We start from the raw sequence: 53,228 nt of genomic DNA, 5'->3' as shown, positions 1-53,228 counted from the left end.
AGTCCGGCGTTCGCTGCGCTTCCCTCGTGAGGTCGATCGGGACGGAATCATAGGCGACACGTTTGAGATTCAGTACGATCCTGACACGATACGCCGCCGACGAGCGCCAGTAATCGTATAGGACCGGGATCATGCCGCGTCGGTTTCCTCTTCCGCTTCGGAGCTACGCTCGAGCGCAACCTTGATCATCGCGGTCAGCGGGTCGGCGAGCGTCAGCCCGAGCAGCCCGAACAACGTACCAGCGAGGATCTGCGAAGACAGCGTGAGCGCGGGCGGCAAGTCGACCGTCTTCTTGGCAACCATCGGGATGATGACATATCCGTCGAGCGTCTGGATGAAGACGTAGATACAGATCGCCCACAGGCCGGTGTCCGATCCCGCGCTGAACCCGACCGCGACCATCAGGATGCCGCTGACGATCGCGCCGAGGTTGGGGATGAAGGCAAGCAGGCCGGTTAGGATCCCGAGCACCAGCGCCATCGGGACCCCGGCGAACGCCAATGCGATGCCGGTCATCGCGCCTTCCAGCGCCATGCCGAACAGGCGGCCAGCGAGCAGCCGGCGCATCGTCGTCGCCATCTGCTCGATCGTACCGGCGAAGCGCGGTCGCATGTCGCGCGGGACCATCCATTCGAGCCCGCGACCATAGAGACGCGGCTCGATCGCCACGAACAACCCGATCACCAGCACCATCACCAGGCTGGCGAGCGCGCCGAAGACGATCCCGAGATAACCGGTGAGCTTTCCGAACGAGCCGAGCGCCTGTTGCACCATGCCGTTGATATCGGCCTGTTGCGGCATGATCCCCTTCTCGGTCGCCCAATTGGACAGCCGCGTCGCCTGGGTGATGAGCGTCTGCTGGAGCTGCGCGAACTGCGCGGTGACCTGGACGCCGGTCAGCCAGACGAGGCCGATGAGGAACAGGACCGTCAGCAACACGACGATCAGCAGCCGCCATGACCGACCGATTGGCAACACGCGCCCGAGCAGCCGGACGCCGCCGTCCAGCATCGAGGCGAAGACCAGCCCGCCGAAGATGATCAGTAACGGATGAACCAAAAGGACCAGCAGTGCGATCGCGCAGGCAAGGCCGAGCCACACCGTGGCGCGCGTCAATTCCTTGCGAACAAATGGGTCGCGCAGTTCGTTTGGCGCAGGCTCCGAGACCTGCGCCATATCGGATTTACTCATGTACTACGGCTCGCATGCAAGGAGGTGCCAGCGCGTCCGCCACGGAACGACTGACCCCAAGTCAGGGGATTCCAGGAACCAAGCCCAGTTTTGGAGAAAGTGATGAATTCCGCGCGGCCACCCAAATATTCCCACGGCACCGGTCCGCCGAGGCCCTGTTCAGACAGGGGGAACCGGCTGTCCGCGCTGCGATCGCGATTGTCACCCATCAGGAAGACGTGCTTCGCTGGGATCGTGATGGCGGGATAATTGTCACCCGGGTAGGTGCCGAGATCGACCGTGTCGTAATGCCGACCGTTGGGGAGCGTTTCGGTGACGATCGGCAGACGGCAGACGCTCTTGCCGTCGGGCGCGGTGCCGAGCGCATCGTCATACTGGCTTGGATCGCAGGTCACGCCGGTTTCGGGCGCGGGCAGAGGGGCGTTGCCGTAGTTGCGAATGTCGACGTAATGGAGCGGGCCACGCTTTACCGGCACGCCGTTCAGGATGACGGTGCCGTCACGGACTTCGAGCCGGTCGCCGGGAAGCCCGATCAGCCGCTTGATATAGTCGGTCTTTGTCCCCGGCGGCGTGACGATCACGACGTCGCCACGCTCGGGCAGATGGCCGAACAACCGGCCGGGAATGAATGGCAAGAGGTGAAACGTCGGCGAGACGAACGAGAAACCGTACGGGAATTTGCTCACTACCAGCTGGTCGCCGACCAGGAGCCCTGGGAGCATCGATTCCGACGGAATGTAGAAGGGCTTGGCGATGAAGCTGTGGAAGCCCAGAACCGCGAGGATCAACCAGAAGATACCGCGGATCTCCGACGCCCAGTCGGTGCCGGGTTTCTTGGTTTGCTTGCCGCCGGGGGTGGCGGAAGCATTCCCGGCGTCGACGCGCGCCTTGGTCTCGTCTGCGCTCAGGGCCAGCTCCTCGCTCATGTCTCGTCCCTCGGAACCGCTTCGATGATCACGAACGCTTGCGCCCAGGGATGATCGTCGGTCATCGTCAAATGTAGTCGCGCGACGTGGCCGTCGGGCGTCAACGCGTCAAGCCTCGCCTTTGCGCCGCCATGCAGGTGCAGGGTCGGCGCGCCGGAAGGTGCGTTGACGACGCCAATATCCTTCATGAACACCCCGCGCTTGAACCCGGTTCCGACTGCCTTGGAAAAGGCTTCCTTGGCGGCGAAGCGCTTGGCGAGCGTGCCTGCCTTGGTGAACGGGCGCGCGGCGCCCTTGGCCCGTTCGACGTCAGTAAAGACGCGGTGTTCGAAGCGGTCGCCGAAGCGGTCGAGCGATGCCTGGATCCGCTCGATGTTGCACAGGTCCGAGCCCAACCCGATGATCATCGCAAACCCACGCGCATCACCGGGCCGCGTCCATCGCGCTGCGCATCGCACGGACCGCATCGTCCAACCCGACGAAGATCGCATCGGCGATCAGGCTGTGGCCGATGTTGAGCTCGCGGATTTGCGGAATCGCAGCGATCGGGGCGACATTGGCGAGCGTCAGGCCGTGGCCGGCGTGGACTTCTATCCCGTTCTTGACCGACAGCGCAGCGGCATCGGCGATGCGGAGGAGTTCTTCGGCCTGCGCCTCGCCCTCCAGCTCGCAATAGCGCCCGGTATGGAGTTCGACGACTGGCGCGCCGAGCCGGAGTGCTGCGTCAATCTGGGCGGCGCTGGGTTCGACGAACAGCGAGACGCGGATCCCGGCCGCAGTCAGTTGCGCGACCAACGGCGCCAGCGTGGCGAACTGCCCTGCCGCGTCGAGCCCGCCCTCGGTGGTGCGTTCATCGCGTTTCTCGGGGACGATGCACGCGGCATGTGGACGGTGGCGCAGCGCAATCGCGAGCATCTCGTCGGTCGCCGCCATCTCGAGATTGAGCGGGATCGTCAATTCGGATGAGAGGCGCGCGATGTCGTCGTCGGTGATGTGCCGACGGTCTTCGCGCAAGTGCGCAGTGATGCCGTCAGCCCCCGATTCGGCAGCGAGCAGCGCCGCGCGCACCGGATCGGGATAGCCCGACCCGCGCGCGTTGCGGACGGTTGCGACGTGATCGATATTGACTCCCAGGCGGAGCGGGGGGGTCATGCCGCGCGACTGCCGGGCTTGATCGCGGGGATTGCCGCGAGTTCGGGCGGGAGCGCGTCGGCGCTGTAGGTCGGCACGTCGAGCCGGATCAGTGGATAGAAGGGGACGCCGAGATCGGCGGTGCCGTTCGAGCGGTCGACCAGCGCGCCCGCTGCCACCGTCTCGCCGCCCGCACGCGTGATCGCGGCGATCGCTTCGCGCGAGGACAGGCCGGTGGTGACGACGTCTTCCATCATGAAGACCTTGGTGCCCGGCTCCAGCCGGAAGCCGCGGCGCAGTTCGAACGTGCCGTCCGGGCGTTCGAGGAACATCGCGGGGACGCCGAGCGCGCGACCCATCTCGTGCCCGGCGATCACTCCGCCCATCGCAGGCGAAACTACGGCGGCGATGTCGGCACGGATGTCCGCCGGCAGTCGCGCGACGAGCGCTTCCGCGAGCCGCGCGCCGCGTGCCGGGTCCATCAGAACGCGCGCGCATTGCAGGTAGCGCGACGACCGCAGCCCGGACGACAGGATGAAATGTCCCTCCAGCAACGCCTCGGCAGCACGGAATTCGGCGAGAACATCGTCTTCGGTCATGAGATGCGGTCCAGTGATTGCGCCCGTGATATACTCGGGATTTGGGGCCTGATTACGGGCGCGGACAGACGGACGCAACGATCGCGCCATAAAAAGGACACACGCGGGTTGAGGCCTTCGTCCCTTCCGCTTATAGCCCTAAAAGAAAAGGGCGTATCCCCGCCTGGTCGTCGTCCGGAAAAGCCGACAGAGTCGCAAAGGGTAGATGCAGAGGATGCGTATGATCGGGATGAAATCGATCGTGATGGCGGCGGGCCTCGCGATGATTGGTACAGGCGCAGTACAGGCGGCACCGCAAGCCGCTCCGGTCGTGACCGTGACCAAACCCGAGGTTGCCGCCGCACCCGTCGCGGCGCCTGCTGCGCCCGCCGTGACTGCCGCGACCGACCCGATGCTCGCGGTCGACGGTGCGCCCGCCATGGCGATCGATCCGACGATCGGTCAGCCGGTGCCTGGACACATTTCGCTTCAGCCGCAGGTCACCAAGACCGGACGTCAGGCGGCATGGTTCCACAACGCGTTGCTGATGCCGGTCATCACGGTGATCTCGCTATTCGTGCTGGCATTGCTGGGTCTCGTGATCGTTCGGTTTCGCCGGGCGAAGAACCCTGTCGCCTCCAGGACGTCGCACAATACCATTCTCGAAGTGGCATGGACCGGCATTCCGGTGTTGATCCTGCTCGGGCTGGCACTCCCTTCGATCGGTCTGCTCCAGGCGCAGTACAAGCCTGCACCCAAGAATGCGGTCGTGCTCAAAGCGATCGGCAATCAATGGTATTGGAGTTACGAATATCCCGGCAACGGCGGCTTCTCGATCACGTCGAACATGCTCAAGGAAGCCAATGAAGTCGGCAAGGGCGAACGCGCTCGCACCGCGATCGACGGACCCCGTCTACTCGCGACCGATGCACGCGTCGTGCTGCCGGTCGGCGTGCCGGTCCGGCTGATCACGACCTCTAACGACGTGATCCATAGCTGGGAAATCCCGGCGTTCTGGATCAAGCTCGACGCGATCCCGGGTCGCCTGAACGAGACCAGCTTCACGATCGAAAAGGAAGGCGTCTATTTCGGCGTCTGCTCCGAACTGTGCGGCGCGCGGCATGGCTATATGCCGATCACGGTGCAGGCGGTGTCGCCAGCGGTGTTCGCGCAGTGGGTCAAGGCCAAGGGTGGTACGATGCCGGGTAACGGCGCCGCCGCAGCCCCCGTCGCCGCGACACCCGCAGCCGTTGCTACTGGCGAGCCAACCGCGGTCGGGAACGCCGCGGCGGAGGCCTTGCCCGCCGAGGCCCCCGTCGCCGGTGCCAGCCCCGCCAACGCTTCCGCAGGGAACTGAGTCATGACCGATACTGCCCTGACCCCAAGCGCCTTCGAGGCGCATCACGACGACGCCCACGCGCATGATACGCACGAGATGTCGTTCTTCGCGCGCTGGTTCATGTCGACCAACCACAAGGACATCGGGACGCTGTACCTGATTTTCGCGATCGTCGCGGGGATCATCGGTGGTGGTATCTCTGGCCTGATGCGCGCCGAGTTGGCGCATCCCGGGATCCAGTATCTCGGTTACTGGGCAAGCTTCCTGCCAGGTGGCGAGCAGGGGCTCGATCACTCGCTCCATCTGTGGAACGTCCTGATTACCGCACACGGGCTGATCATGGTGTTCTTCATGGTGATGCCCGCGATGATCGGTGGGTTCGGCAACTGGTTCGTGCCGATCATGATCGGCGCGCCCGACATGGCGTTCCCGCGGATGAACAACGTGTCGTTCTGGCTGCTCATCCCCGCCTTCACGCTGCTGCTGGCGTCGCCGTTCTTCGGTGGCGCGGGCAATGGCTGGACGCTCTACGCGCCGCTCTCGACCTATGGCGAGCCGGGGCCGTCGACCGACATGGCGATCCTTGCGCTCCATCTGGCGGGTGCCTCGTCAATCCTCGGTGCGATCAACTTCATCACGACGATCTTCAACATGCGCGCTCCGGGCATGACGCTCCACAAGATGCCGCTGTTCGTTTGGTCGGTGCTGGTCACCGCCTTCCTGCTGCTGCTGGCGCTTCCGGTGCTCGCCGCCGCGATCACGATGCTGCTGACCGATCGCAACTTTGGCACGACCTTCTTCGATCCGGCCGGTGGCGGCGATCCGGTGCTGTACCAGCATCTGTTCTGGTTCTTCGGTCACCCCGAGGTCTACATCATGATTCTGCCGGGCTTCGGCATCGTCAGCCAGGTGATCTCGACCTTCTCGAAGAAGCCCGTCTTCGGCTACCTCGGCATGGCGTACGCCATGGTCGCGATCGGCGTGGTCGGCTTCGTCGTGTGGGCGCACCACATGTTCACGACGGGCCTCAGCGTGAACACCAAGATGTACTTCACCGCGGCGACGATGGTGATCGCGGTGCCGACCGGCATCAAGATCTTCTCGTGGATCGCGACGATGTGGGGTGGCTCGCTCACCTTCAAGACGCCGATGCTGTGGGCGATCGGGTTCATCTTCATGTTCACCGTCGGCGGCGTGACCGGCGTGGTGCTCGCCAACGGCGGCATCGACGATTACATGCAGGACAGCTACTATGTGGTGGCGCATTTCCACTACGTGCTGTCGCTGGGTGCGGTGTTCTCGCTGTTCTGCGGCTTCTATTACTGGTTCCCGAAGATGTCGGGGAAGATGTACAATGAGTTCCTCGGTCAGGTTCACTATTGGGTGTTCTTCCTGGGCGTGAACGTGATGTTCTTCCCGATGCATTTCCTGGGCCTCCAGAACATGCAGCGCCGCGTGCCGGACTATGCCGATGCGCTCGCGCAGTGGAACTGGGTCGCGAGCATCGGCTATATGATCATGGCGGCATCGATGGTGGTGTTCTTCGTCAACGTCATCATGTCGCTGATGTCGGGCAAGAAGGCCGGCGACAGCCCGTGGGGCGAAGGCGCAACGACGCTTGAATGGACGCTGTCGAGCCCGCCGCCATATCACCAGTTCGAGACGCTCCCGCGGATCGACTGAGGTTTTAACTCCCCTCCCGCGTGCGGGAGGGGTAGGGGTGGGCTCGCGCGCTGCTCCGAACGACTCCGCCAGGGGATAGCGCGAGCCCACCCCCAGCCCCTCCCGCGAGCGGGAGGGGAGGATCTTTGTAAATGACTGTTGTGACCGTTTCGAACCCAAGCCTTCCTGCCGACTGGCGCGACTTCTTCGCGCTGACCAAGCCGCGTGTGATGCGTTCGGTCGTGTTCACTGCGCTTTGCGGGATGCTCGCTGCGCCCGTATCGCTGCCCCCCGTTCTTGCGTTCACCGCGATCCTTGCAATCGCGCTCGCGGCAGGCGCGGCTGGCGCGCTCAACCAGTGGTATGAATCCGACATCGATGCGCTGATGAAGCGCACTGCCAAGCGCCCGCTGCCCGCTGGCAAGATGGAGCGCGAAACCGCACTTCAGTTCGGCGTGGCGCTTGGAGTGTTCTCGGTGTTGCTGATGGGGCTCGCTATCAACATCCTCGCTGCCGTGCTGCTGGCGGTGTCGATCCTGTTCTACGTGCTCGTCTATACCGTCGGTCTCAAACGGCTGACCCCGCAGAACATCGTGATCGGTGGTGCAGCTGGTGCGTTTCCGCCGCTGATCGGCTGGGTCGCGGCGACGGGCTCGGTCTCGGCGCTGCCGCTGCTGATGTTCGCGATCATCTTCCTGTGGACCCCGCCGCATAGCTGGGCGCTCGCGCTGCTGATTCGCGACGATTATGCGAAGGGTGGCGTACCGATGCTTCCGGTCGTCGCGAGCGCAAAGACGACGCGCGCGCAGATGCTGTTCTATACGGTGCTGATGACCGCCGCCGCGATCTCGCCGTGGCCGCTCGGGCTGGCGGGATCGCTTTACGGCATCGTCGCCTCGGTCTTATCGGCGATTTTCCTTGGCTTGACCGTCTGGGTCGTCGTTCAGCGCGCCGAGACGCCTGCGACGATGAAGGCCGAACGCTGGCTGTTCGTCTATTCGATCGGCTATATCCTCGCGATCTTCGCGACCCTCGCAACCGATCGGTGCCTGGCATGAACGAGCTTCCGGATCCTACCAGCCAGGCGGCCCTTGTTCGCAAGCGCCAGCGTGCGCGCGCGACGGTGCTGGCGATTATCCTGTTTGCATTCGTGATCCTGGTGTTCGCTATAAGCATCGCCAAGATCAAGGCGGGGATGCCGGGAATGCCGCACCAATGATCGCCCGGATCGCCCGGATGGATCGCAAGCTGCGCACCGCGCTGCTCGCGGTGCTGGGGATCTGTTTCATGAGCGGGCTGGGGTGGGCGAGCATTCCGCTCTACCGCATGTTTTGCCAGGCGACCGGCCTCAACGGCACCACGCAGCGTGGGACGGTCGCGCCGGGGGCGGTCAAGAACCACCAGATCCGGATCGACTTCGACACCAACGTCGCGCCGCACATGCCGTGGAAGTTCCTGCCCGAGAACCCGTATGATACGGTCGACGTCGGTGCGCGCGACATGGCGTTCTTCACCGCAAGGAACACGTCGAACAAGCCGATCACGGGCACCGCAACGTTCAACGTGACGCCTGCACAGGCCGGAAAGTACTTCACCAAGATCCAGTGCTTCTGCTTCACGCAGCAGACGCTGCAACCGGGCGAGACCGCCCGGATGCCGGTGATCTTCTTCGTCGATCCCAAGATCCTGCAGGACCCGGACGCAAGCGACGTCGAGACGATTACGCTAAGCTACACGTTTTACCCGGTGGATTCGGCGAAAGCCAAAAGCTAGGGTACGAAAAATCCGATCGATCCAACGATCACACGACGGGGATGCAACATGGCCGGTGCCAAGAACCACGATTATCATATCCTGCCTCCCAGCATCTGGCCGCTGGCTGGGTCGATGGCGGCGCTGGCGATGGCGGCGGGCGGAATCATGTGGATGCATTCCGCGGTCGGCGGCGGGCTGCTGTTCTATGCCGGGCTCGCAGGCGTACTTGCGGTGATGTACGGCTGGTGGCGACAGGTTGTGATCGAGGCGAATGCGGGTGATCACACTCCGGTCGTTCAGCTCCATCTCCGCTACGGGATGATCCTGTTCATCGCGTCCGAGGTCATGTTCTTCGTCGGCTGGTTCTGGGCGTTCTTCGATTTCTCCTTGTTTCCGGCAGGAATCCAGGTGCTCGACGGCAAGGTCAGCCTGATCGCGGATGTCGCCAACGGCGTCGGCCAATGGCCGCCCAAGGGGCTCGAGGTGATCGATGCCTTCAAGTTCCCGCTGCTCAACACGCTGATCCTGCTGACCAGCGGTACCACCGTCACCTGGGCGCATCACGCGCTGATCCACGGCGATCGCGACGGGCTCAAGAAGGGTTTGTGGGCAACGATCATCCTGGGGCTGATATTCAGCTCGATCCAAGCGTTCGAATATTCGGAAGCGCCGTTCCCGTTCAAGGGGCTGAACTATGGCGCGGCGTTCTTCATGTCGACCGGGTTCCACGGCTTCCACGTGATGATCGGGACGATCTTCCTGATCGTCTGTTTGGTCCGCGTGTATCGTGGCGACTTCACCCCCAAGCAGCATTTCGGGTTCGAAGCGGCCGCCTGGTACTGGCACTTCGTCGACGTCGTATGGTTGTTCCTGTTCGTCACCGTTTATGTCTGGGGCGGCTGGGGCGCGCCGGTCCATAGCGGGTGATGCCGCTGGAGCGGGCAGAGACTTTCGTCGCGCCGGACCCCGCGCGCGCTGCGATGAGGGGTCTTTGCCCGCGCTGCGGCGCCCCGGGACTGTTTTCCGGGCCGCTCGATTTCGCTGCGAAATGTCCGCGGTGCAGCCTCGACTATCGCGCCTTCAATGTCGGGGACGGTCCCGCCGCGATCCTGACGCTCGTTCTTGGCGGAATGATCGTCGGGGCCGCGATTGCGATCCAGCTCGCCTGGGGGCCGCCGATCTGGCTGCAGTTGATTATCTGGTTGCCGATCACGGTGTTCGGCGTGGTCGGGTCGCTGCGGGTCGCCAAGGCGGCGTTGCTCGGCGCGGAATACCGCAACGCGGCGCATGAAGGGCGGATCACCCCGCCATGAAGCGTGTGCCGGTGGTCGCGACCCTTCTCGTGGCGCTCGCTATCGTGGCGATGATCGCGCTCGGCGTCTGGCAGCTACAGCGCCGGTCGGAGAAGGCCGCGATGTTGGTGCACTATGCCCGTAACGTGACCCTGCCGCCGGTCGCATTCCCGGCGATCCCGGTCGATGACAGTCTTTTATTTAGACGTTCCAAGGCGGTATGCCTGACGCCTGGCAGCTTCTCGGTCGAGGGCGGGCGGAACGCGCGCGGCGGCACCGGGTGGCGGCAGATCGCGAAGTGCCGCAGCGGCGCAGAGGGGCCGGGGTTCACGGTGCAGCTCGGCTTCGGCAAGGATCCGCACGCAAAGCCCGATTGGAAGGGCGGGCCGGTCACGGGTTATATCAGCCATGCGCCGGACCATCAGCCGCTGATCGCGGGGATGTTCGGGCGTGCGGCGCCCAAGACGTTGATGCTCGTGGCGGCCCCCCCGGTCGGCGGGCTCGATCCCAATCCCCAGCCCGATCTGTCGGCGGTTCCCAACAATCACCTTGCTTATGCGGTACAATGGTTCGTCTTCGCCGCACTCGCCGCAATAATCTATGCGTTGGCGTTGAGGCGACGCGTGGTTGCCGATTCGGATCCATCCCGCTAACCGCAGTCCCCATGCGCTATATCAGCACGCGCGGCTCCGCGCCGACTCTCGATTTCCGTGACGTGACGCTTGCCGGACTGGCAAGCGACGGCGGATTGTATGTCCCTGAGACATGGCCCGCTTTCACGCCCGAGCAGATTGCCGGCATGCGCGGGCTGTCCTACGTCGAGACGGCGGTGCAGGTGATGCTGCCGTTCGTCGGCGACGCGATCAGCGAGGATGATCTGCGGGCGCTCTGTACGCAGGCCTATGGGCGGTTCGCGCACGCTGCGGTCGTGCCGCTGGTGCAGCTGGATGCGCAGCACTGGCTGCTCGAGCTGTTCCACGGGCCGACGCTTGCGTTCAAAGACGTCGCTTTGCAGCTGCTCGGGTTGCTTTTCGAACGTTTCCTGACCGGAACGAGCCAGCAATTGACCGTGATTGGCGCAACTTCGGGCGATACCGGATCGGCGGCGATCGATGCGCTTGCCGGGCGCGCCGGGGTCGACGTGTTCATGCTCCACCCCAAAGGACGCGTATCGGACGTCCAAAGACGCCAGATGACCACCGTTATCGCGCCGAATATCTACAATATCGCGCTGGAAGACGCCAGTTTCGACGATGCGCAGGCGCTGGTGAAGGCGATGTTCAACGACGACGCTTTTTCGGGCAAGTTCGCGCTGTCGGCGGTCAATTCGATCAACTGGGCGCGGCTGATGGCGCAGGTGGTCTATTATTTCTACTCGGCGGTCCGGCTGGGTGCGCCCGAGCGGCCGGTCGCTTTCTCGGTGCCGACGGGCAATTTCGGCGATGTGTTCGCTGGCTATGTCGCCGCCAAGATGGGACTGCCGGTCGCCAAGCTGATCGTCGCCACCAACGTCAACGACATCCTCGCGCGGGCGCTGTCGACCGGGGATTATTCGAGCCGGAGCGTCATCCCGACGCCGAGCCCGTCGATGGACATTCAGGTGTCGAGCAATTTCGAGCGATTGCTGTTCGATCTCGGCGGGCGCGACGGGCATGCGCTGGCTGCGCAGATGCAGGGGTTCGAGGCATCGCGCGCGATGCAGCTGACCAATGCGCAGCGCGACGGCGCGGCGTCATTGTTCGCCAGCGACAGTATCGATCTCGACGACATGGCGCTGGCGATGCGGCGGACGTGCGAGCGGAGCGGGCAGGTGATCGATCCGCACACCGCGATCGGGCTGGCCGCGGCGCACCGGTCGGGGCTTCCCGCGGACGTGCCGGTGGTGACGCTCGCGACCGCGCATCCCGCGAAGTTTCGCGATGCGGTGGAACGCGCGACCGGGCAGCGCCCGAGCTTGCCCGCGCGGATCGGCGATCTGTTCGATCGCGAGGAGCGCTATGAGACGTTGCCGGGAACGTTCGAGGCGGTGACCGCCTATATCGCCGAGCGCGCGACGGCAAAATGACAGCGCGTTGTTGTGTCGTTGTCTCCCCTGCCTGGAAGGGAGGCGCCGAGTGTGGGTCGGCTCGTGGCGGAGTCTGCCCTCTCTTCACACCTACCCACCCCCAACCCCTCCCTTCCAGGGAGGGGAGGAGCTTCGAATGACGCTTGTCTCCATTATTGCCGAAGGTTTTGATCGGGCGGTAGCGGCGGGGCGACGCGCTCTCTTCTCCCCTTCCTGGAAGGGAGGGGCCCGTGGCGGAGCCTGCCCTCTCTTCATACCGACCCACCCCCAACCCTCCCCTTCCAGGGCGCTGAGGAACTTCGCATGACGCTCCTTACGCTCATCACCGAACCCTGGGCGGATTACGGGCTGGTCGACTCGGGCCATGGCCGCAAGCTCGAACGCTATGGCCGCTTCCGCTTCATCCGGCCCGAGCCGCAGGCGATGTGGGCCCCTGCGTCCGATCGCTGGGAAGCCGATGGCGACTTCATCGGCGCGTCCGACGAGGATGGCGGCGGCAAGTGGCATCTGTCGAAGGACGTGCCGCGCGGGGGCTGGCATGTGCGCTGGGAGGAACTGCTGTTCCTCGCGCAGAACACCCCGTTCCGGCATCTCGCCTTCTTCCCCGACATGGCCGCGCAATGGGCGTGGATGCGTGGGCGCGTGGCCGAGGGCGACGAGGTGCTCAACCTGTTCGGCTATACCGGGGTCGGTACGCTCGCGCTCGCCGCGAAGGGCGCGCGGATGACGCATGTCGATGCGTCGAAGAAATCGGTCGAGGCGGGCAAGTCGAACGCCTTCCTGTCCGACATGGCGGATCGCCCGATCCGCTGGATGGTCGACGATGCCGCCAAATTCGCCGCGCGCGAAGTGCGGCGCGGGCGGCGCTATGACGGGATCTTCCTCGATCCGCCCAAGTTCGGGCGCGGGCCGGAGGGCGAGGTGTGGCGGCTGGAGGAAAATCTCCCGGCGCTGATCGCGGATTGCCGCGCGTTGCTCGATGCGGAGAGCAAGTTCCTGGTGCTGACGGTCTATGCGGTGCGGATGTCCGCGCTCGCGATCGGCGAGCTGGTGCGGCAGGCGCTGGCGGATCTTGGCGGGACGGTCGAGGTCGGCGAGATGGCGGTGCGCGAGGAAGCGCGCGGGTTGCTGTTGCCGACCGCGATCTTCGTGCGCTGGTCGAAATAGCGGCGTCTTCGTCGCATCGACCCGGTCGTTTCGCGCGTCGTCGAGAAACGGGCGATGTGTCTGGCTTCTCGACTTCGCTCGAAGCGAACGGGGTGAGGAGGGGGCTCGCTTTCGGCCATAGACTTATGGCGCAGCCTGGCTGCTAACGCCCAATCTTGGACTCCCAACCTGATGATCTGAAAGCAGCCCTTCATAAAGTGCGATCGTTCCCGGTTTCCCATCTCCGACTGGCAAATTCGGGAATGAGCAAGCGGGAACAGATTTCGGGAAAGGGGATGCCGGGACGACTACCGGCACCCCTGCCAAAGGGACGGTCCCACAATGGGCTCCTAAAGGGGAAAATCAGCGCGGACGATCCGGGCGGCGTAGCAGCCGCGTTTCGCGTAATGCGCCTGTAAGTAGGCGATAACAGGTTTCTCGAAGAACCGCTCAATGAGCGGCGCAAGGGCATTCCCGTCCACAAGGTCGGCATCCACCATCTCACCGTTCTCGCTGAATCCGCGGAGCGAGATAGGACGGATGCGAAGCACATCTGGAATGACGTCGATCGCATCGAGCGCGCGATGGGCACCTTCGCGTACAAAGATAGCGTGCCGCGAACGGTACGGCGTGTCGGCCGGCTGATGCTCGTAATTCAACAAGATCGCGTGCTCCCCGATGTTCATATCGCGGACTTCAACGCGATCGGGAAAGCCTGGTTCGGTATCCACGACGTACCGTTTTGCTCCTACAGCGGCTAGATCGGCATCGGAAAGACCGTAAAGATGACTGAACTGGCCGGGGTCGATCCCCAGAACGCGAAAGGACATTAACGAACTCCTGCAGGTCTTATGATCCTATGGCCTGCCTCATGCTCGCGGGCGTCCTGCTTCTTGCCATCAAACCTCGCCTCTCCCGTTTCAGTATCGATTTTGAGAAAGGGCGGCACCCCACCGGCAACGTCGGTTGCCTCCACCGCCTTCCCGAAAGCGAACGTCCGCTCTCCACCACGTCGCGACCTTCAGGCACGCTGAATGCGACCCCGGTTCCTGAAAGCGGACTGGCAGATTTTCGGGCGGCGGAGCGGACGGACTGGAAACGCCCGATTACAGCCCGTTGCCTTTGGTCCCTGGTGCTACCGGGTCGCAAGCCACCCCAGGATGGCGAACATCATCAGCGCCCACAAACCACCCTCCGCGCGCAGCAGATAGGCGACGCCCAGAAGGCTGACGGCCGCCAGCGCGATTGCCAGAACGCTTCCGTCGGCGATGAAGGTCAGCACCACGAGGCCGCCCAGCAGCGTTCCTGCGGCATTGGCGATGATCCAGAGATACGACGCGCCAGCGCCGATCGCGCCCCACAGCGGCAGCTTGATCGTCGCGAAGCCGCGCATTTGACCGGGAAACAGATCTGCCACGAGATGGAATCCGATCCCGAAGCCCAGGCCTGCGGCGATCGCCCATGTTCGATGATCGAGGAGCGCTACGAAGGGTGGCAAAACCCCATGCAGCAAAGCGCTGCGATGCCCCAGCCGAAGACGCGAATCGAGGTCCGGGAGTTTGATGCCCGCCGCCGTAGCGCTGACCACTGTCGCAATCAGGAACCACGGCCCGCCCCCTTCACCGCCCCCGGTTTCAAACGCCAGAAGGACCGCAATCAGGAGAAACATCAGCGCCGACATCGGTGCGCGCTAACCGGTTCGTACCCGATTTGTCCATGTTTTGTATCGCGAATCTTGTCCGGGTAAGGGTTCGGGGATGCCGGACGATTGACGCAGTCCCCTTTCGGCTTTGCCATGACGAGGGCGTTACGCGCCGATCCCGCGCCGACGGCGATGACAGGGGGTGATCGAAGCGTCGGGTCTGCGTTGACGGCCGACCTGCGCGAGCCGCGGTACGTGCCGTGCGAGACATTCGGCAACCAGGGATTTCACGTTCGCCACCGTCAACTCACCCAAATCGGTGAGTCTGCAATCGCCCCCAAGAGGACCCTGGAAGCATGACTTAATGCCGTGCTACGATGTCGACGACGGAGCGGGATTACGGACGATGAAATCACCAGATGACGTAATCGAATGGGCGAACGAGCAGCGTGAAGAAGCACTGCGACAGGTCGATCTCTTCAGTAATGGTGGAGTGAAGGCGCAGCTTGTCATGCCGGATGGAACTACGCAGGATATTACTGCCGGGGTGCTTTCGCATCAGAAAGCGAACGTCGATGCTTTCACTAGTCTTGTGTCGATCTTAAAGAGTTAAGGTCCGCTTTCCATCAATCTCGGCCGTTCGGCGGTTCTTTCGAAACGGTCGGGTATCGGGTCGCGCCCTGGTTCTTGCTGCGAGGCGCCTTTGCGGCGCGCACCGTCACCGGTGCTGCGGTTGCGAATGGGAAGCAAAGCGCAACGGCGGTTGAACAACCGGCGCGGGCGGCTAAGGTCGCCGCGCAAGCACTGCGGGTGATGATGACGGCGTGACGGACGATATCCCCGAGGAATCGGTCTCGCCCGTGGTGACGGAGCGGCGTCGCCCTGTGGGGCGCTGGATCCTGCTTGGCGTGCTGCTGCTGGTCATCGTGCTGCTGGCGGTCTTGTGGGTCGAGCGCAAGCGCGTGGCCGAGCATTTCATCGATGACGCGCTGCGCGCTGCCAACGTGCCCGCGCGGTATGAGGTCGCGCAGATCGGCCTGCATACACAGCGGCTGACCAACGTACGGATCGGCGACCCCGCACGACCCGATCTGGTCGCGGACTGGGTCGAGGTCGATACCACGCTCGGGCTTACGGGCGTCGGGGTCGGGGCGGTTCGCGCCGGGCATGTTGCACTGCGCGCGACGTTGAAGGACGCTAAAGTGTCGTTCGGGGCAATCGATCGGCTGTTGCCAGCGCCATCGGGCAAGCCGTTCGCGCTGCCCGCTGTCCGTGCGGCAATCGCCGACGGTCGGATTGCGCTGACGACGCCTTACGGTCCGGTGGCGCTGCAGGTTGCCGGGCAGGGGCAGTTGAACGACGGCTTCCGCGGTACGCTCGGGGCGCGCGCCGTGGCGCTCGATTTTGGACGGTGCACGATCGCCGGGCTCGATGCGGCGCTCGCGCTGCGGATCGATGCGGCGCGGCCGAGTGTGGCGGGGCCCGTCGCGATCGCGCGTGGGACGTGCGGCGACGTGCAAATTGCCAAGGCGCGCGCCGACCTGACGCTCGCGCTCGGGCTGACGCTCGATCACTTCAAGGGCAAGGCGCGGCTGGCGGTGGACGCGGCGAGCGGTAGCGGCGTGCAGGTACGCCACGTGACCGGGCCCGTCGCATTCGTCGGATCGATGGACGATGTGTCCGGATCGGTCGACCTGGCGTCGGCCGCGATTTCCACGCCGGACGTCCGCGCTGGCGGGGCGGGGGTCACGGGGCGATATCGCTATGCCGATGACGGGTTCGCGTTCGATGGGCGGGTGCGCGCCGACCGGGTCGCGGTCCCCGCCGCGCTGCTCGCGCGCGTAGCACCGTTGCGCGCTGTGGGAGCGGGAACGCCGATCGCGCCGCTGGCCGCGCGGTTGGGGGACGCGCTGCAAGCCGCCGGACGCTCGATCGACGCGACGGCGGCAATTTCTGCGATCATCGACGGCAAGCACGGGCAGATCGTCGTGTCGCGGCTTGACGTGGCGAGTGCGTCCGGCGTGCAGGCGACGGTGTCGGGCGACAGCGGGGTCGTCTATCGCTGGCCGGGCGGTTTGCGGATTCAGGGCGATGCGGTCGTTTCCGGGGGCGGGCTTCCGTCGGTGCGCGCGACGATCGCGCAAGCCGGACCGGGCGCGCCGATCGTCGGGCGCGCGGTGGTCGCGCCGTATGCGGCGGGGAATGCGCTCTTAGAGCTGGCGCCGGTGACTTTTTCCGCCGGGGGCAATGGTGCGAGCCATATCGCGACCCGCGTGGCGCTGAGTGGACCGATCGGCGACGGGCGAGTCGATGCGCTCGCGCTGCCGATCGATGCGCGCTGGGACGGTCAGGGCACGGTGACGGTCAATCCCGGTTGTTCGGCCATCGGGTTCGCGCGTCTGCAGACCAACGGGCTCGATCTGCCGCGCTCGGCGGTGACGGTGTGCCCGCAGGACGGGGCGCTGGTGCGCCTCGCCGGTGGGAAGCTGGGCGGCGGAGGGCGGATCGGGAACGCGCGGCTGGCGGGGAGCCTTGGCGCGTCGCCGGTGTCGCTTGCGCTCGATCATGCCGGGTGGATGCTTGCGGACGGGCGGTTCGGCGTGACCGGCGTCGCGCTGCGGTTGGGCGCGCCCGAGCGCGTGACACGGCTCGATATCGCCGACCTTTCCGGAGGCTTGGCGGCTGGCGGACTTGGCGGGCGCTTTACGGGGGCTGGTGGGCAGATCGGGGCGGTGCCGCTGGTGCTGTCGGGCGCTGCGGGCGGCTGGCGGTTCGGGGGCGGCGTGCTGTCGCTCGATGGTACGATGGCGGTGGCGGATGCGGCGGCGGTCGCGCGGTTCCGGCCGATGGCGGCGCGCGACGTGACGCTGGCGTTGAAGGCGGGCCGGATCACCGCGGGTGGCGCGCTGTACGAGCCGACGCAGAATGTCCGGGTCGCCGATGTCGCGATCGTCCATGATCTCACCCCCGGCACCGGCCATGCCGATCTGACCGTGCCAGGACTCACATTCGGGCCGAAGTTCCAGCCCGAGTTGCTCACGCCGCTCACGCTGGGCGTGGTGGCCGATGTCGTGGGGACGATTACGGGCGAAGGGCATATCCGCTGGAGCCCGAAGGACTTGACCAGCGACGGCGTGTTCCGCACCGCCAACACCGATCTCGCCGCCGCCTTCGGCCCGGTGACGGGGGTTGCGGGCGAGCTGCGCTTCACCGACCTGCTCGCGCTGGCGACCGCGCCGGGGCAAGTGGTGACGATCAAGAGCATCAACCCGGGGGTCGCGGTGACCGACGGGACGATCCGCTATCAGTTGTTGCCGGGGACGCGAATCGCGATCGAGGACGGGCGCTGGCCGTTCGCGGGGGGATCGTTGCGACTCGACCCGACCGTGCTCGATTTCGGATCGGCGCAGGAGCGGCGGATGACCTTCCACGTGAGCGGGATGGAAGCGGCGCAATTCCTTCAGCAGTTCGATTTCAAGAATCTCGATGCGACCGGCGTGTTCGACGGAGTGTTGCCGATGGTGTTCGATGCGACCGGCGGGCGAATCACCGACGGGCGGCTGGTGGTGCGCCCCGGCGGCGGGTCGATCGCCTATGTCGGCGAGCTATCGCAGAAGGATCTTGGATTCTGGGGCAATTATGCGTTCCAGTCGCTCAAGGCGCTGCGCTATCGCAATTTGTCGCTGGTGATGAACGGGCCGCTGGCGGGCGAGATGCTGACTCAGGTCAAATTCTCGGGGATCAGCCAGGGCAAGGGCGCGAAGCGCAACTTCCTGTTCGACCGGCTCCAGAAGCTGCCGCTGGTGTTCAATATCCGGATCAGCGCGCCGTTCCGCCAGCTGATTGATTCGGCACAGAGTTTTTACGACCCCAAACGCCTGATCGAGCGCAATCTTCCGAGCTTGCTGCTGGAACAGGACAAGCAGGCGAAAGCCCCCACGGTGGAGCCGCCTGTTATTCAGCCTCCGGAAAGCAGGATCGTGCCATGAGCGAAACAGGATTGACGACGGACATGGGACGACCGACCACGACACGCATGAAATGGACGATAGCGATCACGGGCCTGACGATGGCGTTGACGGGTTGTGTCAGCATCAATGCGCCGGACAAGCCGATCGAGATCAACCTCAACATCAACGTGAAGCAGGAGGTCGTCTACCGGCTCGACAATCAGGCCAAGACGGTGATCCAGTCAAACCCAGGGATTTTCTGATGCGTACGTGGAAGATGGCGGCGATGCTCGCCGCGGCAGTGTTGTTGGGAACCGCCGGCGTCGCGCTCGCGCAGGACGACTGGAAGGCGGCGCGCGCCGCCGGGCAGATCGGCGAGCAGCCCGACGGGTATCTGGGCGTGGTCGGCGCGTCGACGCCCGCGCTGTCGGCGCTGGTCGCGCACGTCAACATCCAGCGCAAGTCGGTCTACACGCGCGAGGCGGCGGCGAACAATGCGACGGTCGAGGACTTCGCATTCACGTCCGGATGCAATTTGATCGCCAAGACGTCGCCGGGGGACAAGTATCGCGCGCCGGGTGGCGCGTGGAAGACGCGTGGGGCGGGTGCGCCGGAGCGGGATTCGCGCTGCCTGTAAGTCAACCGCACCACGCACTCCCTCCCGTTCGGGCTGAGCGAAGTCGAAGCCCCATGCGTCGCGCAAGGCCCTTCGACTTCGCTCAGGGCGAACGGGGGGGGGAGGAGGCGGAGCGCCGTTACTTCGCCTCCGCCAGCAGCGCCTTGGCTTCGGCACTCGTCCAGTCCATCCCGCCGGTCGAGCGCCAGACTTCGTGGCCGGTCGAATCGAACAGGATGCTCATCGGCAGGCTCGCCTCATAGGTGACACTCAGCGCGACGTTCTTGTCGAGATAGGGTTTCAGCCGCTTGAACCCGTTCTTGGCGAAATAGGCGTCGATCGTCGGGCGGTCCTTGTCCTGGCTGATCGCGGCGACGGTGATGTCGGCGGCGGCGGCGTCCAGCGTCGGCATTTCCTTGACGCACGGACCGCACCACGTCGCCCACAGATTGACCAGCACCGGCTTGCCCTTGAAGCGCGCGAGCGTCATCGGCTTGCCGTCGGGGCCTTCGAAGCTGACCGACGGCGCGGGATCGCCCTTGTGGGTGCGGTCGATCTTGTCGGCTTTTGGGGCTGCCGCGACCGGCGCGGATGCCGTCGGCGTCGCCTCCGCTTGCCGGTTGCCCGAGACTTGCTTATCGCAACCCGCAACGAGCCCTAGCAGCAGGACCGGGACGATCGCCAAGCGGAACGAAGAGATGGTCGATGCAGACATGAACGAAACATCCAATGCGATGTGGGGCGGGCGCTTTGCCGAGGGTCAGGCTGCGGTCATGCGATCGATAAATGCCTCGATCCCGTTCGACAAGCGGCTGTGGCAGCAGGATGTCGCAGGATCCAAGGCACATGTCGCGATGCTCGGGCAGCAGGGCATCGTCTCGAGCGAGGATGCCGCGACGATTTCGGTGGGGCTCGACACGGTCGCCGCGCATTATGCCCAACACGGCGTGACCGAGGACATGGTCCTCGAGGACATCCACATGCAGACCGAGGCGCGGCTCGCGGAGGCGATCGGGCCGGTCGCGGGGCGGCTCCACACCGCACGCTCGCGCAACGATCAGGTTGCGACCGACTTCAAACTGTGGGTGCGCGACGCAATCGATCAGGTCGATGCGGCGCTCGGCCAGTTCCAGGATGCGCTGCTGACCCGCGCCGCGGAACATGCCGCGAGCGTGATGCCCGGCTTCACGCATCTGCAAAGCGCGCAGCCGGTGACGCTCGGGCATCATCTGATGGCGTATCATGAGATGATCGCGCGCGACCGCAGCCGCTTTGCCGATGCGCGCGCGCGCGGGAACCTGTGCCCGCTTGGGTCGGCGGCGCTGGCGGGGACGGGCTTCCCGATCGACCGCCAAATGACCGCGCAGGCGCTCGGGTTCGACGGGCCGACGCGCAATTCGCTCGACGGCGTATCCGACCGCGACTTCGCGCTCGATTACCTCACCGCCGCGACGCAATGTTCGCTGCATCTCAGCCGGCTCGCCGAGGAATTCGTGCTGTGGGCGTCGCAGCCGTTCGGCTTCGTCTCGCTGTCGGACCAATGGTCGACCGGCAGCTCGATCATGCCGCAGAAGCGCAACCCGGACGCCGCCGAGCTGGTGCGCGGGCACGCGGGCCGCATTCTCGGGTGCATGACCGCGCTGATGGTGACGATGAAGGGCCTGCCGCTCGCTTATTCCAAGGACATGCAGGACGACAAGCCGCCGGTGTTCGAGGCGCACGACCTGCTCGAACTGTCGATCGCCGCGATGACGGGGATGGTCGCGAGCGCGACGTTCAAGACCGAGCGGATGCGGCAGGTCGCCGAATCGGGTTTCGCGACCGCGACCGATCTGGCCGACTGGCTGGTGCGCGAAGCGGGCGTGCCGTTCCGCGAGGCGCATCACATCACGGGCCAAGCGGTGCGCCGCGCGGAAACGCTGGGCGTGATGCTCGATGCACTGTCGCTTGAGGATCTGCAGGCGATCGATTCGCGCATCGACGCGCGCGTGTTCGACGTGCTGAGCGTCGATGCCTCGGTCGCGAGCCGGACGAGCTTCGGTGGCACCGCCCCCAGCAACGTGCGCGCCGCGGTGGCGGCGGCGCGGGAAGGATCGCATCGATGAAACGCTTGGTAACTGGGTTGGGGGCTGCGCTCCTGCTGTCGGGCTGTGGCGCGTCCTCCGCGCTCAAACCGGCGGAGGGGCAGCCGCTCCCGGTCGCGCCTTATGGGGCCAAGGCGACACCGACACCCACGCAGTTGCTGACCCCCAGCAACCAGGCCCGACCCGAACGCAGCGATGAGCTGCTGAAGAATTCCCAGGAACGGCGCGGCGACGAATTCGACTTGCCCCCGCCCAATTGATCGGCTGATTTCATGGATCATTTTGCTCTCGTTGACGGCGTGATGCACTGCGAGGGCGTGCCGCTGCCGGCGATCGCCGAGGCAGTCGGCTCGCCCGTCTATGTCTATTCCTCCGCGACCTTCCAGCGGCATGCGCGCGTGTTCCGCGAGGGGCTGGCAGCGGCGGGCGACGTCCACCTTGCCTATGCGATCAAGGCCAACCCCAATCTCGCGGTGCTCCGCCTGCTCGCCAATGCGGGGTACGGCGCGGATGTCGTCTCGGGCGGCGAACTCGCGCGTGCGCTGGCGGCGGGGATTCCGGCGGAGGACGTGGTGTTCTCGGGCGTCGGCAAGACGCGCGAGGAACTGGTCCGCGCGCTCGATTGCGGGCTCGGCCAGTTCAACCTCGAGCTCGAGGAAGAGGGCGTCGTCCTCGCGCAACTCGCGACCGAGCGTGGCGTGACCGCAAACGCGACGATCCGCGTCAATCCGGACGTGGATGCGGGTACGCACGCCAAGATCTCGACCGGCAAGCGCGAGAACAAGTTCGGCGTGCCGATCGACCAGGCACCCGCGATCTTCGGGCGGCTGGCGGGCTTGCCCGGGCTCAACTTGCGCGGGATCGCGGTGCATATCGGCAGCCAGCTGGGCGATCTTGCGCCGATGGAAGCGGCGTATCGGCGGGTCGGCGCGTTGATGGCCGAATTGCGCGGTGCTGGGCACACGATCGACCGGATCGATCTCGGCGGCGGGCTCGGCGTGCCGTATCGCGAGGGCGACGTCTTCCCGAGCCCCGCCGACTTCGGTGCGATGGTCGCGCGGGTGACGCGCGACTGGGGGGTGACGCTGATGTTCGAGCCCGGGCGCGTGATCGCGGGCAATGCCGGCGTGCTGCTGACCAAGGTCATCTGGGTCAAGCCGGGGGTGACCAACCCCTATGTCATCGTCGATGCCGCAATGAACGATCTCGCGCGGCCCGCCTTGTACGATGCGTGGCATGATTTCGCGGCGGTGCGCCCGAACGGGCGGCGGATGATGGCCAATATCGCGGGTCCGGTGTGCGAGAGCGGCGACACCTTCGCGATGGGGCGTGACATCGACGAAGTGGTGAGCGGCGATCTCGCGGTGTTCCGCACCGCGGGCGCTTACGGCGCGACGATGGCGAGCACGTACAACAGTCGCGCGCTGGTGCCCGAGGTTCTCGTGGACGGCGATCGTTTCGCGGTGGTCGCGGACCGGATCAACCCCGAGACGATCCTTGCCGCCGAACGCCTGCCCGAATGGCTCAAGCCCACGGCATGACGCTCCACAGTCTTCCGCTGTTCGTCCGGCTCGCGGGGCGGCCGGTGATGTTGCTCGGCGAGGGCGAACCCGCCGATGCCAAGCGGCGTCTGCTCGAGCGTGCGGGCGCGATGATCGTCGACGAGGCGGCGACCGCGTCGCTTGCGATCGTGGCGATCGAGGATGATCTGGAGGCGCGCGGCGCGATCGATCGGTTGAAGGCGCGCGGCGTGCTGGTCAATGCGGTCGACCGGCCCGACGATTGCGACTTCACGCTGCCCGCGATCATCGACCGCAGCCCGGTGCTGATCGCGATCGGGACGGGGGGTGCGTCGGCGGGGCTGGCGGCGGCGCTGCGGCAACGGCTGGAGGCGATGCTGCCCGCGACTTTGGGACCGCTCGCCGACCGGTTGAACGCGATGCGCGGCGCGATCCGGCTGGTGCTGCCCGCGCTGGATGATCGCCGTCGTGCGCTGGGGCGGGCGTTTGCGCAGGGCGGGCCACTCGATCCGCTGACGGCGGCGCCCGAGGCGGTGCCGGGGTGGCTTGTGGATGCGACCGCTTCGCCCGACCGGCTGGTGACGATCCGGCTGACGTCGGCCGATCCGGATGACCTGACGCTGGGGCAGGCGCGCGCGCTGGCGCTCGCCGACCGGATCTATGCGCCCGCCGCGACGCCGTCTGCGATCCTCGACCGGTCGCGCGCGGATGCGGTGCGGATCGTGTCCGAAGTGCCGCCGACCGCGCAAGACGCGGGGCTGACGATTTGGATGCAGCTGCCGTGAGCGGGTTTGCCTACCGGGTCGCGAATGCGAAGGCCGAGCGGCTCGACATCAAGGCGGCTATGGACGCGACCGGCGAGCTGATCTGGGTCCACCTGATGAGCAATAACGAGCAGGCGCAAAGCTGGCTCAGCGAGACCGCCGGCTTGCCCGACTATGTCGTCGACGTCCTGACCACGACCGAATCGCGCCCGCGCTGCGATGCGTTGGGCGAGGGCGCGTTCCTCAATCTGCGCGGACGATCGAACGAGGAGATGACGACGTCGGACCCGCTCGCGTCGGTGCGGATCTACGCGCTGGCGGGGCGGGTGTTTTCGGTGACGCGACGCACGCTGACCGCGGTGGACGACGTGGTGAAGGCGGTCGAGGGCGGGACGATCGCGGACCCAGGCGACCTGATCGCCGAATTCGCCAGCGCGATCACCGAGGAGCTCGACCCCGAAGTGGGCGAGCTGGGCGATCAGCTCGACGATTGCGAGGCGGATCTCGACGCGGACAAGGTGTTCGAACTGCGCCGCAAGGTGACCAAGGTGCGGAGCACCGCGATCGGCTATCGCCGCTTCGTCCAGCCGCAGCGCGCCGCGCTCGAGAAACTGGCGGCGTTGCCGTGCGACTGGTTGCACGACGACGACCGGCTGCACCTGACGTCGGCCGCCGATCGTGCCGCGCGGATGGCGGAAGAATTGGAGGCGATCCGCGAACGCTCCGCGCTGATGCACGAGGCGCTGACCGATCTGCGCGCGGAACAGATCGATTCGCGCTCGCTGCTGATTTCGATCGTGGCACTCATTTTCCTGCCGCTGACGTTCCTGACCGGGCTGTACGGGATGAACGTCGAGGGACTGCCGTTCGCCAAAGAGCCGTGGGCGTTCGACGTGATCGGCGGCGTGTGCATCGCGATCACGGTAGGGATCATCGGCTATTTCAGCGCGAAACGGTGGTTCGGGTAGCGGGGCTGCCCTTCCTGCGCCGGCCCTACGCCGCGCGCACGGTGCGCCACGCCTGACCGATCTCGTCGAGTGTGTCCGCCACGTCGCGGAACGGCGTGGGGTCGTTGCCGACCGCGGCGTTGACGACCGTCATGCGCGTCCCCGCATACAGCCGGGCGAGCGCGGGGGCGACCGTGCCGCCATTGTCGAAATCGAGCCCGGCTTCGAGCGCGAACAGGATCGCGGTGGCGCGCGTCACCTTGTCGCTCTTCATCTTGTAATTGCCGTTCTCCGCGGCCCAGGCGGCGCCGCGCAACGCGCGGATCGCCTGGTCGTAGAGCAACTGGACCAGCGCGGGACCGTCGGCCTCGGCGGTCTGGCCGGCGACTTCGATCTGGCGATAGGTCGCTTCCGGGTTGCGGCCGAAGGGGGAGGCGTAGGCGACGGTCATTGGCCCGACTTGTTCCACTGGTCGATCTGGTTCTGGAGCTGCGTCTGGGTCGCCTTGTACGCGGCGACCTTCGCGTCCGAGGCGGCATATTGCTTGGTCAGTCGCTCTTGATAGGCGGCGGTGTCGGACGTGACCTTTTCCTCGGCGGCGCTGACCTTGGTCTTGGCGGCGGTGTAGAGCGCGGTACTGGCGACGAGGCCGGTCGTTTCGGTCCGGCCGTTGATGACGACCTTGTTGCTGACCGCCGCGGTCGAGATCGCGCTGAGCGCCGCCGCGATCCCGCCGCCGGATGCGCCGGTGCCATCGGCAAACAGCGCCTCGACCGCGTCGGGGGTCTTGGTAAGGGCGGCGGTGAGCTGGGTCTGGTCGACGCTCAACGTGCCGTCCTTGTTGGTCTTGACTCCGATTGCCGCGAGCGTGCCGGGCGCGCCCGCCGCGCCGCCGGTGGTGAGGGGGGTGAGCGTCAGCCCGCGCAGCGAACGGAGCAGGTTGGTCGCGTTGTAATCGTTCTTGAGCGGACCGGAGGCGACGTCGGTCTCGGTCTTCAATTCGGCGAGCATTTGGTTGTAGGTGTCGACGAAATCGGTGACCGCCTGGGTGAGGCCCGCGGTCGGGGTCGAACTGCCGAGCACGACCGGTTTGCCTGCCGTCGTGACGCTGGAAAGCGTCAGCTTCACGCCGTCGACCAGATCGCTGATCGTGTTGCTCGAGCGTTCGACCGGGGTGCCGTTGAGCGAGAGCTTGGCGTTGCCCGCGGCGGCGGTGATCGTGCTTGCGGGGGCACTGCCGCCGACGTTGAGCTGCGCAAGCCCGGTCGAATCCCCGCTGAGCGTGAACGCCTTGTCGGTGCCGGTGGGGCCTTTCAACGACAGACGGGCCTTGCCGTCGGTATCGGTGATGATCGTCGCGGAAACGCCGCTGTTCGCCGCGTTGATCGCCTTGGCGATGCCGTCGAGCGTGTTGTTGGTCGAATCGATCGTGACTTTGATCGGCGTGGCGCTGGTGGTGAAGCCGGAGACCGCCGCGTCCTTGGCGGTGCCGAGCGTCAGCGTCAGCGTGCCGGAGCCGACGGTCGCGCTGCGGCTGTCGAACTTGGTCGTGCTCGTCGTCGTCTGCGCGGTGGCGAGCTGCGTCACCTCGACGAACGCCGACAGCCCCGAGAGTTTGGCGCCCGACAGCGCGCTGGCTGTCAGGATGCTGGTATCGCTGCTGGTCGGCTGGGTCTGGAGGCTGCCGCCCTTGACCAGCGTGTTGAGCCCTGAAGAGAAACTGGTGATCGCGCTCTGCACCTTCGCCACCGACGAAATCTGCGCGGTGAGCGTGGTATCCTGCTTGGTGAGCTGGAGGTTCTTGGACGCGAACTGCGCCTGGACGAGCGAGGCGACGAGGCTGGCGGTATCGACGCCCGACCCCGCGTTGAGCGAGTTGAGCAGCGACTGGCCGATCGTGGTCGATCCGGTCGTGGCGGTCGTCGTCGTCATGCGGTCGGTCCCGTCGCTTGGTCTAAATGGTAGAACGGCTGGGGCGGGGAAAACTTTAGGGGTTTTTCGCAGCCGAAGGTGGGCTTACGCCGTCTTCACGCCATTCTCGTCGAAGCGCGCGGTTTCGGGGACGAAGATCGGCGGCGGCAGGCCACCCGCCTCGGCGTTGAGGCCGAACACGAACGCCAGCACCGTCGCCAGCGCGACATACAGGTCGTCGCGCACTTCCTGCCCCTCGCGGCTGGTGTAATAGACCGCGCGGGCGAGTGCGGGATATTCGAGCACTGGGATCCGCGTTTCCGCACCCAGTTCGCGGATCGCGAGCGCCACCACGCCGCGGCCCTTGGCAACGACGACCGGCACCTGATCGTTCTCGCGATCGTAACGCAGCGCGACCGCGAAGTGCGTCGGGTTGGTGAGGATCACGTGCGCCTCCGCTACGCTGCTGCGCATGCTGCGCATCGACATCTCGCGCTGGCGCTGGCGGAGAGCGCCCTTGGCTTCGGGCGAGCCTTCGGTTTCCTTGTTTTCGTCGCGGATCGCCTGTTTTGACATGCGCAGCTTGCTGAGGCGCTGGAACAGCTGGAGCGGGACGTCGATCCCGGCGATCGCGACCATGCCGAACGCCATGGTAAACAACACGGTGAGGAACGTCCCCGTCAACGTGGCGACCGCGGTGCTGAAGCTGCTCGACGACAGGCCCATCGACATGTGCGCGACCTGCCCCAGGAGATACCAGCCGATGCTGCCGAGCAACGCGACCTTGAGCAGCGCCTTGCCGAGTTCGATCCACCCCTGCGGCCCGAAAATGCGCTTCAATCCGGATGCGGGGTTGATCCGCGATGCCTTGGGCGCGAGCAGCGAGGCGTTGAAGCCGAGATAGCCGAGCCCCGCCTGGCTGAGGATCGCCGCTACGAAGCTGATCGCGAGTAAGGAAATCAGCGCTGGCGCGATCTTCCAACCGCTTTGCGCAAGCGGGCGGAACGGCTCGAAATCCTCGATGTCGCGGTGGTCGAACGAGAAGCTCGCCGCCATGATCTCCTTGCACGCACCGACCAGCGACGGCCCCATCAGCGCGAGCCAGGCCATGCCGGCGAGCATGACGAGCGCGGTGGCGAACTCCCGGGATTTGAGGATGTCGCCCTTTTCGACTGCGTCGCGCTTGCGCTTCGCGGTTGGGGCTTCTGTCCGTTCGCCGCCTTCCTCCGACATCAGCCGAGGACCAGCTTCTGCGCGGCAGCGAGGCCTTCCTGGACGATCACGAGCATGTAATCCCCCATCGTCGGGAACGCCATGGCGAGCGCGATGACGCCGACCGCCAGGCTGGCGGGCATGCCGACCGCGAACAGGTTGAGCGACGGGGCCGAGCGCGAGATCATCCCCACGATCAGATTGAGGCACAGCAGCAAGAACCCGACCGGCAGCGCAAGCAGGAGTCCTGCAAGGAAGGTATAGCCGCCGAACAAGGCAATGTTCTCGAGCTGCGCGGGTTTGAGCCAGGCGGCGCCTGGGGGCAGCGCGTCGTAGGATCTGACGATCATCTCGACCAGCACGAAGTGGCCGTTGACGCTCAGGAACAGCAGCGTCAGCATCATCGTGAAGAACTGGCCGAGCGCGGGGGTGGACTTGCCGTTCTGCGGGTCGATCGCGGACGCGAAGCCGATCCCCATCGAGGTGCCGATCAATTCGCTGGCGAGCGCCGGCGCGGCGAACGCGATCTGCAGGATGAAGCCGATCGCGAGGCCGACGAGCGCCTCCGCCGCGACCGCCAGGATCGTGGCGAGCGCGAAGATGTGTTCGGGCGGGGTGATGGTCCGCGACCCGAGCACGAGCACGCCGATCGCCCCCGACAGCGAGACGCGCACGACCAGCGGGATCGACACCGCGCTGAACACGGGTGCCGCAATGAACGCCGCGCTGATCCGGACCATGACGAAGATCAACGCCCACATCTGGGGCTCGATCGAGAGGCCGAGGCCTAGCGGGCCCATTGGGATACCACTTGTCTTACCGTCATTCCGGGCTTGGCTGGGGTCTTGCACAACTCTCGCCGTTCTCCTGCGAAGGCAGGAGTCCAGGAGTCTCGCAAATCAACGGGTGTTGGTTCGCGCGGCTCTGGGTTCCTGCCTTCGCAGGAACACGGGGAGGGGAATACGCACATCCTTTAGCGCACCAGATCCGGGATCCGTTCGAAGATGCCGATCGTGAAATCGCTCAGCAGCCCGATGATCAGCGAGCCGAACACCAGCAGTGAGATCCCCACCACGATCAGCTTCGGCACGAACGACAAGGTCTGCTCGTTGATCGACGTCGCCGCCTGAATCATGCCGGTCAGCAGCCCCGCGAGCAACGCGGGGATCAGGATCGGCGCGGAGGCCAGTGCCAGCACCCACATCGTCTGATGCGCGACCGTCAGGAAATATTCCGCATCCATCGAATCAGCTCACGAACGAATTGGCGAGCGACCCCATCGTCAGCGCCCAGCCGTCGACGAGGACGAACAGCAGCAGCTTGAACGGGAGCGAGATGATCGTCGGCGACAGCATCATCATGCCGAGCGACATCAGCACCGTCGCGACGACGAGATCGATCACGATGAAGGGGAGGAAGACCAGGAAACCGATCTGGAATGCGGTCTTGAGCTCGCTGGTCACATACGCGGGGAGCAGCACCGAGAAGGGGATGTCCGCGGCATTCTGGTACGGTCCGCTCTTGGCGATCCCGGCGAACAGCGTGATGTCCTTCTTGCGCGTCTGCTTCGCCATGAAGGCGTGCAAGGGAACGCCGCCCGCCTTGATCATGTCGGTCGCGCCGATCCGGCTCTCGGAATAGGGCTGGATCGCGACCGCGTTGATCTGGCTGATGACGGGCGCCATGATAAAAAACGACAGGAACAGCGACAGGCCGACCAGCACCTGGTTGGGCGGGGTCTGCTGGAGCCCCAATGCCTGGCGCAGGATCGACAGCACGATGATGATCCGCGTGAAGCTGGTCATCATCAGCAGGATGCCGGGGAGGATCGTCAGCAGGCCCATGACGATCAGCAACTGAAGGCTGAGCGACAAGGGCGCGTTGCCGCCGCCGAGATCCTTCAGCGCACGATCCGCCGCGTCACCCACGCCGGGGGCGGGGGCAACGGGTGCGGCCGCTGCGGCGGCGGTCTGGGCGAGCGCGGGATGCGCCAGGACGACCGCGAACAGGATCGCGAGCGCCACGAGCAGCAGCTTGCGGCAGTCGAAACGAACGCTCGTGATCACGCCGACGGCCCCCCGCGATCGACCAGCGTGATCCCGGTGCGGCTGACCGAGACCAGTAGCCGACGCCCTTCGAAATCGAGCACCGCGAGCCGCACGGTCGGCGAGATCATCATCGTCTCGGTGACCTTGAGCAGACGGTTGGCGGGCTGCCCGGGCATCCGCGCCTCGAACCGACGCCACAGATACAGGCAACCGATCATCAACCCGCAGACCAGCGGGAGCAGGATGACGAGCTTAAGGACATAGGACCACATCATCGCGCGTCAGGCCCGCTTCTCAGGGGAAACCAGCTCGGTCATGCGCACGCCGAAGCGATCGCCGACCATCACGACTTCGCCGCGACCGATCAGCGTGCCGTTGACGAGCACGTCGAGCAGCTCGTTGGCCTGGCGGTCGAGCTCGATCACGCTGGTTTCGCCCAAAGCGAGCAGTTCGCGCAGCGTCAGCGAGGTCGAGCCGATCTCGACCGTCAGCTTGACGTCGACATCCTGCAACAAGCGGAAGTTCGCGGCCAGGCTGGCATCGAGCGGGAAGCCGCTCGACGGGGTTGAACTCATGTCGCTCATTGCAAATCGCCCCTGAAGTCGCTGTCGATGTCGTAACAAATCGTGTTGAGCTTGATCGCGGCCTTGCCGTTCGACGTGCCGACGGTGCCGAGCGCGAGCCGGTCGCCGCCGACCATCACGGGCACGTCCGACCCGACGTTGATCGGGATCACGTCGCCTTCCTTGAGCCCCATCAGCAGGCTGAGCGAGACCATCGGCTCGGCGAGCACCGAGCGGATCGGGAAGCGCACGTCCATCACCGCGCGAGTGAGGCCGTTGCGCCAGCTCGGGTCGGGCTCGGCGGTCTTACCGTGGACCTTTCCGGTCAGCGACGGGCCGTGCGGCTTCAACGCAGAGACCGGGTAGAGCAGGTCGAGGAACACCGGCTTGGCGGTATCGACCGCGATGCCGAAGCGCGTGATGACCAGCGCATCGTCCGCATCGAGATCCGCGAGCATCGCGGGGTTGAGCTCGAGATGCCCCGCAGTGAACGTCAGGCGGGCGAGCGGTTCCCACGCGGCGCGCATCGGCTCGGCGAGCAGCTTGCCGAGTTGCGTCACCATCACTTCGGCGGCGGGGGTGAATTCGGCGGGGAGTTGCGCCGGGGCGTGCCCCGTGCCGCCGAAGAACAGGTCGAGCAGTTCGAGCACGAACCGTCCGTCGAGCACCGCGAGCGCCTGGCCCGCGGGTGCGCCGCCGAGCGCCATTGCCATCGGCAGCCACGCGGTCAGCCCGTCGGGGCGTTCCGCGCGGTAATCGGCGAGCCGCTGGACGACGAGCGGCTCGGCCCAAGTGCGGCATTCGCGGCGCAGCAACGGCTCGAACACCCCGCGCACCCCGCGCGCGAGCCGCGCCGACAGATGCTGGACGGTGTGCAGATCGCCGAACGGATTGAGGTTGGTGGCCCCGAGCGCGACGTGCTGCGCGCTCCCGCCAGCACCCGCACCCCGTGCCCGTCCGCGGCGTTCGTCCGCCGTTGCTGATGCCTCGTTAACCATGCGTCACTGAACAACAAAACTGGTAAAGTAAACGTTACCGACTCCCCCAAATCCTTCTTTTTCCTTGAGTGTATCGTTGATTGCCTTGGCGACCCGACGCTCCAGCTGGCGCTTGCCCTCGCTGGTGAAGACCTGTTCCTCGGTGGTGTCGCCAAGCGCCATCAGGATCGACGAGCGCACCGCGATCTCGTTGGTCTTGATGTTCTCGATCACCGAATCGTCATAGGGCGTCGACACTGCGACCCCGACCTGGACGAAATGGACGCTGTCCTGCAGGTTGGAGGTGAACTCCTTTTCCATCGCGTAGTAGTTGGACGCGTATTTGTCTCCGCCGGTGCCGATCGGCGGCTTGTTGCCCGCGGTGGCATGGCCCTCACCGCCCTCGCCACCTTCACCGACGCGCTTCTGCTCGCTCTTGGGGACGAGACGTGGGCCTTCGGGTTCGGAATGCTTGCCGCCGCCGCCGATCAGCCCGGCGTTAACCGCGAACAGCGTGCCGCCGACACCGCCGCCGACCAGCGCCAGCAGCCCGACGACGATCAGGATGATCTTCATCATCCCGCTCTTCTTCTTTTTCGCTTTCTCTTCGACGATCTCACTCATGCTCTGCTTCCTTGGGGGTTAGGCGAGGCGCTGGTCCTCGGGGGGTTCGGCGTCGCGTTGCCCCCGTGCAGCCGCGCGAGGCGGCTGTTGCGGAGCGTTGGGGCGCGACTGGGATTGCGGTTGCGACTGGGACTGGGACTGGGTTTGGGACTGGCCCTGTCCCTGCGTTGCAGATTGCGATCCGCCCGGGCTGGCGTCGGTCGCGACGCTAGTGCCGGCGATCCGCACGCCGCGTTCGGCGGCGAGTTCGGTCAGGCGCGGTTGCGCATCGGCGATCAGCGCGCGCGTGGCCTCATGCTCGGCGGTGAAGCTGACGTGGATTCGCTCGCCGACCTGCCGCACCGCAACGTCCACGCTGCCGAGCGCATCGGGGACGAGCCGGATGCGTGTGTCGCGCGAATCGGCGCCGTCGCGGAGCACTTCGATGTGGTCGATCATCCGCTGCACGCCGCTATCCTGCGTGAGGTCGAGCGGGGCACGCTGCGCGTCGCCGGTGGGTTGGACTGGCGTTGTGCCGCCAAGGCCGATCGTGGTGGCGAGGCCGATCGGCGGCGTGGGGGCTGCGGGATCGGTCCGCTCGGCGGCGGGGCGGTCTCGCCACGTCGCGGCGGTTGCGAGCGCGGCGGCGAAGACCTGCCCGGCGGGTTGCGGCGTGTTCGTTACGGCGATCGGCGGCGCGACGCTTCGGTCGAGCCGGACCGGCGCGATGTCATTGCGTGCAGGCGCATCGTGCGTCGGGGCGGCGGCACGCCCGGCCTCCGGCGTGAGGATCGTCGCGGTGGCGCGCGCGGATGTCGCCGGGAATTGCGCCGACGCTGCGTTGGCGGCGGGCGGTTGCGCCGCGTTGGAGGCGCCTTGCGCGTTCGCGGTCGGCGCCACCTGTGGTGCGGCTTCGGGCACCGCGCCCACGACGGTAGGGGCCAACGCCGTCTCCGCGCTGGTGTCGCGCGCAGGATTGGGGAGCGCCCCGAGCGCGGTGAGGATCGCACGGTCCGTTGGCAGCGGACGCGACGCACGCATCGTAGCGGGTAGCGTCGGGCTCGCCGTGTCTTGCGGGCCTGGCAGGGCGGTCGCCCGTTCTTGCGGAACTGGCGTCTGTGCACTGGCCGATGCGAAAAGCGCCAGATCACGGACCGGGCTGTCGATCAGCGGCGTCGCCGGGGCGGGGTCGGCGCTGGCGTGCGTTGGCAGGGGCGGGCGCGTCGGCATTGCTGGCGTCGCGACGGCGCGCGCGGCGATGGCAGCTGGGGTGCCAGCCGCATGGTCGATCGCCGTTTCTATGACCGAACCGGGCGAGTCCTTCTTCCGGTCCGAATCGCTGGTGCGGTCGTGGTGGGGCATAGCGATCGGCAGTGTCGCAGGTACGCTGGCGGGCAGGTCGAGCGTCGACGGCGCGGGCAAGGGATCGGGAGTCGCCGGGTCGGACAGGACCGATCCCGGGTCAGCTTCCTCGGCGGCGGCATCCCCGGGCGGCAGCGTGCTCGCGCCGCGCGCCGCTTTCGCGGCGACGGGCGTTGCAAGCTGCGCGGCGGCACGCTCGAGCGCGGTGCGCAACGATATTGGGGGGCGGGGCGGGGACGCCGGCGCGACGACGGTCGCGCGCCATGCCGGGTTGGCGAGAAGCTGGAGCGCGGGTTCGGCAGGCACCGCGTTGCCGTCGTCGGCAAGCGCTTGCCGGTCGATCATGCCGGTTGCCAGCAGCTTGCCAGTTGGCAAGGGGCCCACCAAGCCCAGAACAGGGAGCGGCAGCGCGGGATTGGGCGGCACGGTGCCGCTGCCGGTGACGGTGGCGGGTGCGGCGGCGGGCATGGTGACCGGTGTCGTCCCTGCCAGCATGTCCCCCAGCGTCTGCGCGAACTGTCCCGCCATGCCGGGCGCGCCCGTCACCGACACCGGTGCAGCGGGTGCAAGCGATGATGCTGCCGTGGCAGTCGGGAACAGCAGGGTGGTCAGGTCGGTCATGCAGGCATCCAGCGGGGCCGGAAGCGGCACCCGTCAGCGGTTCAGCAAGGATCGTGCCGGATCACGCGGGTCGGCGGCATTGCTTCCATCTCGCGCAATTCCTTGAGCGCGGCCTCTGCATCCGCGCGCGCAATCAGTTTCTCGATCGCGCTTTGGTCGCGGCGCGCCTCGCGGGTCGCCTCGACGGCACGCGCGGCGACGGCGTTCGCCGCGCGCAAACGCCCCTCGGCGGCTTCGGCAGAGCGGTGAAGGCGTTCGCGGAAATGCGCGGCGGCCCCAAGCGCGGACGCGCCGATCGGGGCGACCGTGGGTGCGACGTTCTGCGACAGCTGGACGATGCGGCCGTGGAGCGTCGTCTCGGCGTGTGCCTTGTCGCGCGCGCGCGCTTCGTCGGCCTGGACGAGCCCCAGTTGCAACGTGCGGACGCGCAGCAGCCGGTCGAGCTTGGACTTAGGCATCGCCGAACACGCCGATCAGTTCGAGCGCAGCATCGGGGAGCGAGACGGTCTCGTCGGGGTCCTGCTTGATATATTCGAGCACCGCCGGATGGCATGCGATCGCGGCGTCAATCGCAGGATCCGCGCCCGAACGATACGCGCCCATCAGCACGAGATCGCGATTCTCCTCATAGGTCGCGAGATAACGGCGCAGTACGCGCGCGGCGCGCTGGTGCGGCTTGTCGACGATGTCGGTCATCACGCGGCTGACCGAGGGACCGATGTCGATCGCGGGATAGACCCCGCGTTCGGCCAATTGCCGCGACAGCACGATGTGCCCGTCGAGGATCGAGCGCGCGCTGTCGACGACCGGATCGTTGCCGTCGTCGCCATCCGCGAGCACGGTATAGATCGCGGTGATCGACCCGCCGCTATGCACGTCGACGCCCGCGCGTTCGATGAGGTTGGGGAGCATCGCGATCGCCGACGGCGGATAGCCGCGCGCCGAGGCTGGCTCGCCCAGCGCCAAGCCGATCTCGCGCCCGGCGTGCGCGACGCGGGTGAGCGAGTCCATGATGAGCAGGACCTTCTTGCCCTCGGCGCGAAACGCCTCGGCGATCGCGTGGGTGCGCAACGCGCCGCGGATGCGGAGAACGGGCGAATGGTTGGCCGGTACCGCGACGACGACCGAGCGCGCGCGCGCCGCGCCCGCGACTTTGGTTTCGAGGAAGTCGGCGACTTCGCGGCTACGCTCGCCGATCAGCCCGATGACGATCACGTCTGCCTGTGCTGCGCGGACGATCATCCCGAGCAGCACCGACTTGCCGACGCCCGAACCCGCCATGATCCCGATCCGCTGGCCCTGGCCGACGGTAAGCAACCCATTGATCGCGCGGACGCCGACATCGAGCGGTTCGAGCACGCGCCCGCGATCGAGCGGCGACTGCATCTTCCCCGCGAGCGGCCAGCGCCCGGCACCCCGGATCGGGCCAAGCCCGTCGATCGGGTTGCCGGTGCCATCGACCACGCGCCCGAGCATCGCCGCGCCGACCTCCGCCTCGCCCGGCGCGCCACGCGGACGGACCGGGGCTTGCGGGAGCAAGGCGGCGGGGCCGCCTAAGTTCATCAAGAGGGTGCGGCCATTGCGGAAGCCGATCACCTCGGCCTCGACCGCGGCACGGGAATCGCCGACCTGGCAGACGGTCCCGACCGGGACGGTGAGGCCGACGGCCTCCATCAACAGGCCGTCGAACGAAGCCAGACGGCCCGAGACCTTGGGGCGGGGCGCGAAATCCGGGAGGCCGAGGGCTTCGAGATAGTCGCCGGTGAAGCGGTTCAGCATGGCGTGGCCTCTTGGGCAGGCGAGGCTTCGCCTCCGCTCAGCTCGCACGGATGGAGGGGGGCGCGCACCATCAGTGCGTCGGCACCGCAACGCGGTCGATCGCCGCACCGAGCTGTTCGATCCACAGTTCCGGCCCGTCCTCGACGATCGTCGAGGCGCTTTCCAGAACGAACGACCCGCGCGCAACCGCCGCATCGCCCACCGCAAAGACTTGCTTGGGCAACTTGCCCTCCAGCAGCGTGACGTCCGCCGGATTCACGCGCAGCATGGCCGATTCCGCGCCGTCACTGAGCAGCTCTGCCGCCGAATCGATCCGTCGTGCCAGCAGTTCGGGCGAAATCCCGACGTCGCCGACGATTTGCGTGACGAGGAGCATCACGGTCTGGCGCAACCGGCGTGCGGTTGCCTCGCGGTCGAAGCGTTCGCCCGCCTGGAGCGCGGCGGCGAGCTCCGTCAGCAGCCGATGGTCGCGTTCGACGTTCGCGGCCACCTCTGCGAGCGCCGCGTCCATGCCCTCGGCATAACCCGCAGCATGCGCGGCGACGACCGGGTCGACGAACGGCGTCGTGGGCGTCGCGTCCGCGTCGAACGGATCCCAGCCCTCGGTCGGGTTCACATCGCGGTCGGCGGGGGAAAAGTGGCGTGGTCCCTCGGGCCGGACCGCGAAGGCGACCGGGCCGTGACCGCCGGCGCGTTCGCGCAGGTCAGCGGCGGCGAAGCCCCCGACGCGTGGGGCGAAGGCGGCCTTGAGTGCATCCGCAATCCCTTGGCTGCGCGGCGAGAAGCCCGCGACGAACTCAGACATAATCGTCCTCCCCGCCACCCATCTGGATAGTGCCGTCCTTGGCGAGATTGCGCGCGATCTGGATGATGATCTTCTGTGCATCGAGCACTTCGGAAAGCTTCATCGGCCCGCGCGATTCCATCTCGTCGCGGATGCCGTCGGCGGCGCGGCTCGACATGCAGCCGAGGAAACGGGCGCGGATGCTTTCGTCGACGCCCTTGAGCGCGCGCGTGAGCACGTCGCTGTCGATGTTGCGGATCAGCGTACCGAGATTCTTGTCGTCGAGCTCGAGCAGATTGTCGAACACGAACATCGCTTCCTCGATCGCCTTGGCGACGTCGCGGTCGATCTTAAACAATTTCGGCATGACGCGGAGCTCGGTCGCCTTTCGCCCGCTCGACAGGATCTTGGCGGCGTCCTTGGTGCCGCCGAGCGTGACGCCCGCCTGCGCCTTGCCGGTGCTGGTACGGTTGGCGAGCATGGTTTTGAGCGTCTCGACCGCCTCGGGCGTGATCGGCCCCAATCGCGCGAGCCGGTGGAGGATGTCGGGCTGGACCGCATCGGGCATCAGTTCGAGCACCTGCGCACCGATCGCGGGGTCTAGATTGGCGATCAGGACTGCGGCGATCTGGGGATGTTCCTTCTCGATCATCGACGCGATCTCGCCAGCGTCGAGCCAGTCGAGCAGGTCGAGCTGGCAGGCGTCCTCCGCGGGGACGATCCGCGCGAGGACGCTGTCGGCCTTTTCCTGGCCAAGCGCGCGGGTCATTACCGCTTCGATCCGCGGGCGCGGGTCGAACCCGATTGCGGTGCGCTCGCGCGCGTGGCCGACGAAATCGTCGAGCACGTCGGCAACTTCGGCCTCGCTCACGTCCGCGACCGCGAACATCGCCTTGCCGAGCTGGCGGACTTCCTCGGGATCGAGCTTCTGCAGGATCGCGGCAGCCTCTTCCTCGCCCACGAGCATCATCAGCACCGCGGCGCGCTCGACCCCGGTATAGCTGCGGACAGCAGGGGTCATGACTTGATCATGTCGCGCACGGCGAGCGCAGCGCGCGCGGGGTTGTCGCGGGTAAAGCCACGGACCATCCCGATCCGCTCGTCATAGCTGCGCGCGCCTTCGAGCGCGTCGATCGTGACGGGCGCGCCGGTCTGCGGTGCGGCGAGGCCACCGCCCTGCGCTTCGCCGAGCAGGTCGCGCGGGAGCCCGTTCTGGCTTGCGGCGGTATCCTCGCCCTTCTTCTTGCCGATCGCCTTGACCAGCGGGCGGACGCCGAGGAACAGCACCAGCAGCGCGACGACGATCGCGGTGAGGTTGCGCGCCACCACGGGGAGCCAGCCCGCTTCGTACCACGGCTGCTTGTCGTCGAGTGCCGAGGCGCCGGCGAACTTGCGGCTGATGACGGTGACGACGTCGCCACGCGGCTGGTTGTAGCCGACCGCGCTTTGCACCAGCTGCGTGATTTGCTGGATTTCCACCGTGCCGCGCGGCTTGCCGGTTTCGGGGTCGCGCAGCAGGACCGCAACCGAAAGATGCGTGATCGCGCCGGGGGCGGTGCGGCTGACCGACACTTCCTTGCCGAGATCGTAAGCGCGCGAATATTGGTCGCTGGCCTTGAGGGCATCGCTGACTGCACCCGCTGCGGCGGCTGCGGGCCCCGTAGCGGCAGCTGGCGCGGTTGCGCCTGGCGCACCCGGGGCACCGGGCGTCGGCGCGGGTTGTGGTGTCGTCAGCGTCGACGCTGGCGGCGGGGTGTTCGACAGCGCGCCGGGGATGCCGCCGGGCGCTTGCCCGCCGTCCTTGCCGTTGCTGGTCCACTGGCCCTGCTCGACACGCAGCGCGCCGGCCTTGTCGTAGCTTTCCTTGGTCGCCTGCGTCTCGTTGAGGTCGACGTCGGCCTGGACTTCGGCGGTGAAATTGCCCGCGCCGACCAACGGGGTCAGCAACTGGACGATCTGCGCACGGTACTTTTCCTCGACGCGGCGCTGGAACGCGATGCGTTCGTCGGTCGCGGCGCTGATCGCGCTTTCGTTCGCGCCCTTGGTGAGCAAGCCGCCCATCTGGTCGACGATCGTGACGTTCTCGGGCTTCATCCCCGGGACCGAGGAGGCGACGAGGTTGACGATCGAGGAGACCTGCGCATCGCCCAGACTGCGTCCGGGCTGGAGCTTGACGATCACCGAGGCGGACGGCGCGGCATTGTCGCGCACGAATACCGAGGCTTCGGGCGTCGCGAGATGGACGCGCGCCTCGGCGATCGCGTCGATTTCCTGGATCGAGCGCGCGAGTTCGGTTTCGCGGGCCTGGCGCAGGCGTTCGCCCTCGACCGCGCGCGACACGCCCATCGGGAGGTTGTCGAGGATCTGGTATCCACCGGGGGCCGCCTTGGGGAGGCCCTGGCCCGCGAGCAGGATGCGCGCGCGGGAGAAGTCTTCCTCGTTGACGGTCACTGCGCCGGTCGAATCGTCGATGTGCGACTTGATGTTGGCGGTGGTCAGCGCGGTGGTGACCGAGCCCTTGTCGGCATCCGACAGACCCGAGAACAGCGTCTTCTGCGTCGGTGTCGCGAGCATCATCCACGCGGCAGCCGCGGTGGCGAGCAGGCCGACGAGCAGCACCATCGGTAAGCTGCGGCGGACCGCAGGTTGCGCGAGCAGGCCCTGCATCTGTGCGAGCGGATTGGCAAAGCGCTCGGGCACGAGCGAGGCGACGGTGGCGGGCAGCTGCGGCTGCGGTGAGGGGGTGAGGGCGTTGCTCATGTCAGACCGGCATGCTCATGATGTCCTTGTAGGCGGACAGGAGTTTGTTGCGGACCTGCAGCGTCGCCTCGAACCCGACGGACGCCTGCTGGCGGGCGAGCATCACCTTGGCGATGTCGACGGTCTCGCCGCGCTCATAACTTTCGCTGAGCTTGGCGGCCTGCGACTGGCCCTGGTTGACGTTCTCCAGTGCGGTTTGCATCGACTGGGCAAAGCTGGCGGGCTTTGTTTCGGTGACCGGTGCCGCGGCCGGCGTCGCGCTGGCCCGGGCAAGCGCTTGGTTGCGTTCGAGAATCTGCGCGCGGAGCGCCATGACGCGGTCGATCCCGCCCGCGCCACCGATGCCACCGACGCTCATGCCGACACCGCGGTGCGGTCATGCGCGCGGATGATGTCGTCGCCTTGTTCTCGCGCCTTGGCCAATCGGTAGCGCAAGGTCCGCTCCGAAATGCCGAGCCGCTTGGCGGTCTCGATCCGGCTGCCGTTGCACGCGGCGAGCGTTTCGCGGATCGCCTGGAATTCGTGCATCTGGACGATGTTGCCGAGCGTCGCGGGAGCCTGCACTTCGGTGACCGCGATCGTCGCGCGCGCGCTGGGGCGGTCGAACACGATGTGCGCGGGCAGGATCGTGTCGCCGCCCGCGAACAGCAGCGCACGCTGGAGGACGTTCTCGAGCTCGCGGACGTTGCCGGGCCAGTCGTGCTGCGCCAGCAGCTCGATCGCCTCGGCGCACGGCCAGGGGATCGTCGTGCGGTTGCCGGCATGCCGCAGGATCAGCGTCGCGACGAGCGCGGGAATGTCCTGCACGCGGTCGGCGAGCGGCTTGGTGGTGAGCGGGAAGACCGACAGGCGATAATAGAGATCGGCGCGGAAGCGGCCCGCGGCGACTTCGTCCTGCAAGTCGCGGTTGGCGCTGGCGATGATGCGGACGTCGATCGGCTGCGGCGTGGTCGCGCCGATCGGAACGATCTCGCGCTCCTGCAACGCGCGGAGCAGCTTCGATTGGAGCAGAAGCGGCATCTCCGCGATCTCGTCGAGCAGCAGCGTGCCGCCGTCGGCCGCACGGAAGAAGCCGTCGCCCCCCGACGAGGCGCCGGTGAACGCCCCCTTCTGGTGGCCGAACAGCAGTGCTTCGAGCATCGTCTCGGGGAGCGCGGCGCAGTTGATCGCGATGAACGGCTTGGCGGCGCGGTTGGACTTCAGGTGGATCGAGCGCGCGAGCACTTCCTTGCCGGTGCCGGTCGGGCCGTTGATCAGCACCGTGATGTCGGCGGCGGCGACGCGATCGGCGAGCGTGTGGAGCGCGAGGCTCTCGGGATCGGCGGCGGTCGGCATGTCTGAATCGGCGAGCAATGCGCGGACGAAGCCTGCGCCGACCGCGGCGTCGGTTTCGTCATAGGAGACATAGGCCGGGCTGCCGTCGCGCGACGGCATGATCATCCGCCCTTCGTTGCCGAGGACGACGGTGCGCGCCGAGACCGGCGGGGTTTCCCCGGCCGCGACGAGGTAGAACTCGCCCGGCGCGCGCTTGCCGTCTTGATACGAGCCGATCGTGAAGCCCTGCGCGCGCAGGCACGAAACCAGCGCGTAATGCTGGCGAAGAATGGCAGCCGATGGAACGATGGATCGCATGGAAATCCCCTTGTCGATTCGGGGAATGGGGGGTCCGTAGTAAATTCCGCGTTAAATCGGGCATCAACCCGGCAATTTTTTTCCGCTTTGCCGCCAGATAGTTGGCGGCACGAACGCGCCGCAGAAAAAAGTGCGCGGCGGCGCTTAAAGCCGGGACGGAACGGTCGTTACCTGGGATGGCGGCTCGGCTCTCCGATAGGGGGCGGCGGGATTGCCGGACCTTCCTGGAGACCATCAATGACCGTTATCGGAACCAACGTCGCCGCGCTCAAGGCGAGCAACTCGTCGAACGCCGCAAACAGCGCGCTGCAGACCAGCATCGAGCGCCTGTCGACCGGCAAGCGCATCAACTCGGCGAAGGACGACGCCGCCGGTCTCGCGATCGCTTCGTCGTTTACGTCGCAGATCAAGGGCCAGAACCAGGCGATCCGCAACGCCAACGACGGCATCGCGTTGTCGCAGACCGCGGACGGTGCCCTGGGCGAAGTGACGAACATCCTGCAGCGTATTCGCGAGCTGGCAGTGCAATCCGCTTCGGGCACGTACACGGGCGACGCAAGCGCCGGTACCCCGGTCGCTGGTGACCGCGACAATCTTCAGGCGGAAGTCACGCAGCTTACTGCCCAGTTGACGGACATTCAGTCCAAGACCAACTTCAACGGTGTCACGCTGCTTGGTAAGGCAGCCGTTACCATCAATATCCAGACGGGCTCGAACGCGACCGACCTCGTCGCGCTTTCGGCTGGCGGCCTGGATCTCGATGCGGCGATCGCCGGGAAGGTCGACAGTTCGGGCCGCGCCTCGTCGCTGCTCTCTACGCTCGATACGGCGTTGCAGACTGTCGCCAAAACCCGCGCATCGCTCGGCGCCGGCCAGAGCCGTCTCTCCTCGGTCGTCAACACTTTGACCTCGAGCGTCGCCAACCTGACCGACGCGAAGAGCCGCATCGAAGACGTCGACTTCTCGACCGAGACGACCAACCTCGCCAAGGCGCAGATCCTCAGCCAGGCGTCGACCGCGCTGCTCGCTCAGGCGAACCAGTCGCAGCAGGGCGTGCTGAAGCTGCTCGGCTAAACCGACCGGTCCCGTCGCCCGTCCCCCTATCCTGGGTGACGGGGCCGACCGGGCCATCCCCTGCCTTTCCTTGTTGGGCAGCACTGCGCGGGGGGCGGTCTCGAACAACCCTGGTGGTCGCGTGCGCGACCGCCGGGGTTTTTTGCGTGTGCCGACTTCGCGTAGATCAGCGCGGGCGCTTGATCTCGAACAGGCTCGGCCAGTTCTTGCCCGTTACGTACAGTCGGTGCGCGACGCGGTCGTAGGCGATGCCGTTGGGGACCGAATCGCGGTCGGCCAGCGCGACCTTGGCGATCAGGGGGGATACGTCGATCACCCCGACCACACGCCCGTTGGCGGGGTCGATCCGCGCGATATACGGCGTCATCCAGATATTGGCGTAGATCTGTCCGTCGACATATTCGAGCTCGTTGAGCTGCTGCACCGGGCGGCCGTTGGCGGTGACGGTGAGGCGCCGCACGACCTTCTGCGTCGACGGGTCGAGGAAGCGCAGCACCGGCGTCCCGTCCGACAGGATGATGTTGCGACCGTCGTCGGTCATCGCCCAGCCTTCGCCGGTGTAGCGGAAGCCGCCGGTGCGCTTGAGGCCCGGGAGGCTCCATTTGAAGCCCTGGCCGCCATGCCAGGTCACGCTGAGCAACTGGTTGCGCCACGCGACGATGCCCTCGCCGAACAGCTGCGGCGCGAGCTTCACGCTCGCCAGCACGCGCCCGGTCTTGAGGTCGACTCGGCGGATGTCGGACTGGCCTTCGCGTCCTGTGCTTTCGTACAGCGTGCCGCGATCGATCAGCAGCCCTTCGGTGAAGGCGCGCGGATCGTGCGGGTAAGTCGCGACGATCTCGGCTTGCGCGACGGGGAGCGGTGCAGGTTGTGCGGGCGCGGGGACGGCTTGCCACGACCAGGCGGCGGCAAGGAGCAGGGAGGCGATCATAAGCTACGAACCAATCGGACGGCGGTTGCGATCCACGGTGGATCGGTGACGACTTGCTGGCGGGTGCCGGGGCCGATCGGTAGCAGATGCAGCCGGGCGCCGTCGTGGCCGATCATTCGGCCGAACAGGAACCGTCCGGCCGGGCGCGGTACCAGCACGTCGCGATTGAGCGCGCGGGTGAACTGGTCGGGGGCCAACCGCTCGCACCAGATCTCGTCCCCGGCGCGGTAATCGCCGATGCTCGCGATGACGGTGACCGCGACATGCTCCGGGGTCGCGACCGGCGGCGCGACGGTCGCGGTGCGGCGCGGGGCATAGGCGCCCTCGGGGTCGAGCACCGCGGCAACCGGAATGTTGGGTTGGTCGGGCAAGCGCACGAGATCGGCGGCGCGCACCCCCAGCGCGTCGGCGATGCGGTTGAGCCAGCCGACCGACACCGTCCGCGTTCCGGTTTCGAGCCGCCCGATCGTCTGCGCGGTGGTTGGCGGCACGCAGGCGCGCGCGACGTCGTCGAGCGTCATGCCCTTGGCACGGCGGACTTCGCGGATGGCGGTGATCATACGCGATTCGTCCTGCCCGAGAAAACCAGATGGGTTTGTCTCTGTCCTACAGACCCGCCCTCATGGCAATCCCGTTGCCGACTCGAAGAGGACCTGGGCGATGCGAGACTTGGTGGAACGCGGCTTCGATGCGCGGGGAATCGTTTCCGGTGAGCGGGACCGGGGCGGGGGGCGTGGGCGGACCGTAACGGTCAACCTCGCAGAGTCCCCGCTCGGTTGGCTGCGCTCGCGCGGACTGGTCGATGCGCGGCAATTCGAGGCTGGGGAGCGGTTGCGAGCGGATTACGAACGCGCCGCGCTCGCGCCGTCGGTGACGATGCGCTGGGCGGCGCGAGTCGATGGCGGCGGCGGCGGTGCGCTCGACCCGACGACCGCGCAAATCGCGGCGAAGCGCCGGTTCGATGCGGCGCTCGATGGGGCCGGGCGGGGCCTTTGCGACGTGCTGTGGCGCGTGATCTGCGCGGGCGAGGGGGTGCCGGACGCTGAACGGGCGCTCGGCTGGCCGCAGCGGAGCGGACGCGTGGTGCTGACGCTCGCGCTGGATCGGCTGGCGGATCATTATGGCCTGGCGTGACGGCGCGTGCCGCTCGCATGGGGCCACGGAAGCGGCTATGGCGGCGGGCATGCAGTTCGACATTCTCAAATGCCACGGTTCGGGCAATGATTTTCCGCTGATCGACGCGCGCGCGATCGACCTGGACGACACCGCTTGGGCGCAGGTCGCAATCGCGCTGGCGGACCGGGCAGGAAGCGTCGGCGGGGACGGGATCCTGCTGCTGGCGAACCGGCAGGATAGCTATCCGTTTGAAATGCGGATGTTCAATTCGGATGGGAGTGAGTCCGAGACGTGCCTCAACGGGTTGCGGTGCGTGGCGCGCGCGGGGTTCGAGGCGCTCGGGATCGCGGCGGCGCGGGTCGGGCTCAAGCAATCCGCGGCGGACGTTTCGCGCGATCCGGCGCTGGCGCCCGGTGTCTTTACCATACGCGAAGTGGCGGGGCCGGCCGATCTCGACGTGACGCGTTGGCCGCTGCAGGCGGGGATGGCACGAATCGTCGATGCGCCGGTGCCGCCGCTCGGCAGCGCCCGGCGCTTTACCGCGGTGGCGATGCCCAATCCGCATCTGGTGACCTTCGTCGGGACGATCGACGAGGCCGAACTCGTTGATTTGGGGACGATGTGCGAAGCGGCGCCCGACTGGCTGCCCAACCGCGCCAACGTCTCGTTCGTCGAGGTGCGCGATACGACGACGCTGTTCGTGCGGACCTTCGAGCGCGGGATCGGGCTGACCGACAGTTGCGGGAGCGCGATGGCGGCATCCACCTTCGCCGCGTGCCTGACCGCGCGGTGCGGCTATGACACGGAGATCACGGTGTTAAATCGGGGCGGCATGGTGCGCTCCGAGGCGAGTGCCGCGGGCATGGTGCGGCTGTCGGGCAATGCGACGTTCGAATGGCGCGGCACGGTCGACGTCGACTTGGCCAGCGCGACCGCCGGGCCGGTGACGATCACGCGCCGCTATGACGATGAAATCGCGGCATGGGAAGCGGTGCGCGCGGGCTTGCGGTGAGGCGAAAGGCGGAAATGTCCGGTTCATCGGGCGGCGCGCCTATAGATGGTTCCACAGGTGGAATGGAGAAGACCCCGATGAATCCTTTCGTTCGCGTCGCGATGCTGCTGATCGGCTCGAGCCTCGCCGTCGCGACCCCCGTTTTGGCGCAGAACCAGGCGGACGAGGCGCGTTTCCAGCAGGCGCAGCAGCGGTTCGACAACGAATGGCGCACGTTCCGCGCCGAATACGACCGATATCAGCAAGCACGCGCGCGCGGCTATCGCAACCCGCGTCCGGCCGCCTACGACGACTCGCGGTACGCCGATCCGGAGTTCGATAATCGCGACGAAGGCAATTACGATCCGTCGCGCTATTACCGCAACGATCCCTCGCGCTATCAGGAGCGCGTGCTTGGTCCGGACGACCGGGTCTATGCCGGGAACGACGGGCGCTATTATTGCAAGCGCAACGACGGGACGACCGGCCTGATCGCGGGCGCGGTCGGCGGGGGTGTGCTCGGCAATGTGATCGACGGCGGGCATTCGCGCGGCGTGGGGACGATCCTCGGTGCACTCGCGGGCGGGCTGGTCGGCAAGTCGGTCGACCAGAACAATGCGCAGGTGCGCTGCCGCTGAGCCTGACGTCCGCGGGGGCCGGGCGACGGATCGCTTGGCCCCCGCGGAACGGCGTTACGCCGTCGCGGTCGCCGCGGCGCCGCGGCGGCGGACCATCCCGCCGATCATCGCGAAGCCGAGCAGCAGCATTGCCCAGGTCGCGGGCTCGGGGACGCTGCCGACCAGCCGGAAGATTTCGCCCCGCGTCTTGGTGAGCAGATAGAGTTCGCCATCGGCATCGCGCCCGAGGCGCAGATCGACGCGGCCGCCCGCGCCGTTGCTCGTTCCGGCGAGCGCCAGCATCGTGGTCGGCATGGCGTCGAGCGTCAGGAACAGTTCGGACAGGGGCGCAGGCGCGCCGTTCACCGCGCCGTCGGGCGAGAAATAGAACAGCCGTCCCGTGACCAGATCGCCCAGCACGACCTTGCCGATCAACTCCGGAATCGCAGTGCCGGCGTAGAGGAACGCGCCGCCGACCCCGGCCAGCGTGTGACCGTCGCGGAAGATCTCCTCATGGTCATATTGCGCGATCGGATCGGCGAAGCGCCCGTCGTTCGCGGGGGTGGCGTAGATGTTGAAGTCCGATCCGCTGGTCCCGCGCGCGAAGGTGCCCTCGCGCAGCGGCCAGCCGTAATTGGCGCCGGCCAGCCCGACGTTGACCTCCTCGATCTGATTCTGGCCGATGTCCGAAATGAGCATCGATCCGGTCGACGGATCGAACGAGAAATTCTGCGGGTTGCGCAGGCCGTAGGCCCAGACCTCGGGGCGCGCATCGGGCTGGTCGGCGAACGGATTGCCCGCCGGGATCGCATAGGTCCGCGGCCCCGCGCCGTCGGGATCGACCGGGTCGATCCGCAGGATCTTGCCGAACGGGCTGGTCAGGCTCTGCGCGCTGTCGAACGGGTCGTTCGCCGCCCCGCCGTCGCCGAACCCGATGTAGAGTTTGCCGTAATCCGTGCTGCCGCTGGCGGCGGCGGGGTTGAACGCGATCGTCCCGGCGCCGTGATCCGAATAGGGCTGTGCCACGCGCAGCACTTCGCGGTTCGAGACGATCGTCGCGCTCGCTGCGTGCGGGTCCGCGACGGTCCATTCGTGGACGATATTCTCGTGATTGTTGGGCGCGCCGCTGACCGCCCAGGTCGCGCGACCCGTCGGGGCGCTGGTGTCCATCGTATAAAAGGTGTCGTAGCCCGGCTTGGCCGCGTCCCGCCCGAAATTGGGATGGAAGGCGAAGCTCATCAGCCCGGTCTGCGTGCTGTTCGCGCTGTTGGAGAAACCGACCCCCTGGCTCCGGATGTCGAACCACGGCTGCGCCGCGCTGCCGCGCGTGTCGGTGACGTAGAGCAGGCCGCGCGTATCGTTGATCATCAACCGGTTCGATCCGTCGCGAACGGGCTGGATCTGCTGGATCCGGACGCTCGACCCGGCTTGTGCGAGCGGGGGGACCGTGAGGAACCGCTGAACGCCGACGGTACGGCCCGGCGGGATCGGGGGAAGCGGATTGACGATCGCGGTCGCGCCGGCTTGCGTGGCGAGGCCAAGCGCGAGGATCCACAGCGAAACTTTCGAAATACGTGTCATGAACGCGACCCCCCGGATAGTGACCACGACGATCAGGGTCTGGTGTGGGCGAGTCAATTTCCCGATTTGGGACGGTGTGCCATAAGTAAACGGATCGGGCTGGAGGTAACGCGTGGGCGGGCTTGCCACCGCACGACCGTTAACCGTAATAAAAAGCGCCGCACGGCATGGGCCGCGCGGCGCTATATCACCGACATCGCCCGAACCGGGCGAGCGTCGCTTAGTCCTTGTCTTCGTCGCCCTCGCCGTCGACCGCGAGCGCTTCTTCCTCGTCTTCGTCGAGCGTCTCGCCGACCGTCTCGACGATCAGGTCGAGCTGGTCGTAGGTCGCGGTATATTCCTCGGTCGCGCCGCCCTCTTCCTCGATCGTGATCGTATAGTCTTCGCCAGACTTGCTGACCGTAAACCCTGCCAATGTCTTCGCCATGATCCGTCTCCCTGAAAGGATAGCCGCCGAACGCCCGGATCTGCAGAACGGTCCAGAGATTCAGGCCGCGACCGAAAGGGAAAACCGTATCTAACCGATCTGGTACATTGTGCTTGACATCGCGACGCTGCTTTGGTACATAACAGGAACGATGAAGAATTGCGCACCGCCGCCGCCGAGTAGACGGGTGGGGTGAGAGGGCGGTGAGGACGGGCCGGGGCGGGGACGCTTTCCGGCCCGTTTGCGTTGGCGCGAACCGGTGGAGACAGCGATGGCCCTTCAACCCGACACCCTACAGGCGGCGCCCGAAGCGACCACGTCGCAAAGCCGGCGGTGGGTCCGCTGGACACCGCTGCGCAAGGGCAAGTTCCTCGATCACCTGGCGATCAGCGGCAACGTCACCGCGTCCGCGGCGGTGGCAGGCGTCCGGGTCAGCGCGGTCTATACCTTGCGGCGGCACGATGCGGCGTTTGCCCGCGACTGGCAGACCGCGATCGAGAACGGGTATCAGTTGCTCGAGACGCTGGTGCTTGGCCACGTCCTGTCCGGCGCGGCGCGCGCGACGGGGATCGAGACGCCGCACGGCACGATCCTCGACATGGACGCCGCGCTGCGCCTGCTCACCGCGTATCGCGGCGGCGCGGCGAAACGCGCCGACAAGGCGGGGCCACCCGAGGCGCGGAGCACGATCGCCGACGCCGATACGGCGATCCTGCGGAAGCTGCGCGCGATCGAGAAACGCCGGGGTGCGGCATGAGCGGCGGCACGCGCCGTGCGCGAAAGGCGGTGCGGCGGAAGAGCGGCACGCGCGCGACGGCGGCGTTGGTCGAGCGAATGCTCGCGCTGTCGGTGGAGGAGCGCGTCGAACTGCTGCGCGGGCTGAGCGCGGCGCACCGCCGCGCGCTCAACGACGCGTGGTTCCTGTGGGCGCATCCGGGGCAGCTCGCGCCGCCCGGCGACTGGCGCGTGTGGCTGATCCGTGCGGGGCGCGGGTTCGGCAAGACGCGCGCGGGGGCGGAATGGGTCAGCGAGATCGCGCGGACGATGCCGGGGGCGCGGATCGCGCTGGTCGGCGCGACGATCGACGACGTGCGGCGCGTGATGATCGAGGGCGAGAGCGGGTTGGTCTCGGTCGCGCGCGGCGATGCGCCGGTCGATTACCGACGCGGCGCGGGCGAGATCGTGTTCGCCTCGGGTGCGCGTGCGGCGATCTTCTCGGCGGCGAGCCCGGAGGCGCTGCGCGGGCCCGAACATCATGCGGCGTGGTGCGACGAGCTTGCCAAGTGGCGCTACGGCGACGCGGCGTGGGACAATCTGATGCTCGGGATGCGGCTGGGGGACAATCCGCGCGTGCTGGTGACGACGACGCCCAGGCCGATCCCGCTGATGCGGCGGGTGATGGCGCTGCGCGACCTCGTCCAGACGGTCGGGCGGACACAGGACAATCCGCATTTGCCGGATGCGTTCATCGCGGCGCTGGAGGACGCGTATGGCGGAACGCGGCTCGCGCGGCAGGAGATTGCGGGCGAATTGATCGAGGAAGCCGAGGGCGCGTTGTGGCGGCGTGCGCAATTCGATGCGTGTCGCGTGGCGGCGGCGCCGGCGCTGGTGCGGACGATCGTCGCGGTCGATCCGCCCGCCGGGACCGACTCGGGGCGGGGGGATGCGTGCGGGATCGTCGCGGTCGCGCTGGGGCGCGACGGGCGGGGCTATGTGCTGGAGGATGCGAGCGTTTCCGGGCTGTCGCCGGAAGGGTGGGCGCAGGCGGTGGCGGCATGCGCGGCGCGGCACGCTGCTGACCGGGTGATCGCGGAGAAGAACCAGGGCGGCAAGATGGTCGAGAGCGTGCTGCTCGCGGCGGACGCGGGGCTGCCGTTGCGGCTGGTCCATGCCGCCGCGGGGAAGGTCGCGCGCGCCGAGCCGGTGTCGATTTTGTACGAGCGCGGGCGGGTGTCACATGTCGGGATGTTCGCCGAGCTGGAGACCGAGCTGTGCGGGATGGTCGTTGGCGGTGGGTATCAGGGGCCGGGGCGGTCTCCGGATCGCGCGGATGCCTTGGTGTGGGCGCTGGGCGAGCTGATGCTTGCGAAGCGCCGGACGGCCAGCGTCCGGGCGCCGTGAGGGGCGGTGCGCCCCAGACCAAAGCAGCCCGAATTGCCGAGGGCACCCCCCTGCAGAAACCATTTCACAAAAGTGCAGCATATGTGTCATCAAACTGCAACAGACCAATATGGGAGACGGAGCGATGATCAGGACCTTGGCTTTGGGTTTGGTTGCAGCGGCGAGCCTGTCGACCGTGGCGGTTGCCGCGCCCCGATCCGCCGACGCGATTCGGTCGGTCGAGGCGAGCGCGCAGGTCGATCCGCGCGATGGCGGCGCGCAGATCGAACTCGCCAACGCTTATGCGCGCGCCGGGCGGAGCGGCGAGGCGGCGACGGTCTATCGCCGCGCGCTGACGCTCGACAATGTGATGCTCGAAACGCGGACCGGCGATGCGATCTGGTCGCATCAGGTCGCGCGGCACATGCTGGCGAGCGCAACGGTGCTCGCCGCACGCTGATCCCCACCGCCGACCGGCGTGGCTTTTTGCCGCGCCGGTCGGTAGGGACGCGAGCCTCCGCCGCCGTCCCGGTATGCGGATGACGGCAGGGAAATAGCGTCCGATGGTACCGCGCGAATTGATCGACACGGCGCAGATCCCCGGTGGGGACGCCATGACGCTGTACCGGCGCGGGGCCGATTTCATGATCGTGGTCGATCGCAACGAATTGATGAGCACGCGGATGAACGGCTCCGAAGAGGCGCTGGGCACGATGGCGTGCGCGCGTGTGTCGAGTGTCGCGGCGCCGCGGGTGCTGATCGGCGGCTACGGCATGGGGTTTACGCTGCGCGCGGTGCTCGGGGTCGTGGGCGTGCGCGCGGAGGTCGTCGTCGCCGAGCTGGTGCCGCAAATCCTGGCGTGGGCGCGCGGGCCGATGGCGGCGGTGGCGGACGGGTGCCTCGACGATCCGCGCGTGCGGGTGTTCGAGGGCGACGTCGCGGAGGCGATCCTGGCGCCCGAGGGTGGCTATGACGCGATCCTGCTGGACGTGGATAACGGCCCGGACGGGCTGGTGCGCGCGGAGAACAACCGCTTGTACGCGCCGCGCGGGCTGTCGGCGGCGCGGGCGGCGTTGCGTCCGGGGGGCGTGCTGGCGATCTGGTCGGCGGCGCCCGATGCGCGCTTCGTCACGCGGCTGAAGGCGGCGGGGTTCCTGGTCGACGAGGTCGCGGTCAAGGCGCGGCAGAACGGCAAGGGGCCGCGCCACGTGATCTGGTTCGCGACGCGGGGGTAAGGGGGCATCGCCTCCGGCGTGCGTTTCCCCCTCCGTTCGCCCTGAGCGCAGTCGAAGGGCCTGCGCTGCGCGTGGGGCTTCGACTGCGCTCAGCCCGAACGGATGGGTAGGCGGCACCTCGTCCCGCCAGTGCGCGTACCGAATGACGGATTGAACAAGCATCGGCGGCGGTGATCGCCGCGCGCCGATCATGGCGCGCGGGCATAGGCTCGCGCCCGCACAGGAGAACATCATGAAATGGTTCGGCTGGAAAGCCGCCGGTCGCGAGGAATCGCGACCGGCGCTCGATCGTGCGCGCTCGCGGTTCGTGAGCGGGTTCGGGGTGGGGGAGGTGCCGCGGTCGTACGAGGCGCAGGTGCGGTCGCTGTATCTCGGCAATGCGATCGCGCAGCGCGCGGTGCGGCTGATTGCGGAGGGGATCGCGGACGCGCCGTTGCTGGGCGCGCCCGAGATCGTCGCGCTGGTCCAGGCGCGATCGGGCGGGCAGGCGTTGTGCGCGAGCGTCGCGGCGCAACTGCTGCTCCACGGCAACGCCTATGTGCAATTGCTGACCGACGCGCGCGGCGACGTGGTCGAGCTGTTCGCGCTGCGGCCCGAGCGGGTGACGGTCGAGCCCGATTCGGCGGGGTGGCCGGTCGCCTATCGCTACGGCGTCGGCGAGCGGTCGGTGCGGTTGGTTGCGGAGGATCCGGCGGGGCGGCCGCAGGTGGTGCATATCAAGGCGTTCCATCCGCTCGACGACCATTACGGGCTCGGCTGCCTGGCGAGCGCGGCGGGGGCGATGGCGCTGCACAATGCCGCGGCGGCGTGGAACACCGCGCTGCTCGACAATGCGGCGCGGCCCTCGGGCGCGCTGGTCTACGATCCGGGCGACGGGTCGAGCCTGTCGCGCGAGCAATTCGAGCGGTTGCGCGGCGAACTCGACGCGGGGTTCGCCGGCGCGCGCAACGCCGGCCGGCCGATGCTGCTCGAGGGCGGGCTCAAGTGGCAACCGCTGAGTCTCACCCCCGCCGACATGGACTTTGCGGGCATGAAGGCGACCGCCGCGCGCGAGATCGCAACCGCCTTCGGGGTGCCGCCGATGCTGCTCGGGCTGCCCGGCGACGCGACCTACGCCAATTACCGCGAGGCGAACCGCGCGTTGTGGCGGCTCGCGATCCTGCCGTTGGCGGGGTCGATCCTGGCGGCGCTGGGGCAGGCGCTCGGCGGGTGGTTCGATACGCCGATGCTGGGCGTCGACCTCGACCGGATCACCGCGCTGGCGGAGGATCGCGAGCGGCTGTGGGGGCAAGTGAGCGCCGCCGATTTCCTGAGTTCCGAGGAGAAACGCGCGATGCTCGGCATCGCGCCAGTTGGTGTGGGAGATGCGTAATGAGTGGTGCATTGCTGGCGCAGTTGATCGCGCAAGGGTCGAGCGAGGGCGCGGACCTGACGACGCTGCGCGCGATCGCGGAGGAAGCGGGCGAGGTGTCCGCCACGCGCGCGCTGGCGCGGCTGGGGTTGGACGATGGCGCGGCGCCCAAGGACATGGCGGAGCTGCGCGAGCTGCTGGGGGCGTGGCGCGACGCGAAGAAGCGCGTGTGGAAGGCGGCTTTGGGGTGGGTCGTGCGGATCGCCGGCGCGCTGTTGTTGACCGGGATCGCGGTGAAGACCGGCTTCTGGGACTGGGTGAAGTGAGTTTGCGGTTCGCAGGCTATGCCGCGGTGTTCGATCGGGTGGATCGCGGCGGCGACGTGATCCGGGCGGGGGCGTTCGATGTGTCCGCACCCGTGCCGTTGCTGTGGCATCACCGGGGGGCGCCGGTCGGCGTGGTCGAGCGGGTCGTGCCCGATTCGCGCGGGTTGCGGGTGATCGGGCGGATCGACGATCCGGCGCTGGCGGGGATGGTGCGCGGCGGGGGCGTTTCGGGGCTTTCGATCGGGTATCGGGTGCGGGCTGGCGTGCGCACGGGCGCGGCGGTGCGCGAGTTGACCGCGCTCGATCTGATCGAGGTGAGCCTGGTCGCGCAGCCGATGCAGCCGCTGGCGCGGGTGCACGCGATTTCGGGCTGAAGCTGCAACACCCCGCCGTCACCGCTCGCCCCAAAAGCTGCCGTCATGCTGAACGTGTTTCAGCATCCACCGTGCGGCGGGCTTGGTCCGGACTCGCTGAGGGCTGGATCCTGAAACGAGTTCAGGATGACGCCGGGGGGGCGGGGGGCGGCTCTCCAAAATTGCAGAATCACAACTTTCTTTGCCCGGCGGCGGTGTCGTCCGGGTGCTTTGGCGTGGGAGAATGACATGACCGATCACACGAT

At 67.0% G+C, this 53,228-nt stretch carries 60 protein-coding genes and 2 pseudogenes (1 of these 62 running past the window's edge); 30 read left to right on the top strand and 32 right to left on the bottom strand.

Features of this window, described 5'->3' with window-relative positions; all coding sequences use genetic code 11:
* The 6 genes in view from maiA to pyrE are tightly spaced (at most 16 nt apart) and all read right to left on the bottom strand, a layout consistent with a single transcriptional unit that may run on beyond the window.
* Positions 1–133, bottom strand: partial view of a maleylacetoacetate isomerase gene (maiA, locus tag QBJ92_RS15250; RefSeq protein WP_277970554.1) — the 5' portion only. Its footprint begins 506 nt before the window's first position; only the first 133 of its 639 coding nucleotides appear in the window; its start codon is at positions 131–133; the stop codon falls past the left edge of the window.
* Positions 130–1,191 (bottom strand): AI-2E family transporter, encoded by a 1,062-nt coding sequence (locus tag QBJ92_RS15245; RefSeq protein WP_277970553.1) that lies wholly within the window; start codon positions 1,189–1,191, stop codon positions 130–132. The genes maiA and QBJ92_RS15245 overlap by 4 nt, the downstream gene beginning before the upstream one ends.
* Positions 1,188–2,117 (bottom strand): signal peptidase I, encoded by a 930-nt coding sequence (gene lepB / locus QBJ92_RS15240; protein ID WP_277970552.1) that lies wholly within the window; start codon positions 2,115–2,117, stop codon positions 1,188–1,190. Before lepB ends, QBJ92_RS15245 begins: the two co-directional genes overlap by 4 nt.
* Entirely contained in the window at positions 2,114–2,524 is a 411-nt protein-coding gene (acpS, locus tag QBJ92_RS15235) for a holo-ACP synthase (RefSeq protein ID WP_277970551.1), read from the bottom strand. Before acpS ends, lepB begins: the two co-directional genes overlap by 4 nt.
* Before the next feature lie 16 nt (positions 2,525–2,540).
* Positions 2,541–3,269 (bottom strand): pyridoxine 5'-phosphate synthase, encoded by a 729-nt coding sequence (locus QBJ92_RS15230; protein ID WP_277970550.1) that lies wholly within the window; start codon positions 3,267–3,269, stop codon positions 2,541–2,543.
* Positions 3,266–3,847 (bottom strand): orotate phosphoribosyltransferase, encoded by a 582-nt coding sequence (pyrE, locus tag QBJ92_RS15225; protein ID WP_277970549.1) that lies wholly within the window; start codon positions 3,845–3,847, stop codon positions 3,266–3,268. The genes QBJ92_RS15230 and pyrE overlap by 4 nt, the downstream gene beginning before the upstream one ends.
* Before the next feature lie 220 nt (positions 3,848–4,067).
* Here pyrE and coxB point away from each other — a divergent pair, with 220 nt between their 5' ends.
* The 10 genes from coxB (at position 4,068) to QBJ92_RS15175 (ending at position 13,106) form a co-directional block, all read left to right on the top strand.
* Positions 4,068–5,183 (top strand): cytochrome c oxidase subunit II, encoded by a 1,116-nt coding sequence (gene coxB, locus QBJ92_RS15220; protein ID WP_277970548.1) that lies wholly within the window; start codon positions 4,068–4,070, stop codon positions 5,181–5,183.
* Between the two features lie 3 nt (positions 5,184–5,186).
* On the top strand, positions 5,187–6,848 hold the full coding sequence (gene ctaD / locus QBJ92_RS15215) for a cytochrome c oxidase subunit I (RefSeq protein ID WP_277970547.1): 1,662 nt from the start codon (positions 5,187–5,189) through the stop codon (positions 6,846–6,848).
* 131 nt (positions 6,849–6,979) lie between these two features.
* Positions 6,980–7,885: a heme o synthase gene (locus QBJ92_RS15210; RefSeq protein ID WP_277970546.1), complete on the top strand. Its 906-nt coding sequence runs from the start codon at positions 6,980–6,982 to the stop codon at positions 7,883–7,885.
* A complete protein-coding gene (locus tag QBJ92_RS15205) occupies positions 7,882–8,046 on the top strand; it encodes a hypothetical protein (protein ID WP_277970545.1) in 165 nt (54 codons plus the stop codon). The genes QBJ92_RS15210 and QBJ92_RS15205 overlap by 4 nt, the downstream gene beginning before the upstream one ends.
* Positions 8,043–8,600, top strand: coding sequence for a cytochrome c oxidase assembly protein (locus QBJ92_RS15200; protein WP_277970544.1), 558 nt, complete (start codon positions 8,043–8,045; stop codon positions 8,598–8,600). The genes QBJ92_RS15205 and QBJ92_RS15200 overlap by 4 nt, the downstream gene beginning before the upstream one ends.
* A gap of 48 nt (positions 8,601–8,648) precedes the next feature.
* Positions 8,649–9,509: a cytochrome c oxidase subunit 3 gene (locus QBJ92_RS15195; RefSeq protein ID WP_277970543.1), complete on the top strand. Its 861-nt coding sequence runs from the start codon at positions 8,649–8,651 to the stop codon at positions 9,507–9,509.
* Between the two features lie 53 nt (positions 9,510–9,562).
* On the top strand, positions 9,563–9,895 hold the full coding sequence (locus QBJ92_RS15190) for a DUF983 domain-containing protein (RefSeq protein WP_277970542.1): 333 nt from the start codon (positions 9,563–9,565) through the stop codon (positions 9,893–9,895).
* On the top strand, positions 9,892–10,527 hold the full coding sequence (locus tag QBJ92_RS15185; protein ID WP_277970541.1) for an SURF1 family protein: 636 nt from the start codon (positions 9,892–9,894) through the stop codon (positions 10,525–10,527). The genes QBJ92_RS15190 and QBJ92_RS15185 overlap by 4 nt, the downstream gene beginning before the upstream one ends.
* A gap of 11 nt (positions 10,528–10,538) precedes the next feature.
* Complete coding sequence (gene thrC, locus QBJ92_RS15180) at positions 10,539–11,939, top strand: threonine synthase (RefSeq protein ID WP_277970540.1); 1,401 nt, start codon at positions 10,539–10,541, stop codon at positions 11,937–11,939.
* 303 nt (positions 11,940–12,242) lie between these two features.
* Entirely contained in the window at positions 12,243–13,106 is an 864-nt protein-coding gene (locus tag QBJ92_RS15175) for a class I SAM-dependent methyltransferase (protein ID WP_277970539.1), read from the top strand.
* Positions 13,107–13,435: 329 nt separating this feature from the next.
* Here the strand turns inward: QBJ92_RS15175 and QBJ92_RS15170 are convergent, their stop codons facing one another.
* Positions 13,436–13,915, bottom strand: a complete 480-nt coding sequence (locus QBJ92_RS15170; protein ID WP_277970538.1) for a DUF1203 domain-containing protein — start codon at positions 13,913–13,915, stop codon at positions 13,436–13,438.
* Positions 13,916–14,220: 305 nt separating this feature from the next.
* Positions 14,221–14,766, bottom strand: a complete 546-nt coding sequence (locus QBJ92_RS15165; RefSeq protein WP_277970537.1) for a hypothetical protein — start codon at positions 14,764–14,766, stop codon at positions 14,221–14,223.
* A gap of 367 nt (positions 14,767–15,133) precedes the next feature.
* Between QBJ92_RS15165 and QBJ92_RS15160 the strand changes: the two genes are divergently transcribed.
* The 4 genes from QBJ92_RS15160 (at position 15,134) to QBJ92_RS15145 (ending at position 19,314) form a co-directional block, all read left to right on the top strand.
* Positions 15,134–15,340: a hypothetical protein gene (locus QBJ92_RS15160; RefSeq protein ID WP_277970536.1), complete on the top strand. Its 207-nt coding sequence runs from the start codon at positions 15,134–15,136 to the stop codon at positions 15,338–15,340.
* Positions 15,341–15,551: 211 nt separating this feature from the next.
* Positions 15,552–18,716, top strand: coding sequence for a YdbH domain-containing protein (locus tag QBJ92_RS15155; protein ID WP_277970535.1), 3,165 nt, complete (start codon positions 15,552–15,554; stop codon positions 18,714–18,716).
* Entirely contained in the window at positions 18,713–18,940 is a 228-nt protein-coding gene (locus tag QBJ92_RS15150; RefSeq protein ID WP_431358417.1) for a YnbE family lipoprotein, read from the top strand. Before QBJ92_RS15155 ends, QBJ92_RS15150 begins: the two co-directional genes overlap by 4 nt.
* On the top strand, positions 18,940–19,314 hold the full coding sequence (locus QBJ92_RS15145) for a YdbL family protein (protein ID WP_277970534.1): 375 nt from the start codon (positions 18,940–18,942) through the stop codon (positions 19,312–19,314). Before QBJ92_RS15150 ends, QBJ92_RS15145 begins: the two co-directional genes overlap by 1 nt.
* A gap of 118 nt (positions 19,315–19,432) precedes the next feature.
* Here QBJ92_RS15145 and QBJ92_RS15140 read toward each other — a convergent pair whose 3' ends face one another.
* Positions 19,433–20,008, bottom strand: coding sequence for a TlpA family protein disulfide reductase (locus QBJ92_RS15140; protein ID WP_277970533.1), 576 nt, complete (start codon positions 20,006–20,008; stop codon positions 19,433–19,435).
* A 19-nt stretch (positions 20,009–20,027) separates the two neighbouring features.
* Here QBJ92_RS15140 and argH point away from each other — a divergent pair, with 19 nt between their 5' ends.
* Genes argH through QBJ92_RS15115 form a run of 5 tightly spaced genes read left to right on the top strand, consistent with a single transcriptional unit; the run spans position 20,028 to position 24,629 of the window.
* Positions 20,028–21,398 carry an argininosuccinate lyase gene (argH, locus tag QBJ92_RS15135; protein WP_277970561.1) on the top strand — a complete coding sequence of 457 codons (1,371 nt, stop codon included), beginning with the start codon at positions 20,028–20,030 and terminating at the stop codon, positions 21,396–21,398.
* Complete coding sequence (locus QBJ92_RS15130) at positions 21,395–21,637, top strand: hypothetical protein (RefSeq protein WP_277970532.1); 243 nt, start codon at positions 21,395–21,397, stop codon at positions 21,635–21,637. Before argH ends, QBJ92_RS15130 begins: the two co-directional genes overlap by 4 nt.
* Positions 21,638–21,649: 12 nt before the next feature.
* Positions 21,650–22,918 (top strand): diaminopimelate decarboxylase, encoded by a 1,269-nt coding sequence (gene lysA / locus QBJ92_RS15125; RefSeq protein ID WP_277970531.1) that lies wholly within the window; start codon positions 21,650–21,652, stop codon positions 22,916–22,918.
* A complete protein-coding gene (locus QBJ92_RS15120) occupies positions 22,915–23,682 on the top strand; it encodes a precorrin-2 dehydrogenase/sirohydrochlorin ferrochelatase family protein (protein ID WP_277970530.1) in 768 nt (255 codons plus the stop codon). The genes lysA and QBJ92_RS15120 overlap by 4 nt, the downstream gene beginning before the upstream one ends.
* The gene (locus tag QBJ92_RS15115; protein ID WP_277970529.1) at positions 23,679–24,629 is read left to right on the top strand and encodes a zinc transporter ZntB; all 951 of its coding nucleotides are present in this window, start codon (positions 23,679–23,681) and stop codon (positions 24,627–24,629) included. The genes QBJ92_RS15120 and QBJ92_RS15115 overlap by 4 nt, the downstream gene beginning before the upstream one ends.
* A gap of 25 nt (positions 24,630–24,654) precedes the next feature.
* Here QBJ92_RS15115 and QBJ92_RS15110 read toward each other — a convergent pair whose 3' ends face one another.
* The 18 genes from QBJ92_RS15110 to QBJ92_RS15025 form a co-directional block, all read right to left on the bottom strand.
* Positions 24,655–25,059, bottom strand: a complete 405-nt coding sequence (locus QBJ92_RS15110; RefSeq protein WP_277970528.1) for a flagellar protein FliS — start codon at positions 25,057–25,059, stop codon at positions 24,655–24,657.
* The gene (gene fliD / locus QBJ92_RS15105; protein WP_277970527.1) at positions 25,056–26,540 is read right to left on the bottom strand and encodes a flagellar filament capping protein FliD; all 1,485 of its coding nucleotides are present in this window, start codon (positions 26,538–26,540) and stop codon (positions 25,056–25,058) included. The genes QBJ92_RS15110 and fliD overlap by 4 nt, the downstream gene beginning before the upstream one ends.
* Positions 26,541–26,624: 84 nt before the next feature.
* Positions 26,625–27,752, bottom strand: a complete 1,128-nt coding sequence (locus QBJ92_RS15100) for an EscU/YscU/HrcU family type III secretion system export apparatus switch protein (protein ID WP_277970526.1) — start codon at positions 27,750–27,752, stop codon at positions 26,625–26,627.
* Positions 27,752–28,531, bottom strand: coding sequence for a flagellar biosynthetic protein FliR (gene fliR / locus QBJ92_RS15095; protein ID WP_277970525.1), 780 nt, complete (start codon positions 28,529–28,531; stop codon positions 27,752–27,754). Before fliR ends, QBJ92_RS15100 begins: the two co-directional genes overlap by 1 nt.
* A gap of 173 nt (positions 28,532–28,704) precedes the next feature.
* A complete protein-coding gene (locus QBJ92_RS15090; protein ID WP_277970524.1) occupies positions 28,705–28,974 on the bottom strand; it encodes a flagellar biosynthetic protein FliQ in 270 nt (89 codons plus the stop codon).
* 4 nt (positions 28,975–28,978) lie between these two features.
* Complete coding sequence (gene fliP / locus QBJ92_RS15085; protein ID WP_277970523.1) at positions 28,979–29,797, bottom strand: flagellar type III secretion system pore protein FliP; 819 nt, start codon at positions 29,795–29,797, stop codon at positions 28,979–28,981.
* Positions 29,794–30,054 carry a FliO/MopB family protein gene (locus QBJ92_RS15080; RefSeq protein WP_277970522.1) on the bottom strand — a complete coding sequence of 87 codons (261 nt, stop codon included), beginning with the start codon at positions 30,052–30,054 and terminating at the stop codon, positions 29,794–29,796. The genes fliP and QBJ92_RS15080 overlap by 4 nt, the downstream gene beginning before the upstream one ends.
* A 6-nt stretch (positions 30,055–30,060) precedes the next feature.
* Positions 30,061–30,363: a flagellar motor switch protein FliN gene (gene fliN, locus QBJ92_RS15075; protein ID WP_010161280.1), complete on the bottom strand. Its 303-nt coding sequence runs from the start codon at positions 30,361–30,363 to the stop codon at positions 30,061–30,063.
* A complete protein-coding gene (locus QBJ92_RS15070) occupies positions 30,360–31,340 on the bottom strand; it encodes a flagellar motor switch protein FliM (protein ID WP_277970521.1) in 981 nt (326 codons plus the stop codon). The genes fliN and QBJ92_RS15070 overlap by 4 nt, the downstream gene beginning before the upstream one ends.
* A 3-nt stretch (positions 31,341–31,343) precedes the next feature.
* Complete coding sequence (locus QBJ92_RS15065; RefSeq protein ID WP_277970520.1) at positions 31,344–31,943, bottom strand: flagellar basal body-associated FliL family protein; 600 nt, start codon at positions 31,941–31,943, stop codon at positions 31,344–31,346.
* Positions 31,944–31,961: 18 nt separating this feature from the next.
* Positions 31,962–33,905 (bottom strand): flagellar hook-length control protein FliK, encoded by a 1,944-nt coding sequence (locus tag QBJ92_RS15060; RefSeq protein ID WP_277970519.1) that lies wholly within the window; start codon positions 33,903–33,905, stop codon positions 31,962–31,964.
* A 41-nt stretch (positions 33,906–33,946) separates the two neighbouring features.
* The gene (locus QBJ92_RS15055) at positions 33,947–34,363 is read right to left on the bottom strand and encodes a hypothetical protein (protein WP_277970518.1); all 417 of its coding nucleotides are present in this window, start codon (positions 34,361–34,363) and stop codon (positions 33,947–33,949) included.
* Complete coding sequence (locus QBJ92_RS15050) at positions 34,356–35,684, bottom strand: FliI/YscN family ATPase (RefSeq protein ID WP_277970517.1); 1,329 nt, start codon at positions 35,682–35,684, stop codon at positions 34,356–34,358. Before QBJ92_RS15050 ends, QBJ92_RS15055 begins: the two co-directional genes overlap by 8 nt.
* Positions 35,685–35,754: 70 nt before the next feature.
* Positions 35,755–36,489, bottom strand: coding sequence for a FliH/SctL family protein (locus QBJ92_RS15045; RefSeq protein ID WP_277970516.1), 735 nt, complete (start codon positions 36,487–36,489; stop codon positions 35,755–35,757).
* On the bottom strand, positions 36,482–37,489 hold the full coding sequence (fliG, locus tag QBJ92_RS15040; protein WP_277970515.1) for a flagellar motor switch protein FliG: 1,008 nt from the start codon (positions 37,487–37,489) through the stop codon (positions 36,482–36,484). Before fliG ends, QBJ92_RS15045 begins: the two co-directional genes overlap by 8 nt.
* A complete protein-coding gene (fliF, locus tag QBJ92_RS15035) occupies positions 37,486–39,228 on the bottom strand; it encodes a flagellar basal-body MS-ring/collar protein FliF (protein ID WP_277970514.1) in 1,743 nt (580 codons plus the stop codon). Before fliF ends, fliG begins: the two co-directional genes overlap by 4 nt.
* Position 39,229: 1 nt before the next feature.
* Positions 39,230–39,586, bottom strand: coding sequence for a flagellar hook-basal body complex protein FliE (fliE, locus tag QBJ92_RS15030; protein ID WP_277970513.1), 357 nt, complete (start codon positions 39,584–39,586; stop codon positions 39,230–39,232).
* Positions 39,583–40,860 carry a sigma-54 interaction domain-containing protein gene (locus tag QBJ92_RS15025; protein ID WP_277970512.1) on the bottom strand — a complete coding sequence of 426 codons (1,278 nt, stop codon included), beginning with the start codon at positions 40,858–40,860 and terminating at the stop codon, positions 39,583–39,585. The genes fliE and QBJ92_RS15025 overlap by 4 nt, the downstream gene beginning before the upstream one ends.
* A 237-nt stretch (positions 40,861–41,097) precedes the next feature.
* Between QBJ92_RS15025 and QBJ92_RS15020 the strand changes: the two genes are divergently transcribed.
* Positions 41,098–41,934 carry a flagellin gene (locus QBJ92_RS15020; RefSeq protein WP_277970511.1) on the top strand — a complete coding sequence of 279 codons (837 nt, stop codon included), beginning with the start codon at positions 41,098–41,100 and terminating at the stop codon, positions 41,932–41,934.
* A gap of 166 nt (positions 41,935–42,100) precedes the next feature.
* On the opposite strand, the gene QBJ92_RS15015 is transcribed toward QBJ92_RS15020, so the two are convergent.
* Complete coding sequence (locus tag QBJ92_RS15015; protein WP_277970510.1) at positions 42,101–42,865, bottom strand: glutaminyl-peptide cyclotransferase; 765 nt, start codon at positions 42,863–42,865, stop codon at positions 42,101–42,103.
* Positions 42,862–43,425: a helix-turn-helix domain-containing protein gene (locus QBJ92_RS15010; protein WP_277970509.1), complete on the bottom strand. Its 564-nt coding sequence runs from the start codon at positions 43,423–43,425 to the stop codon at positions 42,862–42,864. Before QBJ92_RS15010 ends, QBJ92_RS15015 begins: the two co-directional genes overlap by 4 nt.
* A 100-nt stretch (positions 43,426–43,525) precedes the next feature.
* Between QBJ92_RS15010 and QBJ92_RS15005 the strand changes: the two genes are divergently transcribed.
* The 3 genes from QBJ92_RS15005 (at position 43,526) to QBJ92_RS14995 (ending at position 45,610) form a co-directional block, all read left to right on the top strand.
* On the top strand, positions 43,526–43,999 hold the full coding sequence (locus QBJ92_RS15005) for a DUF6456 domain-containing protein (RefSeq protein ID WP_277970508.1): 474 nt from the start codon (positions 43,526–43,528) through the stop codon (positions 43,997–43,999).
* A 49-nt stretch (positions 44,000–44,048) separates the two neighbouring features.
* On the top strand, positions 44,049–44,993 hold the full coding sequence (gene dapF, locus QBJ92_RS15000) for a diaminopimelate epimerase (protein WP_277970560.1): 945 nt from the start codon (positions 44,049–44,051) through the stop codon (positions 44,991–44,993).
* A gap of 101 nt (positions 44,994–45,094) precedes the next feature.
* Positions 45,095–45,610: a glycine zipper 2TM domain-containing protein gene (locus QBJ92_RS14995; protein WP_277970559.1), complete on the top strand. Its 516-nt coding sequence runs from the start codon at positions 45,095–45,097 to the stop codon at positions 45,608–45,610.
* 54 nt (positions 45,611–45,664) lie between these two features.
* On the opposite strand, the pseudogene QBJ92_RS20670 reads toward QBJ92_RS14995, so the two are convergent.
* From QBJ92_RS20670 to QBJ92_RS14985, 3 genes and pseudogenes are all read right to left on the bottom strand, one after another.
* Positions 45,665–45,772 (bottom strand): annotated as a pseudogene (locus QBJ92_RS20670) (PEPxxWA-CTERM sorting domain-containing protein); the annotation flags it as partial.
* Between the two features lie 165 nt (positions 45,773–45,937).
* Positions 45,938–46,957: pseudogene (locus QBJ92_RS14990) on the bottom strand (PQQ-dependent sugar dehydrogenase); the annotation flags it as partial.
* 433 nt (positions 46,958–47,390) lie between these two features.
* Positions 47,391–47,597, bottom strand: coding sequence for a hypothetical protein (locus QBJ92_RS14985; RefSeq protein WP_277970506.1), 207 nt, complete (start codon positions 47,595–47,597; stop codon positions 47,391–47,393).
* A gap of 271 nt (positions 47,598–47,868) precedes the next feature.
* Here QBJ92_RS14985 and QBJ92_RS14980 point away from each other — a divergent pair, with 271 nt between their 5' ends.
* The 7 genes from QBJ92_RS14980 (at position 47,869) to QBJ92_RS14950 (ending at position 52,983) form a co-directional block, all read left to right on the top strand.
* Positions 47,869–48,354 (top strand): hypothetical protein, encoded by a 486-nt coding sequence (locus QBJ92_RS14980; protein ID WP_277970505.1) that lies wholly within the window; start codon positions 47,869–47,871, stop codon positions 48,352–48,354.
* On the top strand, positions 48,351–49,718 hold the full coding sequence (locus tag QBJ92_RS14975; RefSeq protein ID WP_431358416.1) for a DNA-packaging protein: 1,368 nt from the start codon (positions 48,351–48,353) through the stop codon (positions 49,716–49,718). Before QBJ92_RS14980 ends, QBJ92_RS14975 begins: the two co-directional genes overlap by 4 nt.
* A 124-nt stretch (positions 49,719–49,842) precedes the next feature.
* Complete coding sequence (locus tag QBJ92_RS14970) at positions 49,843–50,157, top strand: BTAD domain-containing putative transcriptional regulator (protein WP_277970504.1); 315 nt, start codon at positions 49,843–49,845, stop codon at positions 50,155–50,157.
* A gap of 103 nt (positions 50,158–50,260) precedes the next feature.
* The gene (locus tag QBJ92_RS14965; protein WP_277970503.1) at positions 50,261–50,932 is read left to right on the top strand and encodes a spermidine synthase; all 672 of its coding nucleotides are present in this window, start codon (positions 50,261–50,263) and stop codon (positions 50,930–50,932) included.
* Positions 50,933–51,164: 232 nt separating this feature from the next.
* The gene (locus tag QBJ92_RS14960) at positions 51,165–52,304 is read left to right on the top strand and encodes a phage portal protein (protein ID WP_277970502.1); all 1,140 of its coding nucleotides are present in this window, start codon (positions 51,165–51,167) and stop codon (positions 52,302–52,304) included.
* A complete protein-coding gene (locus tag QBJ92_RS14955; RefSeq protein WP_277970501.1) occupies positions 52,304–52,609 on the top strand; it encodes a DUF6127 family protein in 306 nt (101 codons plus the stop codon). Before QBJ92_RS14960 ends, QBJ92_RS14955 begins: the two co-directional genes overlap by 1 nt.
* A complete protein-coding gene (locus QBJ92_RS14950; protein ID WP_277970500.1) occupies positions 52,606–52,983 on the top strand; it encodes an HK97 family phage prohead protease in 378 nt (125 codons plus the stop codon). The genes QBJ92_RS14955 and QBJ92_RS14950 overlap by 4 nt, the downstream gene beginning before the upstream one ends.
* The last annotated feature ends 245 nt before the right edge of the window (positions 52,984–53,228 follow it).

It is taken from the genome of Sphingomonas echinoides (genome assembly GCF_029623395.1).
GTDB lineage: Bacteria > Pseudomonadota > Alphaproteobacteria > Sphingomonadales > Sphingomonadaceae > Sphingomonas > Sphingomonas echinoides_A.
The sequence above is the reverse complement of the archived record's forward strand: the minus strand, read 5'-3'. Positions and strand labels throughout refer to the sequence as shown.

What these genes read in the sequence shown, in the direction of transcription:
- QBJ92_RS15245 (WP_277970553.1), bottom strand. Translation starts at nt 1,191, where the DNA reads ATGAGTAAATCCGATATGGCGCAGGTCTCGGAGCCTGCGCCAAACGAA.
- lepB (WP_277970552.1), bottom strand. Translation starts at nt 2,117, where the DNA reads ATGAGCGAGGAGCTGGCCCTGAGCGCAGACGAGACCAAGGCGCGCGTC.
- acpS (WP_277970551.1), bottom strand. Translation starts at nt 2,524, where the DNA reads ATGATCATCGGGTTGGGCTCGGACCTGTGCAACATCGAGCGGATCCAG.
- QBJ92_RS15230 (WP_277970550.1), bottom strand. Translation starts at nt 3,269, where the DNA reads ATGACCCCCCCGCTCCGCCTGGGAGTCAATATCGATCACGTCGCAACC.
- pyrE (WP_277970549.1), bottom strand. Translation starts at nt 3,847, where the DNA reads ATGACCGAAGACGATGTTCTCGCCGAATTCCGTGCTGCCGAGGCGTTG.
- coxB (WP_277970548.1), top strand. Translation starts at nt 4,068, where the DNA reads ATGATCGGGATGAAATCGATCGTGATGGCGGCGGGCCTCGCGATGATT.
- ctaD (WP_277970547.1), top strand. Translation starts at nt 5,187, where the DNA reads ATGACCGATACTGCCCTGACCCCAAGCGCCTTCGAGGCGCATCACGAC.
- QBJ92_RS15210 (WP_277970546.1), top strand. Translation starts at nt 6,980, where the DNA reads ATGACTGTTGTGACCGTTTCGAACCCAAGCCTTCCTGCCGACTGGCGC.
- QBJ92_RS15205 (WP_277970545.1), top strand. Translation starts at nt 7,882, where the DNA reads ATGAACGAGCTTCCGGATCCTACCAGCCAGGCGGCCCTTGTTCGCAAG.
- QBJ92_RS15200 (WP_277970544.1), top strand. Translation starts at nt 8,043, where the DNA reads ATGATCGCCCGGATCGCCCGGATGGATCGCAAGCTGCGCACCGCGCTG.
- QBJ92_RS15195 (WP_277970543.1), top strand. Translation starts at nt 8,649, where the DNA reads ATGGCCGGTGCCAAGAACCACGATTATCATATCCTGCCTCCCAGCATC.
- QBJ92_RS15190 (WP_277970542.1), top strand. Translation starts at nt 9,563, where the DNA reads ATGAGGGGTCTTTGCCCGCGCTGCGGCGCCCCGGGACTGTTTTCCGGG.
- QBJ92_RS15185 (WP_277970541.1), top strand. Translation starts at nt 9,892, where the DNA reads ATGAAGCGTGTGCCGGTGGTCGCGACCCTTCTCGTGGCGCTCGCTATC.
- thrC (WP_277970540.1), top strand. Translation starts at nt 10,539, where the DNA reads ATGCGCTATATCAGCACGCGCGGCTCCGCGCCGACTCTCGATTTCCGT.
- QBJ92_RS15175 (WP_277970539.1), top strand. Translation starts at nt 12,243, where the DNA reads ATGACGCTCCTTACGCTCATCACCGAACCCTGGGCGGATTACGGGCTG.
- QBJ92_RS15170 (WP_277970538.1), bottom strand. Translation starts at nt 13,915, where the DNA reads ATGTCCTTTCGCGTTCTGGGGATCGACCCCGGCCAGTTCAGTCATCTT.
- QBJ92_RS15165 (WP_277970537.1), bottom strand. Translation starts at nt 14,766, where the DNA reads ATGTCGGCGCTGATGTTTCTCCTGATTGCGGTCCTTCTGGCGTTTGAA.
- QBJ92_RS15160 (WP_277970536.1), top strand. Translation starts at nt 15,134, where the DNA reads ATGAAATCACCAGATGACGTAATCGAATGGGCGAACGAGCAGCGTGAA.
- QBJ92_RS15150 (WP_431358417.1), top strand. Translation starts at nt 18,713, where the DNA reads ATGAGCGAAACAGGATTGACGACGGACATGGGACGACCGACCACGACA.
- QBJ92_RS15145 (WP_277970534.1), top strand. Translation starts at nt 18,940, where the DNA reads ATGCGTACGTGGAAGATGGCGGCGATGCTCGCCGCGGCAGTGTTGTTG.
- QBJ92_RS15140 (WP_277970533.1), bottom strand. Translation starts at nt 20,008, where the DNA reads ATGTCTGCATCGACCATCTCTTCGTTCCGCTTGGCGATCGTCCCGGTC.
- argH (WP_277970561.1), top strand. Translation starts at nt 20,028, where the DNA reads ATGTGGGGCGGGCGCTTTGCCGAGGGTCAGGCTGCGGTCATGCGATCG.
- QBJ92_RS15130 (WP_277970532.1), top strand. Translation starts at nt 21,395, where the DNA reads ATGAAACGCTTGGTAACTGGGTTGGGGGCTGCGCTCCTGCTGTCGGGC.
- lysA (WP_277970531.1), top strand. Translation starts at nt 21,650, where the DNA reads ATGGATCATTTTGCTCTCGTTGACGGCGTGATGCACTGCGAGGGCGTG.
- QBJ92_RS15120 (WP_277970530.1), top strand. Translation starts at nt 22,915, where the DNA reads ATGACGCTCCACAGTCTTCCGCTGTTCGTCCGGCTCGCGGGGCGGCCG.
- QBJ92_RS15110 (WP_277970528.1), bottom strand. Translation starts at nt 25,059, where the DNA reads ATGACCGTCGCCTACGCCTCCCCCTTCGGCCGCAACCCGGAAGCGACC.
- fliD (WP_277970527.1), bottom strand. Translation starts at nt 26,540, where the DNA reads ATGACGACGACGACCGCCACGACCGGATCGACCACGATCGGCCAGTCG.
- QBJ92_RS15100 (WP_277970526.1), bottom strand. Translation starts at nt 27,752, where the DNA reads ATGTCGGAGGAAGGCGGCGAACGGACAGAAGCCCCAACCGCGAAGCGC.
- fliR (WP_277970525.1), bottom strand. Translation starts at nt 28,531, where the DNA reads ATGGGCCCGCTAGGCCTCGGCCTCTCGATCGAGCCCCAGATGTGGGCG.
- QBJ92_RS15090 (WP_277970524.1), bottom strand. Translation starts at nt 28,974, where the DNA reads ATGGATGCGGAATATTTCCTGACGGTCGCGCATCAGACGATGTGGGTG.
- QBJ92_RS15080 (WP_277970522.1), bottom strand. Translation starts at nt 30,054, where the DNA reads ATGATGTGGTCCTATGTCCTTAAGCTCGTCATCCTGCTCCCGCTGGTC.
- fliN (WP_010161280.1), bottom strand. Translation starts at nt 30,363, where the DNA reads ATGAGCGACATGAGTTCAACCCCGTCGAGCGGCTTCCCGCTCGATGCC.
- QBJ92_RS15070 (WP_277970521.1), bottom strand. Translation starts at nt 31,340, where the DNA reads ATGGTTAACGAGGCATCAGCAACGGCGGACGAACGCCGCGGACGGGCA.
- QBJ92_RS15065 (WP_277970520.1), bottom strand. Translation starts at nt 31,943, where the DNA reads ATGAGTGAGATCGTCGAAGAGAAAGCGAAAAAGAAGAAGAGCGGGATG.
- QBJ92_RS15060 (WP_277970519.1), bottom strand. Translation starts at nt 33,905, where the DNA reads ATGACCGACCTGACCACCCTGCTGTTCCCGACTGCCACGGCAGCATCA.
- QBJ92_RS15055 (WP_277970518.1), bottom strand. Translation starts at nt 34,363, where the DNA reads ATGCCTAAGTCCAAGCTCGACCGGCTGCTGCGCGTCCGCACGTTGCAA.
- QBJ92_RS15050 (WP_277970517.1), bottom strand. Translation starts at nt 35,684, where the DNA reads ATGCTGAACCGCTTCACCGGCGACTATCTCGAAGCCCTCGGCCTCCCG.
- QBJ92_RS15045 (WP_277970516.1), bottom strand. Translation starts at nt 36,489, where the DNA reads ATGTCTGAGTTCGTCGCGGGCTTCTCGCCGCGCAGCCAAGGGATTGCG.
- fliG (WP_277970515.1), bottom strand. Translation starts at nt 37,489, where the DNA reads ATGACCCCTGCTGTCCGCAGCTATACCGGGGTCGAGCGCGCCGCGGTG.
- fliF (WP_277970514.1), bottom strand. Translation starts at nt 39,228, where the DNA reads ATGAGCAACGCCCTCACCCCCTCACCGCAGCCGCAGCTGCCCGCCACC.
- fliE (WP_277970513.1), bottom strand. Translation starts at nt 39,586, where the DNA reads ATGAGCGTCGGTGGCATCGGTGGCGCGGGCGGGATCGACCGCGTCATG.
- QBJ92_RS15025 (WP_277970512.1), bottom strand. Translation starts at nt 40,860, where the DNA reads ATGCGATCCATCGTTCCATCGGCTGCCATTCTTCGCCAGCATTACGCG.
- QBJ92_RS15020 (WP_277970511.1), top strand. Translation starts at nt 41,098, where the DNA reads ATGACCGTTATCGGAACCAACGTCGCCGCGCTCAAGGCGAGCAACTCG.
- QBJ92_RS15015 (WP_277970510.1), bottom strand. Translation starts at nt 42,865, where the DNA reads ATGATCGCCTCCCTGCTCCTTGCCGCCGCCTGGTCGTGGCAAGCCGTC.
- QBJ92_RS15010 (WP_277970509.1), bottom strand. Translation starts at nt 43,425, where the DNA reads ATGATCACCGCCATCCGCGAAGTCCGCCGTGCCAAGGGCATGACGCTC.
- QBJ92_RS15005 (WP_277970508.1), top strand. Translation starts at nt 43,526, where the DNA reads ATGCGAGACTTGGTGGAACGCGGCTTCGATGCGCGGGGAATCGTTTCC.
- dapF (WP_277970560.1), top strand. Translation starts at nt 44,049, where the DNA reads ATGCAGTTCGACATTCTCAAATGCCACGGTTCGGGCAATGATTTTCCG.
- QBJ92_RS14995 (WP_277970559.1), top strand. Translation starts at nt 45,095, where the DNA reads ATGCTGCTGATCGGCTCGAGCCTCGCCGTCGCGACCCCCGTTTTGGCG.
- QBJ92_RS14985 (WP_277970506.1), bottom strand. Translation starts at nt 47,597, where the DNA reads ATGGCGAAGACATTGGCAGGGTTTACGGTCAGCAAGTCTGGCGAAGAC.
- QBJ92_RS14980 (WP_277970505.1), top strand. Translation starts at nt 47,869, where the DNA reads ATGGCCCTTCAACCCGACACCCTACAGGCGGCGCCCGAAGCGACCACG.
- QBJ92_RS14975 (WP_431358416.1), top strand. Translation starts at nt 48,351, where the DNA reads ATGAGCGGCGGCACGCGCCGTGCGCGAAAGGCGGTGCGGCGGAAGAGC.
- QBJ92_RS14970 (WP_277970504.1), top strand. Translation starts at nt 49,843, where the DNA reads ATGATCAGGACCTTGGCTTTGGGTTTGGTTGCAGCGGCGAGCCTGTCG.
- QBJ92_RS14965 (WP_277970503.1), top strand. Translation starts at nt 50,261, where the DNA reads ATGGTACCGCGCGAATTGATCGACACGGCGCAGATCCCCGGTGGGGAC.
- QBJ92_RS14960 (WP_277970502.1), top strand. Translation starts at nt 51,165, where the DNA reads ATGAAATGGTTCGGCTGGAAAGCCGCCGGTCGCGAGGAATCGCGACCG.
- QBJ92_RS14955 (WP_277970501.1), top strand. Translation starts at nt 52,304, where the DNA reads ATGAGTGGTGCATTGCTGGCGCAGTTGATCGCGCAAGGGTCGAGCGAG.